General features: G+C 61.7%; 52 protein-coding genes and 3 pseudogenes (1 of these 55 only partly in view). 21 read left to right on the forward strand and 34 right to left on the reverse strand.

Translation table 11 applies throughout. The features are described 5' to 3' along the window. Positions 1-263: 263 nt before the first annotated feature. The 17 genes and pseudogenes from A3M7_RS0132910 to A3M7_RS0132990 all read right to left on the reverse strand — a co-directional run bounded on the left by A3M7_RS0132910 (position 264) and on the right by A3M7_RS0132990 (position 19989). On the reverse strand, positions 264-1298 hold the full coding sequence (locus A3M7_RS0132910; RefSeq protein WP_027543953.1) for an IS110 family transposase: 1035 nt from the start codon (positions 1296-1298) through the stop codon (positions 264-266). A 207-nt stretch (positions 1299-1505) separates the two neighbouring features. Next, positions 1506-2793, reverse strand: a pseudogene (locus tag A3M7_RS51370) (ABC transporter substrate-binding protein). Beyond that, positions 2790-4688, reverse strand: a complete 1899-nt coding sequence (locus A3M7_RS0132920; protein WP_027547738.1) for an adenylate/guanylate cyclase domain-containing protein — start codon at positions 4686-4688, stop codon at positions 2790-2792. The pseudogene A3M7_RS51370 and the gene A3M7_RS0132920 overlap by 4 nt, the downstream one beginning before the upstream one ends. A gap of 299 nt (positions 4689-4987) precedes the next feature. Continuing rightward, positions 4988-6301, reverse strand: a complete 1314-nt coding sequence (locus A3M7_RS0132925) for an alpha-amylase family glycosyl hydrolase (RefSeq protein ID WP_027547739.1) — start codon at positions 6299-6301, stop codon at positions 4988-4990. Positions 6302-6320: 19 nt separating this feature from the next. Beyond that, on the reverse strand, positions 6321-7751 hold the full coding sequence (locus tag A3M7_RS0132930) for an MFS transporter (RefSeq protein WP_049823822.1): 1431 nt from the start codon (positions 7749-7751) through the stop codon (positions 6321-6323). 199 nt (positions 7752-7950) lie between these two features. Then, positions 7951-9234 (reverse strand): 3-hydroxyacyl-CoA dehydrogenase, encoded by a 1284-nt coding sequence (locus A3M7_RS45265; protein WP_063629479.1) that lies wholly within the window; start codon positions 9232-9234, stop codon positions 7951-7953. Next, complete coding sequence (locus A3M7_RS0132940; protein ID WP_027547741.1) at positions 9231-10448, reverse strand: acetyl-CoA C-acyltransferase; 1218 nt, start codon at positions 10446-10448, stop codon at positions 9231-9233. The genes A3M7_RS45265 and A3M7_RS0132940 overlap by 4 nt, the downstream gene beginning before the upstream one ends. A 66-nt stretch (positions 10449-10514) precedes the next feature. Further along, positions 10515-11693 (reverse strand): acyl-CoA dehydrogenase family protein, encoded by a 1179-nt coding sequence (locus tag A3M7_RS0132945; RefSeq protein ID WP_198033850.1) that lies wholly within the window; start codon positions 11691-11693, stop codon positions 10515-10517. A 14-nt stretch (positions 11694-11707) separates the two neighbouring features. Continuing rightward, positions 11708-12817, reverse strand: coding sequence for an acyl-CoA dehydrogenase family protein (locus tag A3M7_RS0132950; protein WP_027547743.1), 1110 nt, complete (start codon positions 12815-12817; stop codon positions 11708-11710). Then, positions 12814-14271 (reverse strand): CoA-binding protein, encoded by a 1458-nt coding sequence (locus tag A3M7_RS45270; protein ID WP_198033851.1) that lies wholly within the window; start codon positions 14269-14271, stop codon positions 12814-12816. Before A3M7_RS45270 ends, A3M7_RS0132950 begins: the two co-directional genes overlap by 4 nt. Positions 14272-14301: 30 nt before the next feature. Then, the gene (locus A3M7_RS0132960; protein WP_049823824.1) at positions 14302-15465 is read right to left on the reverse strand and encodes an acyl-CoA dehydrogenase family protein; all 1164 of its coding nucleotides are present in this window, start codon (positions 15463-15465) and stop codon (positions 14302-14304) included. Further along, positions 15462-16523, reverse strand: coding sequence for an acyl-CoA dehydrogenase family protein (locus tag A3M7_RS45275; protein ID WP_049823825.1), 1062 nt, complete (start codon positions 16521-16523; stop codon positions 15462-15464). The genes A3M7_RS0132960 and A3M7_RS45275 overlap by 4 nt, the downstream gene beginning before the upstream one ends. A 142-nt stretch (positions 16524-16665) precedes the next feature. Next, positions 16666-17565 (reverse strand): IclR family transcriptional regulator, encoded by a 900-nt coding sequence (locus A3M7_RS0132970; protein WP_084302741.1) that lies wholly within the window; start codon positions 17563-17565, stop codon positions 16666-16668. 48 nt (positions 17566-17613) lie between these two features. After that, complete coding sequence (locus A3M7_RS45280; RefSeq protein ID WP_049823832.1) at positions 17614-18036, reverse strand: GFA family protein; 423 nt, start codon at positions 18034-18036, stop codon at positions 17614-17616. A gap of 86 nt (positions 18037-18122) precedes the next feature. Then, the gene (locus A3M7_RS0132980; protein WP_027547746.1) at positions 18123-18671 is read right to left on the reverse strand and encodes a GFA family protein; all 549 of its coding nucleotides are present in this window, start codon (positions 18669-18671) and stop codon (positions 18123-18125) included. Positions 18672-18769: 98 nt separating this feature from the next. After that, a complete protein-coding gene (locus A3M7_RS0132985; protein WP_027547747.1) occupies positions 18770-19660 on the reverse strand; it encodes a sigma-70 family RNA polymerase sigma factor in 891 nt (296 codons plus the stop codon). A gap of 20 nt (positions 19661-19680) precedes the next feature. Continuing rightward, positions 19681-19989, reverse strand: coding sequence for a hypothetical protein (locus A3M7_RS0132990; RefSeq protein ID WP_027547748.1), 309 nt, complete (start codon positions 19987-19989; stop codon positions 19681-19683). A gap of 181 nt (positions 19990-20170) precedes the next feature. On the opposite strand from A3M7_RS0132990, the gene A3M7_RS0132995 reads away from it, so the two are divergent. Next, positions 20171-21577 (forward strand): DHA2 family efflux MFS transporter permease subunit, encoded by a 1407-nt coding sequence (locus A3M7_RS0132995; RefSeq protein ID WP_027547749.1) that lies wholly within the window; start codon positions 20171-20173, stop codon positions 21575-21577. A 63-nt stretch (positions 21578-21640) separates the two neighbouring features. Here the strand turns inward: A3M7_RS0132995 and A3M7_RS0133000 are convergent, their stop codons facing one another. After that, the gene (locus A3M7_RS0133000; RefSeq protein WP_027547750.1) at positions 21641-22543 is read right to left on the reverse strand and encodes a GNAT family N-acetyltransferase; all 903 of its coding nucleotides are present in this window, start codon (positions 22541-22543) and stop codon (positions 21641-21643) included. Between the two features lie 234 nt (positions 22544-22777). On the opposite strand from A3M7_RS0133000, the gene A3M7_RS0133005 reads away from it, so the two are divergent. The 5 genes from A3M7_RS0133005 to A3M7_RS0133025 all read left to right on the forward strand — a co-directional run bounded on the left by A3M7_RS0133005 (position 22778) and on the right by A3M7_RS0133025 (position 28049). Continuing rightward, complete coding sequence (locus tag A3M7_RS0133005; RefSeq protein WP_027547751.1) at positions 22778-23701, forward strand: glyoxylate/hydroxypyruvate reductase A; 924 nt, start codon at positions 22778-22780, stop codon at positions 23699-23701. A gap of 69 nt (positions 23702-23770) precedes the next feature. After that, positions 23771-24064, forward strand: coding sequence for a cupin domain-containing protein (locus A3M7_RS0133010; RefSeq protein WP_049823833.1), 294 nt, complete (start codon positions 23771-23773; stop codon positions 24062-24064). Beyond that, positions 24061-25524, forward strand: coding sequence for an aldehyde dehydrogenase (locus A3M7_RS0133015; RefSeq protein ID WP_027547753.1), 1464 nt, complete (start codon positions 24061-24063; stop codon positions 25522-25524). Before A3M7_RS0133010 ends, A3M7_RS0133015 begins: the two co-directional genes overlap by 4 nt. 7 nt (positions 25525-25531) lie before the next feature. Further along, complete coding sequence (locus A3M7_RS0133020; protein WP_027547754.1) at positions 25532-26578, forward strand: tartrate dehydrogenase; 1047 nt, start codon at positions 25532-25534, stop codon at positions 26576-26578. Positions 26579-26591: 13 nt separating this feature from the next. Further along, positions 26592-28049: an NAD-dependent succinate-semialdehyde dehydrogenase gene (locus tag A3M7_RS0133025; protein WP_027547755.1), complete on the forward strand. Its 1458-nt coding sequence runs from the start codon at positions 26592-26594 to the stop codon at positions 28047-28049. Between the two features lie 119 nt (positions 28050-28168). Here A3M7_RS0133025 and A3M7_RS0133030 read toward each other — a convergent pair whose 3' ends face one another. Together A3M7_RS0133030 and A3M7_RS0133035 are read right to left on the reverse strand one after the other, a co-directional pair. Further along, on the reverse strand, positions 28169-29443 hold the full coding sequence (locus tag A3M7_RS0133030) for an FAD-binding oxidoreductase (protein WP_027547756.1): 1275 nt from the start codon (positions 29441-29443) through the stop codon (positions 28169-28171). A gap of 15 nt (positions 29444-29458) precedes the next feature. Next, a complete protein-coding gene (locus A3M7_RS0133035) occupies positions 29459-30127 on the reverse strand; it encodes a haloacid dehalogenase type II (RefSeq protein WP_027547757.1) in 669 nt (222 codons plus the stop codon). Between the two features lie 176 nt (positions 30128-30303). Here A3M7_RS0133035 and A3M7_RS0133040 point away from each other — a divergent pair, with 176 nt between their 5' ends. The 6 genes from A3M7_RS0133040 to A3M7_RS0133065 all read left to right on the forward strand — a co-directional run bounded on the left by A3M7_RS0133040 (position 30304) and on the right by A3M7_RS0133065 (position 37964). Next, the gene (locus tag A3M7_RS0133040) at positions 30304-31146 is read left to right on the forward strand and encodes a GNAT family N-acetyltransferase (RefSeq protein WP_027547758.1); all 843 of its coding nucleotides are present in this window, start codon (positions 30304-30306) and stop codon (positions 31144-31146) included. Positions 31147-31159: 13 nt separating this feature from the next. After that, positions 31160-32536 (forward strand): aspartate aminotransferase family protein, encoded by a 1377-nt coding sequence (locus tag A3M7_RS0133045; RefSeq protein WP_027547759.1) that lies wholly within the window; start codon positions 31160-31162, stop codon positions 32534-32536. A gap of 277 nt (positions 32537-32813) precedes the next feature. Further along, the gene (locus tag A3M7_RS0133050; protein WP_027547760.1) at positions 32814-34421 is read left to right on the forward strand and encodes an ABC transporter substrate-binding protein; all 1608 of its coding nucleotides are present in this window, start codon (positions 32814-32816) and stop codon (positions 34419-34421) included. Between the two features lie 83 nt (positions 34422-34504). Beyond that, entirely contained in the window at positions 34505-35455 is a 951-nt protein-coding gene (locus A3M7_RS0133055) for an ABC transporter permease (protein WP_027547761.1), read from the forward strand. Continuing rightward, positions 35452-36306 carry an ABC transporter permease gene (locus tag A3M7_RS0133060; RefSeq protein ID WP_027547762.1) on the forward strand — a complete coding sequence of 285 codons (855 nt, stop codon included), beginning with the start codon at positions 35452-35454 and terminating at the stop codon, positions 36304-36306. Before A3M7_RS0133055 ends, A3M7_RS0133060 begins: the two co-directional genes overlap by 4 nt. After that, entirely contained in the window at positions 36303-37964 is a 1662-nt protein-coding gene (locus tag A3M7_RS0133065) for an ABC transporter ATP-binding protein (RefSeq protein ID WP_027547763.1), read from the forward strand. Before A3M7_RS0133060 ends, A3M7_RS0133065 begins: the two co-directional genes overlap by 4 nt. 14 nt (positions 37965-37978) lie before the next feature. On the opposite strand, the gene A3M7_RS0133070 is transcribed toward A3M7_RS0133065, so the two are convergent. Continuing rightward, positions 37979-38455 carry an Lrp/AsnC family transcriptional regulator gene (locus A3M7_RS0133070; RefSeq protein ID WP_027547764.1) on the reverse strand — a complete coding sequence of 159 codons (477 nt, stop codon included), beginning with the start codon at positions 38453-38455 and terminating at the stop codon, positions 37979-37981. A gap of 224 nt (positions 38456-38679) precedes the next feature. Here A3M7_RS0133070 and A3M7_RS0133075 point away from each other — a divergent pair, with 224 nt between their 5' ends. Beyond that, entirely contained in the window at positions 38680-40005 is a 1326-nt protein-coding gene (locus A3M7_RS0133075; RefSeq protein WP_027547765.1) for an FAD-binding oxidoreductase, read from the forward strand. Positions 40006-40142: 137 nt separating this feature from the next. Here A3M7_RS0133075 and A3M7_RS0133080 read toward each other — a convergent pair whose 3' ends face one another. The 3 genes from A3M7_RS0133080 to A3M7_RS45285 are packed head-to-tail and all read right to left on the reverse strand — an operon-like array spanning position 40143 to position 43651. Beyond that, a complete protein-coding gene (locus A3M7_RS0133080) occupies positions 40143-41114 on the reverse strand; it encodes an alpha/beta hydrolase (protein WP_027547766.1) in 972 nt (323 codons plus the stop codon). A gap of 17 nt (positions 41115-41131) precedes the next feature. After that, complete coding sequence (locus A3M7_RS0133085) at positions 41132-42004, reverse strand: MBL fold metallo-hydrolase (protein WP_198033852.1); 873 nt, start codon at positions 42002-42004, stop codon at positions 41132-41134. Between the two features lie 42 nt (positions 42005-42046). Beyond that, a complete protein-coding gene (locus A3M7_RS45285) occupies positions 42047-43651 on the reverse strand; it encodes an MFS transporter (RefSeq protein WP_156937044.1) in 1605 nt (534 codons plus the stop codon). Between A3M7_RS45285 and A3M7_RS0133095 the strand changes: the two genes are divergently transcribed. After that, positions 43602-44738, forward strand: coding sequence for a LysR family transcriptional regulator (locus tag A3M7_RS0133095; protein WP_245284368.1), 1137 nt, complete (start codon positions 43602-43604; stop codon positions 44736-44738). The two genes, A3M7_RS45285 and A3M7_RS0133095, sit on opposite strands and share 50 nt — an antisense overlap. A gap of 177 nt (positions 44739-44915) precedes the next feature. On the opposite strand, the gene A3M7_RS0133105 is transcribed toward A3M7_RS0133095, so the two are convergent. The 4 genes from A3M7_RS0133105 to A3M7_RS47500 all read right to left on the reverse strand — a co-directional run bounded on the left by A3M7_RS0133105 (position 44916) and on the right by A3M7_RS47500 (position 48998). Then, entirely contained in the window at positions 44916-45617 is a 702-nt protein-coding gene (locus A3M7_RS0133105) for a DUF2786 domain-containing protein (protein ID WP_371090228.1), read from the reverse strand. A 694-nt stretch (positions 45618-46311) separates the two neighbouring features. Further along, a complete protein-coding gene (locus A3M7_RS0133110) occupies positions 46312-46875 on the reverse strand; it encodes a hypothetical protein (protein WP_027547770.1) in 564 nt (187 codons plus the stop codon). Between the two features lie 753 nt (positions 46876-47628). Beyond that, entirely contained in the window at positions 47629-48720 is a 1092-nt protein-coding gene (locus A3M7_RS0133115) for a recombinase family protein (RefSeq protein ID WP_156937045.1), read from the reverse strand. Between the two features lie 56 nt (positions 48721-48776). After that, positions 48777-48998, reverse strand: coding sequence for a hypothetical protein (locus tag A3M7_RS47500; protein ID WP_084302743.1), 222 nt, complete (start codon positions 48996-48998; stop codon positions 48777-48779). A gap of 278 nt (positions 48999-49276) precedes the next feature. Between A3M7_RS47500 and A3M7_RS0133120 the strand changes: the two genes are divergently transcribed. Next, positions 49277-49942, forward strand: coding sequence for a hypothetical protein (locus tag A3M7_RS0133120; RefSeq protein ID WP_084302744.1), 666 nt, complete (start codon positions 49277-49279; stop codon positions 49940-49942). A 2-nt stretch (positions 49943-49944) separates the two neighbouring features. Further along, the gene (locus A3M7_RS49085) at positions 49945-50082 is read left to right on the forward strand and encodes a hypothetical protein (RefSeq protein ID WP_156937046.1); all 138 of its coding nucleotides are present in this window, start codon (positions 49945-49947) and stop codon (positions 50080-50082) included. A 39-nt stretch (positions 50083-50121) separates the two neighbouring features. Here the strand turns inward: A3M7_RS49085 and A3M7_RS0133125 are convergent, their stop codons facing one another. The 5 genes from A3M7_RS0133125 to A3M7_RS0133145 all read right to left on the reverse strand — a co-directional run bounded on the left by A3M7_RS0133125 (position 50122) and on the right by A3M7_RS0133145 (position 53493). After that, on the reverse strand, positions 50122-50388 hold the full coding sequence (locus tag A3M7_RS0133125; protein ID WP_027547773.1) for a hypothetical protein: 267 nt from the start codon (positions 50386-50388) through the stop codon (positions 50122-50124). A gap of 125 nt (positions 50389-50513) precedes the next feature. Next, entirely contained in the window at positions 50514-51236 is a 723-nt protein-coding gene (locus A3M7_RS0133130; protein ID WP_027547774.1) for an SOS response-associated peptidase, read from the reverse strand. A 263-nt stretch (positions 51237-51499) separates the two neighbouring features. Then, on the reverse strand, positions 51500-52528 hold the full coding sequence (locus A3M7_RS0133135; RefSeq protein WP_027547775.1) for an IS110 family transposase: 1029 nt from the start codon (positions 52526-52528) through the stop codon (positions 51500-51502). Between the two features lie 80 nt (positions 52529-52608). Continuing rightward, on the reverse strand, positions 52609-53058 hold the full coding sequence (locus A3M7_RS0133140) for a hypothetical protein (protein WP_027547776.1): 450 nt from the start codon (positions 53056-53058) through the stop codon (positions 52609-52611). Positions 53059-53088: 30 nt separating this feature from the next. Then, positions 53089-53493 (reverse strand): hypothetical protein, encoded by a 405-nt coding sequence (locus A3M7_RS0133145; RefSeq protein ID WP_027547777.1) that lies wholly within the window; start codon positions 53491-53493, stop codon positions 53089-53091. 207 nt (positions 53494-53700) lie between these two features. Here A3M7_RS0133145 and A3M7_RS0133150 point away from each other — a divergent pair, with 207 nt between their 5' ends. The 4 genes and pseudogenes from A3M7_RS0133150 to A3M7_RS47505 form a co-directional block, all read left to right on the forward strand. Beyond that, positions 53701-54630 carry a Ku protein gene (locus tag A3M7_RS0133150; RefSeq protein ID WP_027547778.1) on the forward strand — a complete coding sequence of 310 codons (930 nt, stop codon included), beginning with the start codon at positions 53701-53703 and terminating at the stop codon, positions 54628-54630. Then, positions 54627-54948 (forward strand): annotated as a pseudogene (locus A3M7_RS0133155) (MBL fold metallo-hydrolase); the annotation flags it as partial. The gene A3M7_RS0133150 and the pseudogene A3M7_RS0133155, both read left to right, overlap by 4 nt. Then, entirely contained in the window at positions 54933-55550 is a 618-nt protein-coding gene (locus tag A3M7_RS0133160; protein WP_027547780.1) for a hypothetical protein, read from the forward strand. The pseudogene A3M7_RS0133155 and the gene A3M7_RS0133160, both read left to right, overlap by 16 nt. Positions 55551-55863: 313 nt before the next feature. Then, positions 55864-56058 (forward strand): annotated as a pseudogene (locus A3M7_RS47505) (caspase family protein); the annotation flags it as partial. A gap of 179 nt (positions 56059-56237) precedes the next feature. Here the strand turns inward: A3M7_RS47505 and A3M7_RS49090 are convergent. Further along, the gene (locus A3M7_RS49090) at positions 56238-56375 is read right to left on the reverse strand and encodes a hypothetical protein (protein ID WP_156937047.1); all 138 of its coding nucleotides are present in this window, start codon (positions 56373-56375) and stop codon (positions 56238-56240) included. Between A3M7_RS49090 and A3M7_RS0133175 the strand changes: the two genes are divergently transcribed. Continuing rightward, positions 56374-57198 carry the 5' end (the start) of an adenylate/guanylate cyclase domain-containing protein gene (locus A3M7_RS0133175; RefSeq protein WP_027547781.1) on the forward strand. 951 nt of this gene lie beyond the right edge of the window, so only the first 825 of its 1776 coding nucleotides appear in the window; its start codon is at positions 56374-56376; its stop codon lies beyond the right edge, outside the window. The genes A3M7_RS49090 and A3M7_RS0133175 overlap by 2 nt on opposite strands.

Below are 57198 nucleotides of genomic sequence, written 5' to 3' on the forward strand. Positions count from 1 at the left end.
TACTCATCTGTGGACGCCCCGCGAGATGCAAGCGATTTTTGAAGAAGATCGGCACGTAGTCGGATGCTGCCATCTGTCCGGCCTCTGATGGTGCAGCGATGAAGCTGCGGGCCCGTATGGGAGTTCGCAGACCGGAACCAAATCATAAAAGCGTGCTCTGGGCACGATGAGTACGCCTGGTTCTTCCGGCCTCGTCTCGCCGACTGTTGCGCCATACTCTCCTTCGACCGACTACACCTCCGACGACCTCAGGTCCGCCAGGATCACGCCTTGGCTGCGACCGGAGCCCTGTAATTCTCCTGCTTGATAAGTAGCGCCCAGACGATCCGCGCCATCTTGTTGGCGAGGGCGACTGTTACCAGCATGCGTGGTTTGCGAGCCAGCATCTGTTCGAGCCACGAACCCCTTGGCGCACCGCGTTTGCTTGCCTGTTGCACAACCGCGCTGCTGCCGATGATGAGGAGGCGCCTAAGCGTGCGTTCGCCCATCTTGGATGTCGCACCGAGCTTCTGCTTGCCGCCTGTCGATCTTTGAAGAGGCGTGAGACCGAGCCATGCCGCGAAGTCACGGCCTTTGGAAAAGGTCTCGGCCGGCGGTGCTAGAGCGGCGATCGCGGTGGCGGAGATTGGGCCAATGCCAGGAATGGTCATCAGCCTGCGCGATACCTCGTCTTCGCGAGCGCGCCGAGCGATCTCCTGGTCGAGATATGCGATCTTGCCATTCAACTCGGCGAGCAGGTCTAGCATCACTCGTAACATGGGGCGGGCCGCTTCGGGAAGTGAACTGGCCATAGCTTCTTCTTCGATGTGGTCGGTAAGTTTCGCCACATGTGATGGCCCCTTGGGCGCGATCCAACCATACTCCGTGAGGTGTCCTCGGATCGCGTTGATGAGCTGGGTTCGTTGCCGCACTAACAGGTCACGGGTTCGAAATACCAAGCCCGCAGCCTGTTGCTCCTCGCTCTTTACGGCAACGAACCGCATGCTCGGCCGCTGCGCGGCTTCGCAGATCGCCTCAGCATCAATCGCGTCGTTCTTTTGTCGCTTCACAAATGGCTTTACATACGCGGGAGGGATCAGCCGAACGCTATGGCCAAGCTGCGCGAGCTGCCGAGCCCAGTGATGAGCTCCTCCACATGCCTCTAAGGCTACTGTGCAGATCGGCTGAGCCGCGAAGAAATCCAGCAACTTTCCCCGGCTGATCCGTTTGCTGAATAAAGTCCGTCCTTTCCCATCCGCGCCATGAACGTGGAAAACATGCTTGGCGATATCCAGACCGATTATGCTAACCTCTGCCACGGACGCCTCCCTTAAGTGGTGCTAAACACCTCCACTTTGGCACATCGATGCCGTCGGCGGGGCGTCCACCCCATCATAAGTCTTCGTCGATGTCCGGTTCGCCCCGACGCCGACCGCCGTCCACTTCCACGCCGTGGTGGTCCGGACGGTGCGATCGTGGCCGAAGTCGTTTTCGATGGACGGCGTGTTGCTTCGTATATCGACATGCTACCTATCTTTGAAGGTCGGCTCGGTACATCCGCCGCAAACCCAAGGGAAGGTCCAATCAGCGGTGCGCTTTGCGCTCTCGGGAAGGTACCTGCTCCAAACCGAAGCCTTGATCGGGTTGATTGACTGCCAGACCACATCGAAGCTTCCTGAAGCCTGGAGCTTGCCGATCATGACTGGCTTGGAGAGATGATGATTGGTGTTCATCACCACTTCAAAGCCGCTTGGCGCACTGACTCGCTGGCCGTACATGGCTTGCCTGACGGCATTGACATCAGCCGTGCCTGCTTGACTGACAGCCTGAGTCCACATTCTGAAGCCAAGGAAGGTCGCTTCCATCTGATCATTTGTGGTGGTGTCCCGCTGTTCGTTGAAATCCGCCCACATTTTCACGAACACGTCGTTTTCCGGCGACTTGACGGACTGAAAGTAGTTTCGCGCAGCCAGGTGCCCGGCAAGTCCGCCGAGATCCAGGCCACGCAACTCCCGCTCGCTGACGGTGAGAGACATAAATGGCGTTCTGCTCGTATCGATCTGTTGCTTCACCAGCTCGGCGTACAGTTGAACGTTTGATTCACCGATGACGGTTGAGATCACTGCCGTCTCCTCCGGAGGCATAGGCCTTCACGCTCTGAACGATCTCGCGCCAGTCGGATTGGTCCGGCGATGCGTAGATCGCCGTAATGTCCTCTGAAGGCACACCCTCGGTCGCGAGATAGACGCTCATAATCTCGTTGGTCTTGCGCGGATAGAGATAGTCGGTTCCGAGCAAGACCCATCGGCGAACATTGCCACCCTCCTTGCTCATCAGGTAGCGGATCGCCGGTATCGCCTGCTGGCTCGGCGTGGCGCCCAAGTAGAAAACGTTGCGAGAACTTTCTTCGCCTTCGGATTGAACGGGATAGTAGAGCAAGCCGTTCATTTGCTCGAAAATGGGAATTGCCGCTTTTCGGGAAAGAGACGTCCAGCCGCCAAAGACCACCGCGACCTTGTCCTGGGTCAACAACACGCCGGCCTTTTCGGCAAAGGTGTCCCGATCGGACGCGGGGTCGGCAACGACCGGCTCGAGTCGCTTTCCAAGCAGCCCTCCCTTCCTGTTCTGGTCCGCAATCAGCATCAGGACCGTGTCTTTGAGGACGGACTCGCTAATCGCCAAGTTGCCAGACAGTGAGTGCAGGATACCGACCTTGATCGTGTCTTGGGCGGCGTGAACGAATGAACCGGCGAGGCTCAGCCAGAGCGCCAGCAGCGTCGACAGAATGCCGCAAGACAGCGGTGACTTACTCATGTCGATGCCCCGACGAGTTCGAAAATACGAGTTTCGCGTGTCATGCCCTTGGCAACGACGGCATCAAGAGCCCTGAACTTGAAGAGACTTTCGACCCGAGAGTACACATCCTCACTAACCAGGATCGTTGTCCGGGTATCCTTGTTCAGGCCTTCAAGGCGGGCAGCGAGATTGACGGTGTTGCCGAGCGCCGTGTAGTTCATGCGCTCGCTGGATCCGAGGTTACCGACCACCGCTTCGCCGACATGAATGCCGAATCTTGTGATGAAAGGCTTCAGTCCATCGGCCTCGAACTCGACGTTGAGCCGCTCGCCGGCGGCCTTCGCTGCCAGCACCGCCCGGCAAGCACGGGCGACGTGATCCGCCTGCGGGTTCGGCGCGTTCCAGAAAACCATCAACGCGTCGCCGATGAATTTGTCGACCGTGCCCCCTTCAGCGAGGAACGCTGCCGTCATTGCCGAAAAATACCGCGACGTCTGGCGCATCAGCACGTCTGGGTCCGCAGCCTCGGCAATGGTAGTAAAGCCCTGCACGTCGGTGAAAACCAGCGTGACCTCCTGCTTGACCCCGCCGAGCCTGGTCGAGATGGAATTTTCGATCAACCCGCGGACGATCTCCTTGGGAACGAAGTGGGCGAACGACCATATCGCGCGCTGCGCGAGATTCATTGTACTGCCCAGCGCGTGGATTTCCTTGATATAGGACGTTACCGGCACCAGTTCGGGCTCAGATAATGTCTGCAATTGGCGGGCCTGAGCGGTAACGCGCTGGATGGACCGCGACATCTGGCTGCCGAACATCCAGACGATCGGAAGGAAGGCAGCGCCAACCAGCATCGCAAGGACAAGTCCGGTGAACTGAAGCCTGCGGACATTCTGAACGAAGTCGTCCTGGGCAGCCAGTAGCAGAATGCTGCCGTTGTAACGTTCGCCGAGCGCGAACTTCGTCACTCGGAAGAGAAAGCCCTTGCCCGTCCCGTCATCGATGCTTCCTTCATAGCTGTCCCGGTTGTACGAACCGCGGATCACCGAGGCCATCATTCCCGTATTGATCTCATCGATGCTCGGCAACGACGATCGGGCCGGGTGCGTCATTGCATTCGTAACGAGGTCTGAAAATTCGGGGTGGGCGATAATTGATCCTGCCTGGTCGAAAATCATGACCGTACCATGCTCGCCCGGCCGCTGAGCCTGGACAAACTCGCTGAACGTATCGAGCTTGAGGTCGGCGGCAAGAACGCCCGGCACCTTGCCTCGCAGCGGCGCGCTCACGGTGATGACCGGCGCGCCTATGCTGTACGCGAGGTAGGGCTCCGAAATGTAGGGATTATCCGCTTGCATCGTCGCCCAATACCAGGAACGTTTGCGGGGGTCGTAGCCGTATTTCCACAGGTCGAGCTCTGCAATCTCGTTGCCTTGCTTGTCCTGAAAGATGCGCCGTAGCGGCAGATCGCCGTCCATCGTAGGGCGTATGAGACTGATCGCAATCTCGGCGTTCGCCGGCGCGCGCAAGCTCTCGCGCTGCTCCTCGGTAAGGCCTCTGATGCGCCGCACCTGGAGCCAGGCACCATTCTCGAAACCGGCATAGATGCTGTCCATCTGCGGATATTCTTGCAGCGCGGCCTTGAACAACGGAATTGCACGGCCGGTCTCGCTCCTCTCATTGGAGTCTGCGACGCTCGAACTCGTAGCCAGCACATGGACCAGGGACGAAATCGTGGAAAGCTCGCCCTGAAGCCGGCCGAGCACCTTGGTGCTGGTTGCGTCCATGTAGGCCGACGCGGCTTCGCGCGTGGCAAAGCGCAACGAGCGCAGTTGAATGGCGACCAGCAGCAAGGTCAGCGCCACGACAAACGACATGACCGCAAAGGTGATGGAGGTCCGGAAGGTGAACATCCGTGTCTACCCGATCGTCATTCAGGCGCTCTACGGTTCGCTTCGGCGCGATTGCCCGCTCACCGTTTGCTGGCTGTCGTTTATCCGAATATTCCCGCTGTCGCGATAGTACTCCAAAAAGCAGTAATGGCTGCTGTCCAAATGTCACATGGAGGTTGTGTCACCTTCATTTTGACCTTTCCAGGCCAAACCCACCATTTAAGCTACTGTCGGAAAATGGAGTTTCGTCCGCTTCAGCGGTGAGCGGGCTCATCATGAGCTTGTATTGTCCGGAGCCTGCCGCGCCTGACAAGCTGTCGCTAACCTAGGATAGCCCACCCATGTGGCGGCAGCGTAAGCTCGGTCCTGCCGCCCGCCCTGCACACCGCGCCTGATCCTGCGAGCCTGTCGACGCCGGAATCGATGGTGCGTCCGACCGTTGCGTCGGCCAGGTTCAGCGCAACCCATAGCCGATCGCCTTCATCGAATGCTTCGAAGACCAGGTCCGTATTGCGAATCTCGACCATGCGGGTCTTCGCCCGAACGAGCCATGGATGCCTCCGCCGTAGTCCGATCAGCTCCTGATGCAGCCGGTACGTCGGCCAGCCGAATGGCGCCAGCTCGGCCGGCGCCGCCGGAAAGGCCGGACGGATCGCGTCGTCGCCTCCGGCCCGGCGCTCCTTGATTCCACGGAACGCCTGTTCATCCCCCGCATAGATCGAGGGGGTGCCGCCACAGGTCATGAGAATGACCAGCGCGTGCGCGATGTGCCGTTCGTCCAGAAGCTGGCTCGCGATCCGCGTAACGTCGTGATTGCCGATGAACGTCTGCGGCACGAACCGGTCGATCATCGCATTGTGCCGCGCGAGCGCCCATGCGAGCTCATGGAAGTTGCGATCGTTCAGGGCGCTCCAGATCGCCTTCCAAAGCTCGTACTGCGTGACCGCATCGACGCCGGTCGCGTCGACGAAGCTGGCATAGTCACCGTGGATCACCTCGCCGAAGATGTAGGCGTCGGCATGCCGCGCGCGAACCACGGGCAAGACGCGGTTCCAGAATTGCCGCGGGACAGCATAGGCCGCGTCGAGGCGCCAACCATCGGCACCGCGATCAAGCCAGTGGTTCATCACACGTATGACATAGTCGGCGACCGCGGGTTCGTCATGATTGAGCGTCACAAGCTGGTGGTGACCTTCGAAGGTCGCGCAATCAGGCTCCTTTCCGTCCGCCGGCCAGGTCAAGCGAAACCAGGAGGCTTCCGGCGATTGCGGACCGCCAGCGACGGCGCGCTGAAAGCGCGGAGATTGGCGGCCCATATGGTTGAACACGCCGTCCAGGATAATGCGCAGGCCGCGGCGACGAGCCGCTTCGACGAATGCGTCGAAGTCCGCATCGTCCCCAAGCCGCCTGTCAATCAGGAGGTGATCGGTCGTGTCGTAGCCATGGGTCGACGAGGCAAAGATCGGCCCCAGCAGGATACCGGACGCGCCGAGCTCCACGGCGTAATCCAGCCACCGGACAATGTGGTCAAGGCGATGCACGATGCCGGTACACGCGCTGGCCTCCCGTTCGGCGCCGACGAAGCCGAGCGGATACACATGCCACCAGATGGCGTGCTCGATCCAGTTGTTCACGCGCCCCTCCAAGCCACATTCACTCCTCAAGCCGGTCGCCACCCTTGACGAAGATCATGCCGATCGCACCGAGGGTCAACAGCACGGCGATCGGAACGAGACCGACGGCCTGGGACTGAAAGCGCGCCGTCAGGATTCCAACCAGCATCGGAGCGATCCAGACTGTCGTGCTGGCGGTCAGGCCGAACAGCCCGAAATAGGAGCCAACACGCATCGGCGGCACGATCTGAATGATCATGGCGCGCCCCGACGCGATCGAGGCCACCGCGAACGCCGTCATCGATCCCGACAGCAGCATGAAGGCGATCTCGGGCACGGTTCGAAAAACCGGGCCGCTCCAAAGCGGCCGCGCGGCCGGGTCATGGGGCCAGAAGAAGATCATCCGGTCCGGCGTCGTGCCGAGCACCATGACCAGCAGAACGACCGTAACCGATATCTGGACGATGATGGCGCGGCGCGTGCCAAGTCGCGCGTTCAGGCTTGCCGCCAGCAAGCCGCCGAGAGCAGCGAATGCGATCTTGACGACGGCAAAACTCAGCAGCTTGAAGCCGTGCCATCCCATCACGCCCGAAGCATAGATGCCTTCGAAGATGATGAGGGTGTGAAAGCCGTCGGCATAGAAGGTCCGGGCGATCAGGAATTTCAGCAGATTCGGCTGCTTTCGCAGACCGGCGATCAGGTCGAACACGTCCCTTGAACCGAGGCGGATCGCCCTCAGGAAGGTCTCGCCCGATGCCGGCGCGTCGATGGTGAAGCGAAGCAGCATCAACAGGCCGACGCAGCCGAGCGCTGCGATCAGAGGCCCGATCGATCGCTCCATCTCGTGGCTTGCCTGCGAGAAGCCAAACAGCGGCACGTCGGGGATCCCGAACCAATGCAACTGCCCGGGAAGCGCAAATCCCCACAACAGGAACGTCATGATGGCGACGGACACGAGATTTGCGACCCCCAGGCTGACACCCGAGTAGCGGCCAACCCGCGACATCCCGACCGCCGGTCCCAACATCGCGTTATGCAGGATCTCGGAATAGACGAACAACAGATTGAGCGCCATCACGATCACCAGCACGGCATGAACCGACAGTCCGCTGCGGTCCGGCTTCGCCCACCACAGGCTGACCAGCAGCGGCAACGAGATCAGGATGCAGGCCGTGATCCACGGCTTTCGCGGGCCCATCCGGTCGAGCGAGGCGCCGAGAAACGGCACTGTCACGGCTCCGACCAAACCCGCAACAAAGCCGTATCGAGCAAACAACGTCTGCCCAAGCACGGGATCGCCGATCATGATCTTGCTGACATAGGGTGCAAAGATGTAGATCTTGAGCAGCACCAGATACGGGATCCGCGTCGCCTCGTAGCCGACCCAGGACCACGCACTGAGCGTCAGCGTGCGAGAGCCGGAGTTCGCGGTCGTGACAGGTCGCAACGCGGCGATAACATCCTCAGACATCCGGTGCGTTTCCCTGTGGCGCGGCTGCTACGATCACGCGCGATTGTTGCGACGGGCTCTTTTGCGATCAGCCACCACAAACCAGGTGACCAATGCCGGCCATGGCATCGATCCTATCGTCACTGATCGCGATCCGCCTCATCTGCGCGAGACGTCCGCGCACTTCCATGGATATGGAAATATGCGCCGGACGCGCGGATCAGTTCGTATGCCCACCCGGCGCGGCGATGCGTGCGAGCCGCGGCGACAGCGCGCCATCCGGGCCTAGCTTGTCAGCATGGAACTGAAGTCGCGCGGCGATGCGGCCGAGCCCGACGCCCTCCGCCCAGAACATCGGGCCTCCCGTGTGCGCAGGCCAACCGTAGCCATTGAGCCAGACCACATCGATGTCAGACGCGCGCTGCGCGATACCCTCATCGAGGATCTTCATGCCCTCGTCGATCATGGGATAGAGCAGCCGCTCCAGGATCTCATCGTCCGTGACCTGACGCGAACGATAACCCCGGCTCCTCGAAAACTCGGCAATGAGTGCCTCGACTTCCTGCGACGGCGTCGCGACCCGCTCTGCGTCGTAGTCGTAGTAGCCCTTCGACGTCTTCTGGCCGCGGCGGTCACGTTCACACAGCAGATCGCGAATGCTTTCGCCCTTCGAGGTCTCGCGCCGCCAGCCGAGATCGAGGCCCGCCAGATCGCTCATCTGGAACGGCCCCATCGGAAACCCGAATTCGGTCAACACGCGATCGACATCCCAGGGTCTTGCGCCTTCGAGGATCAGCCTCTGCGCCTGCGCCTGTCGCCGGCCCAGCATGCGGTTGCCGATGAACCCCGGGCAGACGCCCGAAACGACGGCGATCTTGCCGATCCGTCCGGCGAGGTCCATGGCGGTCGCAAGCTGCGCCGGCCCGGTCTTCGCCCCACGTACGATCTCCAGCAACCGCATGACGTTCGCCGGCGAGAAGAAGTGCAGGCCGATCACCGCCTCGGGCCGGTGCGTCTCCGCGGCAATCACGTCGATGTCGAGCCGGCTGGTGTTCGACGCCAGAATGGCGTCCGGTTTGGCGATCGCATCGAGCTTGCGAAACACATCCTTCTTGACCGCCATGTTCTCGAACACGGCCTCGATGATGAGATCGCTGTCGGCGAGGTCGTCGATGCCGAGGCTCGGCGTCAGCAATGCCAGCGCACGCTCGGCGTCTTCCGCGGCGAGGCGGCCGCGGCTTACGGCGCGCTCGTAGTTTCGGCGGATCGCGGCGATGCCCCGCTCCAGCGAAACCTGGTCACGCTCGACGATCGTCACGGGAATGCCGATCGACAGGAAGTTCATGGCGATGCCGCCCCCCATCGTACCGGCGCCGAGGATGCCGACGCGTTGGATCGGGATCCGCGGCGTATCGGCACTCACACCATCGATCCTCGCCGCGTCGCGTTCGGCGGCGAGGATGTGCTGCTGTACCTCCGACAGATCGAGCTCGCGCTGGCTCATGCAGTTCCCCCATGAAAAATCTCGAACAGGCCGGCGGCACCGATGCCGCCTGCGCAGCACATCGTCACCACGCCGTAGCGGGCCTTGCGGCGCCTCCCCTCATGCATCAGATGTCCGACGCAGCGCGCGCCCGTCATGCCATAGGGATGACCGATCGCAATCGCCCCGCCCGAGACGTTGAGCCGCTCGTCGGGAATGCCGAGCCGGTCGCGGCAATACAGCAGCTGCGAGGCGAACGCCTCATTCAGTTCCCACAGGTCGATATCGTCGATCCGCAGTCCGTTGCGCTCGAGCAGCTTCGGTACCGCGAAGACCGGGCCGATCCCCATCTCCTCCGGCGCACATCCGGCGACCGCCATGCCGCGATAGGCCCCGAGCGGCTCCAGACCGCGCCGCTCCGCCTCCGCGGCTTCCATCAGGAGCACCGCCGCGGCGCCGTCGGACAGTTGCGAGGCGTTTCCGGCGGTGACAAATCGCCCCTGCTTGACAAAGCGCCCGCCGCCGAACACGGGCCTGAGCTTCGCGAGATCCTCAAGGGTGGTTTGCGGACGATTGCCCTCGTCCCGCGTCAGCGTAACCTCCCTGCTGGCGATTTCGCCGCCGGCGTGATCCATGATCGTCATCTCGGTCGTGAGCGGCGCGATTTCCCGGTCGAAGCGGCCTTCGGCCTGCGCTGTCGCCGTCCGCTGCTGCGATCGCAGGGCATAGTCGTCCTGCGCCTCGCGACTGACGCCGTACCGCTCCGCAACGAGCTCGGCCGTCTCGATCATCGAGCTCGTGAGACCCGTCGCGCGGCGGAGGATCCAATCGTCCCACGCGCGGTAACGATTGACCTTGTCGTTCTGCACCAGGCTGATCGATTCCAGGCCGCCGCCGATCGCGACCGGTGCACCGTCATTGATGATGTATTTCGCGGCAGTCGCGATCGCCATCAGACCGGACGAGCATTTGCGATCGATCGACATCGCGGCGACGCTGTCGGGAAGTCCGGCGCGTAGCGCAGCGTGACGGGCGACGTTGTTGCCGGAGGTCCCCTGCTGCTGGGCGGCGCCCATCACCACATCGTCGACCTCGGCTGGATCGAGCCCGGCGCGCTCGACGACTGCGCGAATGACGTGGCCCCCCAGCGTCGGCGCCGTCGTGTTGTTGAACGCGCCTCGATAGGCCTTGCCGATCGGCGTCCGCGCCGTCGATACGATCACAGCTTCGCGCATCAAAACTCCTCCTGTCCGGAACGTCCCGTCGATCAACCGCGCCGGGTTTTGGCCTGTGCCCTGCGTTCAACTGAGCTCGGCCGACGAATATCCGAGGATGGCACGCGCGATGACGAGCCGCTGGATCTGGCCGGTGCCCTCATAGATGTCGGTGATGCGGCCATCGCGCAGGAATTGCTCGACCGGATGATCGTGGCTGAGGCTCATTGCCCCCAGCAGCTCCATCGCGCGCTGCGGACCGCTGCGACAGAGCTCGCCGCCCTTTGCTTTTGCGACTGATGCCTCGAGATTGTTGGGCTCGCCGCGCGCCGCGAGCCAGGTGGCCCGCAGCACCGTCAGCGTCGCGGCCTCGATGTCGGCCTCGAGCTCCAGCAGCGTCTGCTCCGTGGAGGTCCGATCGTGCGGTCCCTTGTCCCAATCGACCGCGATCCCTTCCTCAGCCAGGCGATCCCGCGCATACCGGAAAGCGCCGAGCGCCTTTCCGATGCCGCCCGCGGCGACGGTCGGACGGGTAACGTTGAACGTCTTGAGCACCCCTTTGTAGGAGGCGGAGCCCTCGTCCGCGCTTTGCGGCACGCGCTCGTCGCCACCGATCAGGTGGTCGCGCGGGATGCGGCAATCACGAAACGCGTAGGCCGCGGTATCGCTGCTGCGAATTCCGAGCTTCTTTTCCTTGCGGACCAGCTCGAACCCGGGCGTGCCCTTCAGCACCAGGAACGATTTGATGCCGCCGCGACCGGCCGCCTTGCTGACGGTCGCCCAGACGATCGTGCCGTGGCACCGCACGCCATTGGTGACGAAGATCTTGTCGCCATTGAGCACCCACTCGTCGCCGTCGAGCACGGCGGTCGTCTGGATCGCCTTGGTATCGGATCCGGCACCCGGCTCGGTGATCGACATCGCCAGCATCAGATGCCCCCACCGCTTCTGCTGCGCGGGCGTGCCGGCCGCGCCCAGCGCCGCATTGCCCAGCGCCGATGGCGCCTGGCGCAACGGCACGCCGTTGTGCGCCTCGCGCTCGATCCTGATCAGCATCTGCAAGACCACGGATGGCGTGTCGTCGCTCGGCCGACGCCGCATCCGTTCGAGCAGCGAGGGGAACGCCGCGGCCTCGGCAAACGCCTTGGGCAGGATTTCGTCCTCGTGCGCGTCGTAGTGGCGCGCGTATTTCTCGCTGGCCTTTGCCTCCTCGGCGACACCAGAAAGAATTTCCAGATCGGTGTCGGAAAGCGTGAAATCCACCATGCTGCTCTGCTCCTTCATGCCGCCGCGAGCGCGCCGTGGATGGTCAGCATCCGCGCGTTGCGCAGCCACATCTCGAGCGGAAGGTCGCGGATGTAGCCGTGGCCTCCGAATATCTGCAGCCCATCATCGGCGATCCTGATCGCGCGGCGGTTGACGTAGTTCTGCGCAAGGACCGCCATTTTCGAAACATCGGCTCCTCGATCGAACGCGGCGGCCGCCTTCCACACCAGCCAGCGCATAGCGTCGCACTCGATATGCATATCGGCCAGCATGAAGGCGATCGACTGCTTCCTTGCGATCGGCTCACCGAATGCGACACGTTCCCTGGCGTACGGAATCGCGAAATCGGTTACCGCGCGCACCAACCCCACGGCGAGCGCCGCACCACCAATGCGCAGGCTGGCCAGCAGCGGGCGGATATCCCCGCCACCGCCCTCGCCGAGGACCGCGTCAGGTGGAAGCGAAACGCCGGCAAGCTCGACCCGGGCAAACCGCATCGGCGTGAGCCCGATGGTGCCGCTCTCGCGGGTGATCGTGACGCCTGGGGCACGCGGAGGGACGATGAAGGCCTTGATCCCGTCAATGCCCGGCGCGTCGGATGCCCGCGCGAGCACGAGCATATCCTCAGCCTCCTCGCCGAGTGGCACCAGCCGCTTGACGCCGGTGATCCGCCAACCGTCCGCCCTCGGTTCGGCGCGGGTGACGATCCGCGACGGATCGAACGCAAACGAGTCCTCGTGCAGCGCAAGCGTTGCCACGCGACGCGCATTCCCGCAGAATTTCGGCAGCTCACGTTTCTTCTGTTCTTCCGACCCGAGGTCGATCAGCGGGTTGACAAACAGCGACGATGCAGCGGCGGTGCCGCCGAGCCCGGCGCATCCGGAGCCCATCGCTTCCAGCATCAACGCGCCGGTCAGGGCCGAGCGCGGCGCGCCGTCGCCACCATAGGCCTCCGGAATCGCAAGCGAAGCCAGCCCCAGGGACCATGCTTCGTAGAGCAATTCGGCCGGCGCAGCGCACGTTTCGTCGGCCTGCCGTGCCCGCGGCGCCAGCTCCTCCTTCGCGAAGGTGAGGAGCATGTCGCGGATCTGGCTCTGTTCGTCAGTGACATCGAAGCTGATCATGATGCCATGGCTCCGCTGTCGAATGCGCTCGCGCGGTCGTCGCGGCCGGCGGTGCTCAGTGCGCGCATGGCGACGACAAGGTCCCGCGCCCGCTCGAACACCGCAAATCCCGCGGTCGAGAGCGCTTCGCGCGCGAAGGGTGACAGCAGGGTGTAACTGTAGATCAGGACGGGCTTTGATCGGCGCGCGCGGAGCGCGCCAAGCGCCGCCACGTCCAGCGAGATGCTGCGTTCGTTCGACAGCGACAGCGCCAACACGACGGAGTCGACGTCCTCGCCGTCAAGCAGCACCTCGAGCGACTGAAGAACGCCGCCCGTGAAAATGCCTTGCGCCGTGACATCGATCGGGTTCGCGGCGGAGCCATAGGAGGGGAACGTCGGTCGAAGCCGCGCCTGCAGCGTCTGATCCAATACGGGAACGCTGAACCCGGCTTCCGTGAGACATTCGCTCAGGACGGTTCCGGCGCCTCCCGCTGTCGTGACGATGCCGACACGACGCCCGGCGGCGACCGGGTTGGTCAGGCGTCCAAGCGCTGCCGCGATCGCATCATCCGGATCAGCGACCGCGATCACGCCGGTAGCCGCGAACATCGCGTCAAAATCCGTAGCCACGCCCGTATCGCTTGCGGTGTGCGCGACAGCCGCGCGGCGGCCGGCTTCGGATCGGCCGATCTTGATCACGATCACCGGCTTGCCCGCCGCTTGCGCCCGGCCCGCCGCAGCCGCGAACCGCTCGAAATCACGTACCTCCTCAAGGTAAGCGATGATGGCCGCACAGCCGGGATCGCCTGCAAAATGCGCGATGAAGTCGACCCCGGTGAGATCGCACTCATTGCCCGTCGTGACGACATGGCCGATCTCGAGGCCGGCGGCGCGCCCGCGACTGAATAGCGAGAAGCCGAGCCCCCCGCTCTGCGCCACGATCGCCACGCGACCGCCAGCCGCGTTTCGCGTCGAGCCCGAAAGCGAAGGCTCCGCTGCCGCGCTGAATGTCGCCGCGACGCATCCGGCGACGTTATAGAACCCCTCGCAATTCGGGCCGCAGATACGGATTCCGGTGCGTCGCGCAATGTCCGACAACCGCAACTGACGTTCGGCCTTCGCAACGCTTTCCTCGGCGAACCCCGAAGAAATGATGATCGCCGCACGAACGCCGGCCGCGACGCATTGTTCGACGATGTCGCAGACCAGCTCCGCTGGGAGGGCGATGATGGCGAGATCGATCGGGAACTTGACCGCGCCAATGGCGGGATAGCAGCGCAGGCCGTTGACCTCGCGGTAGCTCGGATTGACCGGTGCAATCCGTCCGGTGAAGCCGGCGCGGCGCAGCACCCGCAGCAACATGCCGCGGATGGAGCGCTGTTCGGCGGGAGCGGCGCCGATGACGGCAATCGAGCGGGGAGCAAGAAAGGTAGCGATCGACGCCGCGTCCAATGGGCGGAGAATTTTGTTCAAAGGACCATCCATGCAATGTTTCGGGTCTGGTCAGCGCGGCAGTCCGACGAGATGTCTCGCCATGATGATGCGCTGGATCTGCCCGGTGCCCTCGACGATGTTCAGCGCTTTCGCGTCGCGAAACAGCTTCTCGACGAGGTGATGACCGGCACCTGCCTCAAGCCCGACGATCTCCATGCCGGCACTGGCGAGATCCTGGGCGGTCTCGGCGGCAAACACCTTGGCCATCGAAGCGTCCACGATGTTGGGAATCCTGCTGTCAGCCTTCCAGGCCGCGCGAAGCGTCATGAGCCAGGCCGTGCGAAGCTGCCGGTGCATCGCCTCCAGCCGGTCGCGCACCCGTATCGACCTGAACGCGCCTGACTGCTTCGCGAAATTCAACGCCTCGTCATAAGCGGAGCGCGCCAGGCCGACGGCGCTCGCCGCGACGCCAACACGCGTCGTGTTGAGCGTTCCCATCGTGGCGCCGTAGGCGCTTGACCTAGACGTGTGTTCGGACCGCTCGCCGCCCAGGATGTTGTCACGCGGGACCTCGCAGTCCTCGAGGATGAACGACACCGACTCATAGGCGCGGAGCCCCATCTTGTTCTCGACCTTGATCCCGGTCATGCCGCTGTTGCCACGCTCGACGAAAAACGACCGCTGCCCGGAGCGGCCCTTGTCGGGATCGAGATTGGCCTGCACCAGCACCCAGTCGGCGCGAGCTGCATTGCCGATGAAGCATTTGGCGCCGTTGAGCAGAAAGCCGCGATCGGTGCGCGTCGCGCGGGTACGGAACGCCGCCGTGTCCGAGCCTCCGCTTGGTTCCGTCAACGCGAAGCTGCCCCAGCGTGGAATCTCACTGCCGCGGAATGGCCCAAGGAAGTGCTCGCGCTGCTCCGGCGTGCCGGCGGCGGTGACGATCGGCGCCGGCAGTCCCGGCCCTGGCGCAGCGACACCCATGCCGCGATCCCAATAGGCATTCTCCTCATTGATTGCGGCCATTCGGACCGCGGGACCTTCAGGCACCGCGCCGTCGTCGACCGGCCCGGGATGCCTCCTCCGGAAATCGACATACAAGGCGAAATAGGGATGATCGGGCGGCAACGGTGCGCCGTTGCGATCGGCCTCGAGTCCGGCCGGCCGTACCTCGCGCTGCCCCCACTCCCGGATCTGCTCGATATGCACATTGAGTGCGGCGCTGAATTTGTTCACGCGGCGATCCTCTCCGAGATTGTCGCCGCAAGTCCCGCGCCGGCATCCTCGCGCGCGGAATCGGTGCCACCCGCCAGCAGGCCGAGCGCGCGACAGTCCCGCATCGCCTTCTCGACGGGAAAATCACGCATGAAGCCGTGGCCGCCGAGGATCTGAACGCCATTCGGGCCGACGAAGCGGCTCGCCTCGATGGCATCGACGAAAGCTGCCGCCGCCGCACCGACGGCACGGCCTTCGCCGGCATCGATTGCCATAGCCGCATCTTCGATCAGAAGCCCCAACCGCGCGACGGCGACATGCATATCGACGATCAGGAATGCGAGCGCCTGATGATGGGCAATCGGCTTGCCAAATGCGACACGGTCGAGCGCGTAGCTGCGCGAAAACCCGGCCGCATCGGACAGCACACCCCAGATCAGCGACGCGTAATAGATCCTGATCCTGGCGAGCGCCCGCGCCGCACGCATCGGGTCATGCCACGCCAGAATGGGCGTGCCGTCAAACCTGACAGCGCTTGCGCCTGCGGCGTGCAGGGCCGCACCACGGACGGGCTCAAAAGCAAAACCGTCCTTCAACACCCATGCGCCCTGCGGACCAAGGCCGACAAGCACATCCGCCCGGGCGGCGGGTATCCAGGCCACGTGGCCGGCAACGCGCGCACCGGCAGTGTCGCCGGCACTGGGATCCATGACCAGGGCGAAGCGGAGGTCGGACTGCCCGAGGTTCATCCCAAGCGACTTCAGCGGTTCAACCGCGCCGAAAGCCTCGATCACGTAGATCGCCGGCGCGAACCGGTCCAGCGCAAGCGCGGCGCCGGCGTCGGCTTCAGCGAACAGACGATTGGTCCTGACACGAGCGAGCAGACCGAGGCCGGCACCGCCGGCTTCCTCGGCGATATCCAACGCCTCGAAGCCAAGCGCGGCGAAGCGCTCCCGCACGCTTTCGCCGACCGTGCGCGCGGCTTCGAACTCGCGAAGACGGGGACGCAGTTCGTCAGCCGCGAAGCGCCCGATCGTCTCGGCGATGATCTCGTCGCTTTCTCCCCGCGCAAAGTCCACGCCAGTCCTCCCGTGTCGATTGTGCCGGGCGATCTGCAAGCCGGCTCGTTATTCGCCGGCAAACTAGATCGGGGAGGACGGGCGCCGCAATCCGTTGCATGGATATGTCTCTCACTTCCATATCCATGGAAGTGAGAGACAATCAGTTTCCGGCATTTCTCGGCAGGAACCGACGGATCGTCCCGCGCAGCGCCGCGACGTTCTGGTCGAGGTCCCGCTCGAGGCGGTACACCGGCCCACCAAGCGCGATGACGAAGTTGCGGGTGAACGGCGCGCGCGGCAGCGGCATCGCAATCACGCCGATGCCTTCGCTGTAGATACCGCGAGAGAAGAAATAGCCTTGCTTGCGGATGCGCTCGATGTTCGCCATCACGTCTCTCAGCGCCACGCGGTGGCTGCGCACCGGTTCCGCATGATTGCTGCGGTAGACAAGCGTGTCGATTTCCTCATCCGACTTGCTGCTGAGCAACGTCAGGCCGACACCGCAGCGTGCCAGCGGGCGCAGCGATCCCGGCTCGGCCGAATAGGCAAGCGCCTGGTTTGAGCGCAGCACATGCACATATTGGGCGCTGATGTCGCTCTGGGTCCCCACGATCACCGTTTCGCGGGTACGATCGCGCAACTCCTCCATCAGCGGCAGCATCCGGATTTCGCCGAACAGCTGCTCCGACACCCATCGCCCCAATACCGCGATCCGCATGGTCGGCAGATAAGTCTGTGTCTTGCGGTCGTACTCCAGATAGCCCAGCGTCACGAGGCTCTTCAGCATCGCCGCGCCGCTCGAGACGGGGTAGCGGAGTTCGTCGCAGATCGCCTTGAGGCCGAGCGGGCGGCGCGCGCGATCGAAGAATTCCATGATCTCGAACACGCGCCGTGCCGACTTGATCGCGGCATCCGCCATCGGAACCTCCCGGACCTGATCTTCGTACGTGGAGAGACGTTCCATATACGTGTTTGCAGTCCAAGACCACTCCCCTGACGGCAGGAGGCCGACTGGTCGGCAACGGATATTGATCGCCCGTCCAGCGGTGCGGGATATCATCAGAACTAGACGGATAGTGACTTAAGCAGCCATCTCGCTTGGTCACGATCAAAGGAAACGAGTATCGGCCGGCGGTTCGCCAAAATGGTCATGGCGGCCATCGACATATCGGATTGGCGCTGCCGCCAGTTCGTCGGGATCGACGCCGTCGAGCAATGGAATTTGGATTGCGTAGAACGCGCCGCCCATGGCTTCGAGTTCGCCGCGCGCAGGCGTTCGAATGCCACAAATTTTGCAGAAGTGAAATTGAACCGTCGATGCGGCGCGTCCCGGCGGCGTCCACCGATAGTCCGCCTGGGATTCGGCGCCCGCGATGAGACGAAAGCGATCGGACCTCACAGGTACCAGCCAGGAACGAGCCTTGGTACAGCTTGAGCAGTTGCATTTTATCGTTCCCTCGGCGAGGTCGACGTCAGCTTCGAACCGAACCGCACCGCAGTGGCAGCTTCCCGTGTGGACTTTCAACGTCATTGGAACGATCTCCTGTGTCATCTCCGTTCCGCTCCGTCCCGCGGCTCGGTCGCAGAGCGGGTAACCGTTGGGTCATCTCGATCTTGTCATCCTGCTTCGTCATCGATCTTTCCCGTCACGAAGGTAATCTTCGGAACACTGAAGCCCATCGCGAGCCAGGCCGACAGCAGCTTGACGAAGAAAGAGACGGTTTGACGCTTGGGGTTTGGAATATCGTTGGAGAAGCTGGCGCCTGGAAGCGCGTCACTCGTCATTGTTCGCATTTCAATACGGGGGCGCGCTTCCGGAGACCAAAGATATCCATAGAGACTCAGCCAATGCCCTTTCGTGAACTCCAGGAACATTGGTGTATTGCAACAGATGGCGACCACACGGCGGGTCGCAGATTGCGGCGCGAGCCGATGTTCTCTCAGCAGCTCGGTGCCCTTGTCAAAATGGACGCGATCCTTGCGATAGAGAATCAATTGAGTCGCGCCATTTGGCTCCACAATTTTCGGTGCGCCAGGCAAGGCTTCCAGCCTGCCGCCAGCGGTCCGACAGCTTGTGCAACAGCATTCGGTGGCAACGATGGGCGTTCCCTCGACGGCAAGACGGGTTTGTCCGCACGTGCATGAAAGGTGAGTGGTTTGCGTCATGCCGATATACTTTCCGGGATAGGTAGGCCAGAGGGGAGGCGGATGTCGCGGTCGCGGTGATCAGCGCGGCCGATGGGTCGCTACGTCCGCTCATCCACTCACCCTCTATCCACCACCCACTCGGCAGCATCGACAACGTACGCCGCGTGACGAAAATCCCTGATGGTGGCGAGCTTGTCGGCGGACCAGTTCAACAGCATGAAATATTTCGGCCGCCCGCTCGGCTCGTTCGGATCGAACACCAGGATCGCCGGACGTCCGTCGACCTGCCCCGTCACCAGGTGCCAGTCGCTGATCTTCGAATAATTGCCGAAATAGCGCGACACCTCGGCCTTGCCGTTCAGCCTGGTGCGGTTGACGAGCTCGAGCCTGACGTCATCGGCGATCATGGCGCGGATCGCGTCGAAGTCGCGGGCATTGAAATGGCCGACATAGGCGTTGAGCCGCGTGCGGTCGGCTTCCGACAGGCCCGGCTGCGGCGCGTCGTCCGGCTCCTCGGCGAACTCACGCAGCTGCGTGCGCCCACGATGCAGCGCGGCCTTCACCGCCGGCAGGCTGAAATCCATGATGTCGCAGACCTCGGCCAGCGAGCAGCCGAGCACGTCTATCAGGATCACGCTGGACCGCTGCGCCACCGGCAGCCGCATGAAGGTGCGCAGGCTGGTCGCAGCGATCTGGCGGCTTTCCAAATCATCGAGCTGGTCGGCAATCATCTCCACCTCCTCAGCCGAATGCAGCGCCTCCTGCCGGTTGCGGCGGCGCAGGAAATCCAGCGCGGTGTTGTGCGCGATGCGGAACAGCCAGCCCTCTGTATTGACGACGGGCGTGACCGATTGCAGCGCTCCCATCGCCTTGATCAGCGCATCCTGCAGCACGTCCTCACCGTCGATGACCGAGCCGACCATGCGCGCACAGTAGCGGTGCAGCTTCGGCCGCATCCCCGCCAGCAGCGCCTCGATATCGACGGTGGCCAGTGGCTCTGGCGCCATTGTTCCTCCGACTCGCCTGTTCAGGACTCGTCCAGCATACGATAGTTGCCGACGATCCTCACATCACGAACCAGCGGCGGCTCGGCGCAGCGGTCGCGGATGCCGTCCTGGAACGCCTGAAACGCCCTGAGTTTCGGGATCGGGCTCGAGCCGTCCTCGGTCGCGGCCTCGACAAGATGGATGAAGGTGTCGTCCTCCAGCCGCAGCGTCAGATAGCGCACGCCGTCCGGCCCGGCCGCCTTCAATTCCGCAAATACGGCCGAAACCAGCTCGGCATTCCTGTCGGCCAGCTCCGGCTTGGCCTTGTATCTGATCAACGTCCTTCTCATCGCACGCTCCTTGCTCATGTCGCGACCTGGCTCGCGGCCGCCTCACCCCTAGGACGTTTGCCGGCAGCCGAAGGATGCGGCCCGGGAAAAATTATTTTTGGGCGCATCCTTTGCCTCTCCGGCCTCGTCTAGCCCGCAGAACGCGCCGCGACAGGGTGGCGCGACACACGGAGAGAGGGCGATGCAGACCCCGACCAATCGCGCCGAGCAGAACTGGGTGCTTGGCGTCACTGCGCTGGCATCCTTCATGATGGCGCTGGACGCCATGATCATTACGACGGCATTCGCGACCATCCGTGCCGAATTCGGCAGCCCGGTCGAGACGCTGCAATGGACCGTCAACGCCTTCAACCTGACCTTTGCCGTGCTGCTCCTGACCGGCGCCGCGCTCGGCGACCGCTTCGGTCGCCGCCGCATGTTCGCGGCCGGGCTCGCCCTGTTCGTCGTTGCATCGGCGGCCTGTGCGCTCGCAGGCAATGCCACCGCGCTGATCGCCGCCCGCGCGCTGCAGGGTGCCGGCGCCGCGCTGGTGATGCCGCTGGCGATGGCGATCCTGAGCGGCACGTTCGGCCGGGAGGAGCGCGCCCGCGCGCTCGGCATTTTCAGCAGCATCACCGGATGCGCGCTGATCATAGGCCCGGCCATCGGCGGCTTCATCACCGAACATTTCGGCTGGCGCTGGGTCTTCTGGATCAACCTGCCGATCGGCCTGATCGCGATCGCCCTGGTGCTGGCACGGTTGCGCGAAAGCTTTGGACCGGCCGCCGCATTGGACATCGCTGGCCTCGCGCTCGTCGCCCTCGCGGCACTCGCGCTGGTCTGGGGCCTGTTGCGCGGCAACGCCGTGGGGTGGGCGAGCGCCGAGGTCATGGGCGCGCTGATGTCAGGCCTGGTGTTCACCGCCGGCTTCGCGCTCTGGGAATTGCGCGCGGCCGCGCCAATGGTGCCGATGCGGCTGTTTGCATCGCGCGCCCTCGCCTCCGGCATGTCCGCAAGCGTCCTGTTCTACGCCGCGATGTATGGCGTATTGTTCCTGCTGCCGCAGTTCCTGCAGACCACCCTGGGCTTCGATGCCTTCGGCGCCGGACTTCGCCTGCTGCCCTGGACAGCGACGCTGTTCGTCACCGCTCCGATCGCCGGCGCGGTCGTCAACAGATTCGGCGAACGGCCGCTGGTGGTGACGGGATTGCTGATGCAGGCGATCGGCCTTGGCTGGATCGCTGAGATCGTGAGCCCCGCGGTTCCCTACTCCGCTCTGGTCGCGCCGCTGGTGCTGGCCGGCGTCGGGGTCTCGATGGCGATGCCGGCGGCGCAGAACGCCATCCTGAGCTCGGTCGCGGTGGCCGAAATGGGCAAGGCGTCCGGCGTCTTCAATATGGGCCGCTTCCTCGGCGGCATGTTCGGCGTCGCCGCGCTGGTAGCGACCTTCTCGGCCAACGGTGCGGTCGTTTCGCCTGCGCATTTCGCGAGCGGATTTGCCGCGGCGATGAGCCTCGCCGCAACGCTGTCATTGGCCGGCGCGATCGCCGGATTTTTCCTGCCGGCACGGCGACGGACCGCCAGCGCGGCCGCGCCGCAAGATGCTTGACGCTCACAGCGATAGAATTGTCTTCGCACCGCTCGACCTGATCACCGATAGGGATGATGGGTCTCAACCAAGCGCTTGGCTCGCAAGCGCATAGGTTACGGGCATGTTTCCCGAGCGTACGTTGGGATCACGGAAGTCTCCTCCCAGCGACATCGTCGTAACGGTGTCAAAAACAGCAAGGCCTGACCGAGCCACGAAGGAGGAGAACTCGCCGTCGGCGAGGTGCGTATCGAGCCTCAGAAACTCTCCCTCATGGGCAGTCATGTGCGGCGCAATGACGACAATCGCGTCCTTGTCATTTGACGCCACCACGGGCCCGATGACATGGCCGCGCCCAAACGGGCGGCACAGCGCATAGGCCTCCATACGGCCATGCCGGTAGAGGCCGAACCCCACCGATTGCTGCAAGAGAGCGTTGAGCAGCTCCACGCGGGATGCGCCGTACCCCTGCGCATCGAGTTCAGCGACGGCCGCAAGGTCCCCCTGGTCGAGACGGCGCAGCTCGGCTCCTTCCGGAGGACGCGGCATCTCGTCGGATCGCTGCGCCTCCGCTTGACATTGGAACACCGTCTTCTCGGGGCGGAAGCCGAGCGACAGATAGAGTTTGCGCGCTGCGCGCGTGGAATTGAGGCGGAGATTGCGTCCCTTGCACTCCGAAAAAACGCGCTTCATGAGCCACTGTGCCGTGCCAAGCGCCTGAAGGCGCGGAGACGTGATGACCATGCCGACGGTGGCAAAATCCGAGCCATAGGGAAACCACATGGCTGATCCCAGCACCCGTCCGATTTCATCGTGAGCCACGATGCCGTGACCGACGTCACGGAGGAACTGCCAGTCCTCAGCCCGGTGCGGCCAAGCGACGCCGATCGAGAGCGCATGAAGCTGTTCCAGCTCGACGGTATCGATCTCGACAGCACGCGCCTCGAAAGCATCGATCGTAATCGAATTGGAAATGCGGCGTTTCATATCTCTCTCTGCAATCAGCCCGACGTCGCTCGAATGGCGCCACTCCGGGTGCGCTGCAGGCTCCCGGCAAAACCACCATAAACCATCAATCGCGGCAGAATGCGTTTCAGAACAGGCGTCGCACCGAACAATCCGCTAAATCACGATCGCATTCGGCATGGAAACGGCCCCCAGTCCATTAGGTTGGTTCCGTTCCGGCGTACTCGCCATTCCCTATGCTTTGAAAATCGACCAATGACCTTTCTCTTCAATTCCGACGCCGAGCGCGGGACCGTTTTTCGCGACGCCTTCGCTCGCGAGCTCCCTCGCCTCCCGTTCGCGATCGATCCGGCATCGGTCGATACTGATTTGGTGCGCTACATCATCAGCTGGACGGTACCCGACGGGCTCGAACGTTATCGCAATCTTGAAATCCTGTTCTCCGTTGGCGCCGGGGTCGATCAATTTCCGCTATTGGCGATTCCGCCCGAGGTGAAGGTGGTGCGGATGGTGGAAGACGGCATCATCCGGATGATGCAGGAGTATGTCACGCTCGCGGTGCTGGCGCTCCACCGCAACCTTCCCGCCTATCTTGACCTGCAGCGGCGGCACCAATGGCAGGCTCAGCCGCAGAAGCAAGCGGCCGACCGGCGAGTCGGGCTGCTCGGGCTTGGCGTGCTCGGCCGCGCCGTGCTGGAAAGCCTGAAGCCTTTCGGCTTTCCCTTGAGTGGCTGGAGCCGATCGGGCATGACGATCGAAGGAGTTACGACATATTGCGGCCAAGCCGGTCTCAGCCAAATGCTCGGCGAGACCGACATTCTGGTCTGCCTGCTGCCTCTCACCGAGGACACGCGCGGGATCTTGGACTGCAACCTGTTTGCGCAGCTGCCGAAAGGCGCTGCGCTGGTCCATGCGGGACGCGGTGCGCAGCTCGATCACTTCACACTTCTGGCCGCTCTGGACGCTGGCAAGCTCGCCGGCGCCGTCATCGATGTAACCGAACCCGAGCCACTGCCTTCGGATCATGCCTTGTGGGCTCACCCGAAGGTGCTGCTCACCCCGCATGTGGCGAGCGCAACTCAGGCGGAAACCGCCGCGCGGTCGGTCATCGACAACATCAAACGATACGAGGCGGGCCTTGATCCCATCGGGCTCGTGGATCGGACTCGTGGTTACTGAGAGGAGCCCAACTTGCTGCTGAAATCGATCGATCCCAATCCGAGCTTCGCCCCCAAGGAGTCCGCCCCGATGCCCGAGCGGCTCATTGCCGGCGCCCCCCACTTCAAGACCTGGGCGCAAGACGTGGCTAAGGGCGAACTCGTGCATACCGGCATATGGGAGGCGACCCCGGGCGAGACACGCTCCATCAAGGGAGAGACCTTCGAGTTCTGCCACATCATCTCCGGTATCGTGGAGATTACGCCCGACCACGGCGATCCCATGACCTTCAGAGCCGGCGACAGCTTCGTCATGAAGCCCGGATTTACGGGTGTATGGAAGACCGTCGAGACGGTCCGCAAGATCTACGTCACGGTGTCATGAGCCTAAGCTTCGATCCCGATCGGATTTCGCTGCCCATCGGCCACTTCATCGGCGATCGGTTGCTGGAATCTCCTGGCCTGCTGCCGATGCGCCGCCCCTCGGATGGTGCGTTCTACGCCGAGTGTCCCATCGCCTCGGAAGAGGTCGTGGACGAGGCGGTCCAGATCGCCAGGAAGGCGTTGAAGACGAGCAACTGGGGTGGCGTGCGGCCCCGAGAGCGAGCCAACGTGCTCCGGCGATGGGCCGATCTCATCGAGAGCGAGGCCAAGACGCTCGCCAAACTCGAGGCGGTTTCATCCACCCGCCCGGTCGGTCAACTTGTTGCGGGAGACATCGCGGTCACCGCAGAGCAAATCCGTTTCTTCGCTGAATTCGCGGACAAGGAAGGCAGCGATCTGGTGCCCACCGACGACAAGCACCTCGGCATGATCATGACTGAGCCCTTCGGGGTCGTCGGCGCCATTACGCCCTGGAATTTTCCCGTGTCCATGGCAGGCTGGAAGCTCGGACCGGCTCTTGCTGCGGGCAACGCGGTCGTGCTCAAGCCATCCGAAATGACGCCGTTCTCGGCCGTCTTCCTCGCCCAATTGGCGGTACAAGCGGGCCTGCCCGCGGGGCTGGTCAACGTCGTGCTCGGCGACGGGCAGACAACCGGCACCGCCATGACGGGACATCCCGACGTCGCCAAAGTGAGCTTCACCGGATCGACTGGCGCTGGCGCGGCCATCATGGCCAATGTCGCGCACACGGGCATCAAGCCAATGACGCTCGAGCTCGGCGGCAAGAGCCCACAAATCGTCTTCGCCGATGCCGATCTCGATCAGGCCGCTTCTGCGATTGCCGGCAGCATCATCGCAAATGCCGGGCAAGCCTGTGTCGCCGGATCGCGGCTCATAGCCCACGCCTTTGTGGCCGAGCCGCTCGTTGAGGCCATCCTCGCTCGTATGAAAGCCGTTCAAGCAGGCCCCACCTGGGACGTCGCAACGACCTATTCCCCGATCATATCCGAGGGGCAGCGCACGAGGATTCACTCGCTCGTGCAAGCAGCCTGCGCCGAGGGCGCAGAATGCCTTACCGGTGGCGAACCGATGGAGGGCAAGGGCTATTTCTATGCGCCGACGCTTCTTGCGAAGGTCGATCAGTCTTCTCCCGCCGTCACCGAAGAGATCTTCGGACCGGTACTGACCTTGCAAACGTTCACGACCGAGGAGGAAGCCTTGGCGCTCGCCGACCACCCGACTTACGGTCTCGCTGCCGGGCTCTTTACCCGCGATGTTTCACGGGTCATGCGGATCACACGCGCAATTTCCGCTGGCACGGTGTGGGTCAACCGCTACGGCCGATCGCGTGACCACATCCTGCCGACCGGGGGCTACAAGCGCTCCGGCATCGGCAAGGACCTCGGCCGCGAGGCCTATCACGCCAACCGCCGCTCCAAGAGCGTGCTCATTCAGGTTTAGAGCCTCCATGAAGAACTATACGATCGCACTGATTCCGGGCGATGGCATTGGCCACGACGTGACGGAGGCCGCCTGGGCGGTCCTTGAGGTTGCCGCCAAGCATTCGGGCTTTGCGCTCAATGGCGCCAGATTCCCGTGGTCCTGCGCGTTCTACAGGGAAACGGGCTCGATGATGCCTGCTGACGGCATCAAGACGCTGCGGAAGTTCGACGCCATTCTGCTTGGCGCCGTCGGCTGGCCCGCGGTCGTACCCGATGCCGTTTCGCTGCACGGGCTCCTGCTGCCGATCCGCAAGGAGTTTACCCAGTATGCCAACATTCGGCCGCACCGCCTGCTCGCGGGTGTCAACGGCCCGTTGAAGGCGACCGAGTTTGACATCCTCTGCATCCGCGAGAACACCGAAGGCGAATATTCGGGGGCTGGCGGACGGGTGCATCGGGGCACCGGCGACGAGGTCGCGGTCGAGACCTCCGTGTTTACGCGCGCCGGGGTGGAACGGATTTTGCGATTCGGATTCGCCCAGGCGCGCAAGAGGCGTGGGAAGCTCGCCTCGGTCACCAAGTCGAATGCCCAAAGATACTCGATGGTCTTCTGGGACGAGATGACCCAACGAGTTGCTGCCGAGTATCCTGACGTGGAAGTCACGAGCTACCACGTGGATGCACTCGCCGCGCGCATGATCCTGGCGCCGGAGAGTCTCGACGTCGTCGTCGCCTCCAACCTGTTCGGCGACATTCTGACCGATCTCGGCGCGGCTATTCAGGGTGGACTTGGCTTTGCCGCCTCCGCCAACATCAACCCGGACCGCAACGCTCCTTCGATGTTCGAGCCCGTTCACGGCTCAGCGCCCGACATCGCCCATCTCGGCACTGCCAATCCAATCGCAGCCATCTGGTCCGGGGCGATGATGCTCGATCACCTTGGCGAGCGCGATGCCGCGGCACGCGTCATCGCGGCGCTGGAGACGACCACTTCCCATGGCATCGGTACGGTTCAAGGCAAAGAGCGGACCGAAGCGATCACCACAGCCGTTCTTTCCAGACTCTCCCAATAGACAAGGATCCGACATGCAGAATCTGAGCGACAAAGGGCTGTTCCGCCAGCAGGGCTTGATCGGCGGCCAATGGCAGGCGGCTCTCTCGGGCAAGATGGTCGACGTGATCGAGCCGGCGACGCAGGCTGTTCTTGGTACCGTACCGGACATGGGACGGGATCAGACCCGCGCCGCCATTACCGCTGCCGCCGAGGCATCCCCCGCCTGGCGCGCAAAGACGAGCGCCGAGCGCGCCGCGCTTCTGGAAGCCTGGCATGGGCTCATCATCGCGCATCTGGATGACCTGGCGCGAATTCTGACGCTCGAACAGGGCAAACCATTGGACGAGGCCAGGAGCGAGATCCGGTACGGCGCTTCCTTCGTCAAGTGGTTTGCGGAGGAAGCCCGGCGCATCGGCGGCACGACGATCCCGTCACCAACGGCCGATCGGCGCATCGTGGTTCTCAAGGAGCCGGTGGGCGTGTGCGGTATCATCACGCCGTGGAATTTCCCGAACGCCATGATCACGCGCAAAGTGGGTCCCGCACTTGCGGCGGGGTGCACCGTCGTGATCAAGCCCTCCGAATTCACGCCCTATTCGGCGCTGGCTCTCGCGGTTCTGGCCGAGCGCGCCGGAATTCCCGCCGGCGTGATCAACGTCGTCACGGGCTTGCCGACCGAGATCGGCGCCGAGATCATGGCCAACGAAATGGTGCGCAAGATCTCCTTCACAGGGTCGACCCGCATCGGCTCGCTGCTGATGCGCGGTGCCGCGGACAGCGTTAAACGGGTGAGTCTCGAACTCGGCGGGAACGCCCCCTTCATCGTCTTTGACGACGCCGATCTTGATCTCGCGGTCGAAGGCGCGCTCGTGTCAAAATTCCGCAACGGTGGCCAGACCTGCGTTTGCGCCAATCGGATCCTCGTGCAGGCCGGCATTTATGATGCCTTCGCAGACAGGCTTGTCGCTCGTGTCAATGAAATGACGGTGGGACCAGGCCTCAAGCTCGGTGTGGCGATTGGACCGATGATCAACGAGGCGTCGATCAGCAAAATCAACCGCCATGTCGCCGACGCGCTGTCCAAAGGCGCCCGCATCGCCACCCAACCGGCTACGCTGCCGAAGGGGCCGCAATTTACGGCGCCGATCGTGCTGACCAACGCAACCACCGATATGGTGCTGGCGCACGAAGAAACATTTGGTCCGGTCGCGCCGCTCTTCCGCTTCGAGACAGACGACGAGGCGATTGCCATCGCGAATGCGACGCCGTTTGGACTTGCCGCATATTTTTACACATCGAACCTCAAGCGGTCCTGGCGCGTTGCAGAGGCGCTTGAGGTCGGCATGGTCGGCCTCAACACTGGTATGGTGTCAACGGAGGTCGCCCCATTCGGCGGAGTGAAGCAGTCTGGATTGGGGCGTGAAGGAGCGCAAATCGGGATCGAAGAATATCTCGAGGTGAAAACCTTCCACATCGGCGGGCTGGCTTAGCCAGCGACGGAACGGAGAAGGCGCCGCTCGCGCCCCTCTTTCCGGACAGGCAGCCACCGAGACGGACAAATCGCAGTCTGTGATTTGTTCGGCCCGCGCGGTGGCCTGGAGTGTCCGAGCTACTGAATTCGATCGAGCATCTTGTAGTACATTCCCACCAACGGCAGAAACCATGGTTTGCCAAAGTGGCCGGGCACCGCAGGCCAGCGGAGGCCTTTCATCGGGTTTCTATCCTCTCGTCCCAGCATGGCGTCGGCGATGATCATGCCAAGATGGGTCGACAGCTGTGCGCCATGTCCTGAATAGCCCATCGCGTACCATAGCCCATCTTGGTAGCCGGCTCGTGGATAGCGGTCGCTGGTCATGTCGACGAGCCCGCCCCAGCAGTAGTCGATTGGTATGCCGGCGAGTTGCGGAAAAATTCGCGTGAGACTGTCGGCGAGAACGGCGCCGCTCTTGGCGTCGGACCGCTGATCTGAGGTCGCCGAGAACCGCGCGCGTCCGCCGAAAATCAAGCGATTGTCGGGTGCAAGCCGAAAATAATTGCCGACGTTCATCGAATTGACGCAAGTACGGTTGCCGGGCATCGTGGCTGCGACTTCAGCCGCGTCCAGCGGCTTGGTCGCTATGATGAAGCTGCCGACCGTGACGATGCGCCGTCGGAAGTAGCCGAAATTCGGCGTGGTGTAGGCGCCCGTGGCCAGCAGCACCTGATCGGCGGTGACGCTGCCACGCGACGTCGTCAGGCGGTGGCGCGACCCTTCCCGCGCCTGGGCGGTGACCGCCGCCTTCTCGAAGATGATGGCACCGCGGCGTTTGGCTGCCTCGGCCAGTCCGATGCCATAGCGTCCCATATGCATCATGGCGCTCTTCTTCGAGAGCATCGCGCCGAAGAAGGGCGAACCCACCTCAGAGCTTAGGTCCTGGGCGGAGAGCAACGCGGTCTCCGGATCCACCTCGCGATGGACCGCCTCGAAATTCCGCGCGATTGCATCGAAGTGCTTCGGCTTGGAAGCGAGCTTCAGCTTGCCGGCGCGGCGGAAACTGCATTCAATCCCCTCCTCCGCGATCAGCGCCTCGAGAGTGTCGATCGAAGCATCGAGCGCGCGATAAAGCGCGATAGCTCGCTCCTGGCCCAACTCCGCCTTGGCGGCAAGATAGCTATGAGCCAGGCCGTTATTGAGGTGTCCGCCGTTCCGGCCTGATGCTCCGCAGCTCACCTTGTCGGCCTCGAGCACAACAACCCTGGTGCCCGCTTTCGCGAGCTGGCGCGCGGCTCCCAGGCCTGTGAAGCCAGCGCCGATCACCGCAACATCGTAATGTCCCTCGACCGCCCCTTCAGCGCCACCGCTGAAGGCCGGTGCGGTGTCATGCCAATAAGAGACGTATTTCACCGCAGATCCGTGGGCTTAGAGGCCGAACACATCCGGCAGGCCGGCAATGTCCCTGATTTCAACATAGCCGTAATATGGGTTGGCCGGCTCGTGCCCGCGATTAACCCACACCTTGTTCTTGATGCCGAGATCATGGGCCGTCATCAAGTCGTAACGGAACGAGGAAGAGCAGTGTGCTACGTCCTCGGGCCCGCAGCCTAGCGCATCAAACATGTATTCAAAGCCCTTCATGCGCGGCTTGTAGGATCTAGCCTGTTCGGCCGTGAACACCGCGTGGAAGGGCGCGCCAAGCTTCGCCACGTTGGAAGGGAGCTGCACATTCATGGCGTTCGAGAGGATGACCAGCGGTATTTTATTGGCAATCCTGGACAGACCAGCAGGAACGTCGGGATGCGGCCCCCAGGTCGGTACGCGGTCGTAGACCATCTGCGCATGCTCGACCTTGAAGGCGACACCATTGCGCTTGCAGGCGCGCTCGAGCGCGTTGTGAATAACCTCGGCATAAGGCTTCCAGTCGCCGAGGACCTCGTCGAGCCGATACGCCGCGAAGTCTCTGACGAATTCAGTCATCCGCGGTTGGGGTAGCAGAGCGCCATAGAGATCCTGCGCCGCGTCTGCCATCTGGAAGTTCGTCAGCGTCCCGTAGCAGTCGAAAGTTATGTATTTCGGGCGAAAATGGCTCATCATCCTCATCCTGGCGCGCTTGCGCGATTTCACAGCTGCAAGCATAGAGCGCCTGTGCGGCATAAGATGCGGCTTTTCCGCCGGCTGCAGTCGAAGATATCGTTCACGCGGTGACCTTCAGACGATGTGCCCGTCCCTTACACAGGAGACTGTAGCCGGACAATGGAAACGAGCTAATGACGCAGAGCTCCATCTCGCTCATCGCCTTCGGGCCAGAACATCTCGCAGGCGCCACACGCCTTTCACGTCAAGCCAATTGGCCGCACCGCTTCGAGGACTGGCAATTGGCACTCGCTCTGAGCACGGGAATCGTCGCGGTGGATGCGAATGCCACAACCGTGCTCGGGACGGTTCTGATGACGCCGTACAAGCGCGATGTCGCAACCATCAGCATGGTCCTGGTCGATGAAGCCGCACGCGGGCGTGGATTGGGCCGCAAGCTCATGGAGGCAGTGATCGCTCTGGCGGGATCGCGCGCGCTAAGGCTCGTTGCAACGCGCGAGGGTCTGGCGCTCTATCGCAAGCTCGGCTTTCGCGAAACCGGCACCATCGTCCAGCATCAGGGACAGGTTCGGCGCGTCGCGCCTCCCACGCATGTCCTGCCGCCAGAGGCGCGCGAAATATCCGAGATCATCGAACTCGACAGAAGCGCCTGCGGTGCAGACCGCGAGGATCTGCTTCGTGTTCTCGCGAAGGTCGGTCGCCTCGCGGTACTCGTTGATGGCTTCCGGATTGCCGGATTTGCCGCGGTACGTGCCTTCGGCAGGGGTGAGGTGATCGGCCCCGTCGTGGCCGCAAACGCCGACGACGCGACGGCTCTGCTCGCCTATTTCATGGCCGAGCGGGAAGGACAGTTCGTTCGCGTGGATACCGCCGAGACACCCCGACTAGGGTCCTGGCTCACCGATAAGGGCCTCGTCCGCGTGGACGAGGGCGTTGCCATGCAGCGCCCCGTCATTCCGCGATCCAGCGACGCGCCGCTCACCACATTCGCCCTTGCCAGCCAGGCTTTCGGATAAGCGGAGATCTTTAATGCTCAGCAATTCTCTCATCGAGCTCGATCGGGCCCATCTTATCCACCCGGTCGCCTCCTACCGGGGTCACGAGGCCGCCGGGGTCAGGGTGCTGAGATCGGCCAAGGGAGCAACGGTGACCGACGCCTCCGGACACCAACTCGTTGACGGCTTCGCCGGGCTCTGGTGCGTCAATGCCGGCTATGGGCACGAGAGCATCGTTGCGGCCGCTTCCAGGCAGATGCGTGAGCTTCCCTACGCAACGGGCTATTTCAGCCTTGGCTCGGAGCCGGCGATCCGGCTCGCGGCGGAATTGGCACAGCGGACTCCCGGTGACCTGAACCACGTCTACTTCACGCTGGGCGGTTCGGATGCCGTCGACAGCTCGGTACGTTTCATCCGCTACTACTGGCACGCCCGACGCGAACCGCAACGCGACCAATTCATCTCCGTAGAGCAGGGATATCATGGGTCCTCAACGGTCGGCGCCGGGTTGACAGCCCTGCCCGCCTTCCATGCCGGTTTTGCCCTGCCGCTCAGCTGGCAGCACACGATCCCCTCGCACTATGTCTATCGGAATCCTGCCGGGCAGGATGAAGATGCCATCATCGCGGCCTCGCTGGCAGCGCTCGAGGCGAAGATCGCGGAGATCGGCGGTCCACATCGCGTCGCCGCATTCTATGCCGAGCCGATCCAAGGATCGGGTGGCGTGCTCGTGCCGCCCAAGGGCTGGATGAAAGCGATGCGCGCACGGTGCCGGGATTATGGCATTCTCTTCGTGGCGGACGAGGTCATTACCGGGTTCGGCAGGACGGGTCCACTTTTCGCCTGCAGCGAGGACGACGTCGTCCCGGACCTCATGACCGTCGCCAAGGGACTGACCTCCGGGTATGTGCCAATGGGTGCAGTCTTCCTGTCGGATCATGTCTACGACACGATCGCCGATGGGGCGGGCGCAAGCGCGGTTGGACACGGATATACCTACTCCGCCCATCCCGTCAGTGCCGCGGTGGCCCTGGAGGTGCTGCATCTCTATGAGAGCGGCTTGCTTGCGAATGGCGCGAAAGCCGGTGCACGTCTGATGGCCGGCCTTCGATCGTTAAAGGATCATCCCCTGGTGGGCGACGTGCGCGGCCGCGGCATGCTGGCCGCCATCGAACTCGTCACCGACAAACAACGCAAGACGCCGCTCCCCGCCGCGGCCGAACCGGCGCGGCGCATCTTCGACCGCGCCTGGAACAACGGCCTCATCATCCGGGCCTTCCCGACAGGCGTGCTCGGCTATGCGCCGCCGCTCTGCTGCTCCGAGTCCGACATCGAAGCCATCGTCGAGCGCACGGCCATGATTCTTGACGAGACTCTGGCCGATGCGGATGTGCGCGCCGCACTGCAATAAAAATAGGCATGCGTAAGGGGCCGGCAGATGGCAGGTCCGAAACACTACAAATGGGCGCATCTTCGCAATTTTGTGCCGTTGCCTCGGTTTTTTCGGCCACCGCCGCGGGTCCAACCTGCGAGACTTCGAGCGCGGGAAAAGAATGAAAGCCTGGAGGACGCGGCAACTTGGTCGCCATGACGGGACCAGGCCGGCATCCACCACAACGGCCCGGCAGAACAATCTGCCGCTTACCGCAACCTGAGCCATAGCCGTATCCAATAGCGAGGGGATTGAGATGAGCGACACGACGACGAACTGGTCTCATTCAGACGACGCGATGATCGAGCGCGCCATTCGCGGCGGTGCTTCGCGCCGCGATCTTCTGAAGCTGATGCTTGTCAACGGCATGGCAATGGCAGCCGCCGGCACGGTCCTCGGCCGCGCATCGCAGGCGGTAGCGGCGACGCCTGTCAAGGGGGGCGCTCTGAAAGCAGCAGGCTGGTCCTCTTCGACCGCCGACACGCTTGACCCGGCCAAAGCCTCACTATCGACCGACTATGTGCGCTGTTGCTCGTTCTACAACCGCCTGACCTTTCTCGACAGAGCGGGCGTGCCGCAGATGGAGCTTGCCGAATCGATCGACAGCAGCGATGCCCAGACCTGGACGATCAAGCTGAAGAAAGGCGTTACCTTCCACAACGGCAAGGACTTGACCTCCGATGACGTCATCTACTCGCTGAAGCGTCATCTGGACAAAGCAACGGGATCCAAAGTCGCGGCGATCGCCATCCAGATGACCGGCTTCAAGGCCGTCGACAAGAATACGGTCGAGATCACGCTGGCGGGCCCCAACGCGGATCTGCCGACGATCCTGTCCATGCATCACTTTATGATCGTGGCCGACGGCACCACCGATTTCTCCTCAGGCAACGGCACCGGCGCTTTCAAGTGCAAGCAATTCGAACCCGGCGTGCGCTCGATCGGCGTTCGAAATCCCAACTATTTCAAGGGAGGTCCGAATGTCGATTCATTCGAATTTTTCGCCATTCAGGATGAAAACGCCCGCATCAATGCTCTTCTCTCCGGCGACATTCATCTCGCTGCGGCGATCAACCCGCGATCCGTGCGCCTGTTCGATGGCGTGAATGGCTTCGCGCTGTCCAAGACGACTTCGGGTAACTACACAGACCTGAACATTCGCATGGACATGGCGCCCGGCAACAACAGGGATTTCGTGGAGGGCATGAAATACCTGGTCAACCGCGAGCAGATCGTCAAGTCAGCACTGCGCGGGTTCGGCGTAGTCGGCAACGATCAACCGGTATCCCCGGCCAATTTCTACCACAACGCGGCCCTCAAGCCCAAAGCGTTCGATCCGGAAAAGGCCAAATTCCATTTCCAGAAAGCGGGCGTTCTCGGTCAACCAATCGAGGTCATCACGTCCGACGCAGCCAATTCGGCGATAGACATGGCCGTGATCGTCCAGGCCACAGCCGCTGGGATCGGCATGAAGCTCGATGTGAAGCGCGTGCCTTCCGACGGTTACTGGAGCAATTACTGGCTGAAGGCGCCGATTCACTTCGGCAACGTCAACCCGCGCCCGACGCCTGACATCCTGTTCTCCCTGCTCTACAAGTCGGATGCTCCATGGAATGAGAGCCGATTCACCTCGGAGAAGTTCGACAAGATGCTGGCCGAGGCCCGTGCCTCGCTCGATCAGGCAAAGCGCCGCGAAATCTACAACGAGATGCAGATCATGGTGTCGGAAGAAGCTGGCACCATTATTCCGGCCTACATCTCCAATGTGGACGCCGTCACCGAAAAGCTGAAGGGACTGGAGCCCAACCCGCTCGGCGGCATGATGGGCTATGCGTTCGCCGAGTACGTCTGGCTTGCCACCTGATTGGGCTCCAGCGAGGTCCCTGCCCTGGTCCTGAAATCGGAACCGTGGGCGACGAAATCGCCGGGTGATGTGGGAGTGCGAACGTGAGAAGACAGATTTCGTCGCTCGTGATGAGACGGCTACTGATCGCCTTGATCACGCTCTTGATCGTTTCCATTGCCGTATTCTCTGCCACCGCGCTGTTGCCCGGCGACACAGCCACCATCCTGCTTGGACAGTCCGCGACGCCAGAAGCCGTCGAGGGTCTGCGCAAGGCGATGCACCTCAACGATCCCGCGATCATCCGATTCCTGAAATGGATCGCCGGCATCTTCCAGGGCGATTTCGGCACGTCCTACGCCAACAACGTGCCGATCGCCAATCTGATACATGGACGCCTTGCCAACACGATGAAGCTTGCAGGATTGACTGCCGCGATCGCCGTGCCATTCGCCCTGACGCTTGGCATCACTGCCGCGATGTGGCGAGGCACGCTTTACGACCGCATCGTTACCGTCGCCACGATCGGTATCATCTCGGTACCGGAGTTCATGATCGCAACCCTGGCCGTCCTGCTCTTCGCCGTGTATCTCAAATGGCTGCCGGCGCTGTCCTTCACCAACGAGACCAAGTCGTTCTATGACCTGATGCGGACCTACGCGATGCCGGTCATGACGCTCACATTCGGCGTGTCCGCGCAGATGATCCGCATGACGCGCGCTGCCGTGGTCGAGACATTGAACACACCATATGTGGAGATGGCGCTTCTCAAGGGGGCATCGCGTCCCCGGATGGTGCTGAGACATGCACTTCCGAATGCGCTTGGTCCCATCGTGAATGCGGTCGCACTCTCGCTATCGTACTTGCTCGGCGGCGTGATCATCGTGGAGACCATCTTCAACTATCCCGGGATCGCAAAGCTGATGGTCGATGCCGTTTCCACCCGCGATCTCCCGCTGATCCAGACCTGCGCGATGATCTTCTGCCTTGGTTACCTGGCATTGATCACGGCTGCGGACATCATTGCCGTCCTTTCCAATCCGAGGCTCCGATGACGACATCGACTTCGTCCGACCGGCGCGGCATTCGATTGGGCTATCGCGCCAATCCTGTCGGCATCTCGGCTCTGGGCGTGATCCTTCTCTGGGTCGTCGTCGCCCTTTTCGCCCCGCACATGGTCCCCCATTCCGTCGGCGAGATCGTCGATACGGATTATTTCGGGCCTGTGAGCCGAGACCTGTGGCTCGGGTCCGACTATCTCGGTCGGGATATCTTCTCGCGCATCCTGATGGGAGCGCGCTATACGCTCGGCATTTCGCTTGCCGCCGTCTCGATCGCCTGTTTCAGCGGCGTCGCGCTCGGCATGACGGCAGCCGTTGCCGGAGGCTGGCTCGACACCATGCTGAGCCGGTTTCTCGATGCGCTGAACTCGATTCCAAGCAAGCTGTTCGGCCTCGTCGTGGTCGCCGCGGTCGGCTCGTCGATCCCGGCGCTGATTGCGACGCTGTCGGTGATCTACACCCCGGGAGCCTATCGGTTCGCCCGGGCTCTCGCTGTCAATGTCAACACGATGGACTTCATGGTGGTGGCCCGGATTCGAGGCGAAAAGCTCCCCTATCTCATCGCCTCGGAAATCCTGCCCAATATTCTGGGTCCAGTGTTGGCCGACCTCGGCCTCCGCTTCGTCTTCGTTGTGCTACTGCTCTCCGGTCTGTCCTTTCTGGGACTCGGCGTGCAACCACCTTACGCCGACTGGGGCGCGCTCGTACGCGAGAATATCGGTGGCCTGCCCTTTGCTGCGCCGGCGGTGCTCTTCCCCTCGCTCGCCATCGCAAGTCTCACCATCAGCGTCAACCTTCTGATCGACAATCTGCCGCGCAGAATCCGCGACCGGAGCCCCGAATGACGGGAAACCTCGTTGAGATCCGCAACCTCAGGGTTGAGGCGACAACCGACTCCGGCAGGCGGCTGGAGATCATCAAGGGCGTCAGCCTCGATATCGCCGAGGGCGAGATCGTCGCCCTGATCGGCGAGAGCGGCTCGGGCAAGACGACCATCGCCCTGACGCTGATGGGCTACACCCGGCAAGGCTGCAAAATAACAGGCGGTGAAGTCCGTGTGGGCGGCGTTGACATGGTCGGTCTTTCGGAAACGGAACGCGCCGGCATTCGTGGCACGACCGTGGCCTACGTGCCGCAGAGTGCTGCTGCCGCCTTCAACCCGGCGATCACCATCATGGATCAGGTCGTCGAGGTGGCGCAAATTCACAAGCTCATGCCGGCCGCTCAGGCGCGAGCGAAGGCCATTTCGCTGTTCAGGGCCTTGTCGTTGCCGGAGCCGGAAGCCATCGGCGACCGTTATCCTCACCAGGTCTCGGGCGGGCAACTTCAGCGCCTCGCCGCAGCCATGGCCCTGATCGGCCAACCGAAGATTGTGATCTTCGACGAGCCCACGACAGCGCTCGATGTCACCACGCAAGTGGAGGTGCTGCGCGCGTTCAAGACCGTGACGAGACAGCACAATATCGCCGGTATTTATGTCTCCCACGATCTGGCCGTCGTCGCCCAGATCGCGGATCGGATAGTCGTGCTGAAGGATGGTGAAATCCGGGAGACCGGCACCACCAGCGAGATCCTCGAACATGCTCGCCATCCCTATACTCAGGAACTGCTGGCCGCTTTCAGGCCGAAGGCGCAAGAGCGCGTCCCGGAAATCGAAACGACAACGAACCTGCCTTTGCTGATGGTGGACCAGCTGACCGTCGGCTACGGCTCTCGCCTGCGCAATGGAGAACCGTTGGTCAGCGCTGTCCAGTCGATCAGCCTCAGGCTGGACCGGGGCCGAAATCTAGGCGTCATCGGCGAATCTGGCTGCGGGAAGTCGACCCTTGCCCGGGCAATTGCCGGCATCCTGCCGGCCCACGCGGGAGGCATCACCTTCAATGGCCGGGAATTGGGGAAAGCCGGCCGCAGCCGCACCCGCAACGAACTCCGCCAGATTCAGATCGTATTCCAGCATGCCGACACCGCGCTCAATCCAGCGAAGTCCGTGGAAGACATACTGGGACGCCCCCTCACCTTTTATCATGGGACGAGGGGTAAGGCGCGCGATGCGCGCATCAGCGAGCTTCTCGATCTGGTCCGTCTTCCCAAATCCGTGCGCCAACGACGGCCAGGAGAACTTTCAGGCGGTCAGAAGCAGCGCGTCAATTTCGCTCGGGCGCTTGCTGCCGAACCGACGCTTATCCTGTGCGACGAGATCACCTCGGCTCTCGATACGGTTGTTGCGGCCGCGGTGATCGAGCTGCTGAAGGAGTTGCAGCGGGAGCTCGGTCTTTCCTACATCTTCATCAGCCATGATCTGTCAGTCGTCGAGGCGATCTGCGACGAGATCATCGTCATGTATCGCGGTCAGAAGGTCGAGGAGATCACGCCGGTCCGGTCAAAGGTGCCGGAGCATCCCTATACCCGACTTTTGTTCTCTTCAGTGCCGAAACTCGACCCGACCTGGCTAGATGGATTGCAGCAGGATCCAGAGCAGGTGCGGACCTATTGCCATCACTAGCTGGCGCGGTGGCATCAAGCCGGGAAGAGGCTGGTCAGTGGCATGTGGGAGCGCACGATGGGCGACTTGAGGACAACGAAGCTGAAATACTTATCGATGCCGATATCCATATCGGTCAGACGCTCCATGATCGTCTGGTACTCGCCGATGCTGGCGGCGACGAATTTCAGCATGTAGTCGTAACCTCCCGAGACCAGATGGCATTCAATCAGCTGGTCGACTTTCTCAACCGCGCTCAGGAAGCGGGCAAAGTCGATCTGTCGATGGTTCTTCAGCGTCACTTCCGTGAACACGGTCAGCGTCTGTCCCAGCTTGCGCATGTTGATCTGGGCCGAGTAACCCTCAATGTAGCCCTCGGTCTGCAGTCTCTTCACGCGCATGAGGCATGGGCTGGGCGACAGATTGACCAGTTCGGCAAGCTCGACATTGGTGACGCGGCCGTTCTTCTGGAGCTCGTGAAGAATCTTGATGTCAATCCGATCGAGTTTCATTGACCGCCCTCCACTCCTCAACGGCAGCAGAAAATTCTGCACAGCGAGCAAAAAGCTTACCTCTCTCGCGGCCGACGTCCGCCACCGACTTATATCGTTCGGGCAGAACGCCGTTTTGCAGTACACGGAGGATACAGCATAAAATGCTGGACCACCATCGAATCCGGTGCCGTCGACGCGAATGCGCGATCTAAGATGCAGCCATCGAAATCCAGGAACGCAGGATGCCCGCGCCCCTCTGTCAGATTGAGACCTCGCCTGATCTTCCCAACCGCGCCGACGTGGTGGTCATCGGAGGCGGCATTATCGGAGTGTTCGCGGCCTATTATCTCACCTTGCGAGGCCTCAGCGTCGTCCTCGTGGAGAAGGGGCGGATTGGCGCCGAGCAATCCAGCCGAAACTGGGGTTGGTGCCGCCAGCAAAACCGCGATGCTCGCGAGCTGCCGATGGCAACCAAGAGCCTGGACCTGTGGGAGAGATTTGGCGCTGAAAGCGGAGAGAACACCGGTTTCTCGCGCTGCGGCCTCCTGTACCTGAGCAACGATGAGGCCGAGCTGGCGGGCTGGGCGCGCTGGTGCGACTTTGCCCGCGGCGTGAACGTCAGCACTCGCATGCTCGGTGCGAGCGAAGCTACTTCCCATGGCGTAGCCACCGGGCGCGCCTGGAAGGGCGGCGTCTTCTCGGCGAGCGACGGCATCGCCGATCCCGCCAATGCGGCCCCTGCGGCAGCGCGGGCCATTCTCAAGGGTGGAGGCACCGTGCACCAGATGTGCGCGGCACGTGGATTGGAGACTGAGGGCGGCCGGGTGAGCGCGGTCGTGACCGAGCGCGGTACGATCCGCACCAAGGTCGCCATATTGGCAGGAGGCGCGTGGTCCTCCTCCTTCTGCCACCAGTCCGGCATCCGCCTTCCGCTTGCCTCGATCCGCTCGTCCATCCTTTCGGTCTCGACGGCCGTGAAGGGCTTACCCGATGCATTGCATACCTCCAGCGTTTCGGTCACGAAACGCGGCGATGGCGGATATACACTCGCCATCAGCGGTCGAGGGCGCGTCGATCCGACAGCCCAGCAGCTCCGCTTCGCCCCGCAATTCCTCCCGATGTTCCTGCGGCGCTGGCGCAGTCTGCTCCCCGGCGGCCTCGAAGGTGTATGGTCGGGACATGAAACACTCCGCCGTTGGCGGCTCGACAGCCCTACGCCAATGGAGCGGGTTCGCATTCTGGATCCGGCGCCCGATCGAAGCACAATTGAACTCACGCATCGGCGCGCCCTCGACCTCTTGCCGGCCCTGAGGGACACGAAGATCACCGCTGCATGGGCGGGCTACATCGACTCGACGCCCGATGGCGTGCCAGCCATCGGAGAGGTTTCATCCCTACCCGGCTTGATATTGGCCGCGGGCTTCAGCGGACACGGCTTTGGTATCGGCCCGGGCTCCGGCCACCTGGTCGCGGATATCGTGACGGGGGCGGCGCCAATCGTTGATCCGAAGCCCTACCGACCAGATCGCTTCGCCGGCTTTGCGGTCGGAAAAGTTTCGGATTTCTGAGTGGTGGAGGGACAGCCGATGTCCGAGTGGCATCGGCTGAGGCGATAGCGCCTGCAAAGCCTGAACACTGACCTCACCGGGTTGCCGCAAGGCGAGTAAGAGGATTCACGAAAGTCACGCATATCGGCGTGCCCTCTTTAGGCTGCAGGCCGTTCCCCAAGGAAACCGTCGACGGCAGCGAAGACCTGCCAGCGATTTTTCTCCATGAATACCGAGTGCGTGCCCTCGCCGATCTCGATCCAGCGGCGATATGGCGCCGCCGAGAGCTTGCTGAACACCGTTTGCGCCATGTCCATTGGGCAGTCGCGATCCAGGTCGGCATGGACGATCAGGACCGGCACCGTGAGCGAGGAAGGATCATAAAGCGGCTTGCCAGATGCCCAATATTCTCGGCTGTCCTGAACCGTTCCGTTCGGCGCCCGCAGCTTGTCCGGCCCGAGTCCTGTTTTAGCAAAAGTTGCCTCCGCCCACGCATCGAACCAGGCCGGCGGCAATATCGCGTCCTTCTTGTCATCGGGAACGCCGTTGAGCCAACGGCTCTTGGCCGCGGTGCGCTCGACGATGCGATAGGCGCCGAGGGGGCCGCCGGAATCAGCCGCGCTCGGGGTCGTCCGGAGCCACTGCGGCGCGATCAGAACAAGCTTGTTGACGTGCGCCAGGTTCTCCGAGGCGTAGCGTGACATCAGCGTCGTCCCCCACGACCACCCGATCAGGTTGATCTTGTCGACCCCTCGCCGCGACCGGATAAACGTGGCAGCGCTGCCGACGTCACTCACAGCGACGGGTGTGCGCACGATTGGCTGATTGTTGGACGCCGGTTCTTCCATTTCAGGCGGACGGGTCGACCCACCATAGCCGCGGACATCGACGAGATAGACGTCATAGCCCTCCTGGGCCAGATGATCCATCCAAGACAAGCCGTCCAGGCGAAGGTCGAACGAAGTCGACGCCGGATAGGTCGATCCCGCCACGAACAAGACCGTCTTGTCGGCAGAGAACCGGACCAAGTCGGACCGTCGCTTGTTGCGAACGAAGAGTTCGATCCCTGCGGTGTCGCTCGGGATCATCATCTCTTCGCTGATGATGGCGTCGGTAATCGATTTATGCATCTCGGTGTCCCCTCAGGTTACACGAACCGCCAGTCGAACCTGTCGCCGCTACGTGTGACGTGTCCGGCTGACGTGTTGGCGAAATGAGCCGTGAAAACGGTCGAGCGATCTTCCGCAGCCCGTTCGAGAAGCCAGCGGCGCGATGCGCGGGCGCGCTCCGCGTCCTCACAAAACGCGCTGTTCCAGTCCGGACGATAGATCTGAAGCGGCTGATGCATGATGTCGCCGCTGAAGAGCGCCTTCTGTCCCTGGTCAGAAAGCTGGATAGCGACGTGACCAGGGCTGTGCCCCGGGGTCGGATGGAACGTAAGACCGTCCCCGATCGCAGCCTCGCCATCGACGATCTCGGCCTGTCCGCTCTGGATAACAGGAAGAACGCTGTCCTCGAATACGCCGGCGCTGAAGCCTTCCTTGCCAGCCGGGCCGGACCAATGATCGTACTCGGCCTTGGAGAAGACGTACTTGGCATTCGGGAATGTCGGCACCCAGCGGCCGTTGAGGAGTCGCGTGTTCCAGCCGCAATGATCCGCGTGCAGGTGGGTACAGCAGACATAGTCGACCTGTTCAGGTGAGACGCCGGCTTCCGCCAGCCGGTCGAGGAAAGGCAGATTCAACTGATGAAAGCGCGGCAGCATCGGACGGTTCTTGTCGTTGCCTGCGCAGCTGTCGATCAGGATCGTATCGTGCTGCGTCTTCAGAATCCAGGTGTGGATGCTCGCGATGAAGCGCCCCTCCGCCTCGTCGAAGCAATCCGGGATCATCAGCGCTCGGTGCTTCGCCAGAACCGACTGATCCCAATCCGGGAAGAGGAAGTCCGGGGTGAAACCCGGACCTCGGATCTCGACAACCTGACGAATGGCAACGTTGCCGATCGCGTGCATTGCGGTCATTTGAACCAGACTTTCTTGCTTGTGCAGATTGAAGCGTGACCGCTAGGCCGTGGCAGTCGCGACTGACTCGACCTTGGCCGCTGCCGGCGCCGATTGCAGCCAGAACAAGCCGAGGAAGAACGAGATCGCCGAAATGACCATCACGTAGTACAGACCGGCGTATATATCGCCGCTGGAGATCTGGAGTGCCGCGGCGATCGCCGGCAAGAGGCCGCCGAAATAGCCGTTGCCCACGTGATAGCTGAACGAGACCGACGTGTAACGCACCTGGGGCGGAAACAGATCGGTCATCGCCGATGCCAGCGGACCGAAGATCATGCCGGCAACCGTGCTCAGCGCCGCCAACACGAGTATGATCATTCCGAAATTCATCGCACTTGGATCGGCACGGCTCGGATATCCGGCCTCCTCAAGCGCATGCTTCAACTTGGCGGTGAACGCCGCAACATCCGGAGCCTGCCCTGCGGCGCCAACCGGGATTGGCTTGCTGCCAACGAAAACCGTCGCGACCGCCCCTTTTGCTTCGGACCTGGTCAAATAGGGAGCGCCGAACCGGATCAAGGCGTTCTTGGCCATATCGCACCCTGTGGTGAACTTCGCCGTTCCAATCGGGTTGAATTGGAAGGAGCACTCCGATGAATCCACCGCGACGGTTACGGGTACGGCGGCCTGCGCGGCATGGAGCGCTGGGTTGGCATAGAAGATGAGTGCCTTGTAGAGCGGGAGGTAGGTGAACGTGCCAATGACGCAGGCAGCCAGGATGAATATCTTGGTGCCGTAGCGGTCGCTCAGCCAGCCGAAGAAGATCATCACCGGCAGCGTCAGCATCAGTGCCGCACCGACCAAGAGACTCGCGATCTGCGGATCGACCTTGGCCGTGCCGGTGAGAAACACCAGAGAATAGATCTGAGCACCGACCAGCAGCACGCTCTGGGGGACGACCATCGCAAACATCGCGATCAGCACGCGTTTCAGGTTCGGCAACGCCCGGAGCGTGTCGTAGATCGGAGACTTCGAGAGCGTCCCCTCATTCTTCATTTTGAGGAAGAGCGGCGATTCCTGCAGCTTCAACCGAATCCAGACCGAGATCGCGAGCGGCAACACCGAACTGATGAACAAGATGCGCCAGCCCCAGTCATTGAATGCCTCGGGCGTCATGCTGGAGCGCATGAGATACACGGATAGCATCGAGAGAGCGAAGCCGATCGGTGCAGAGGTTTGCAGCCAGGACGTTAACCAGCCGCGGCGGCCTTGCGGTGCATGCTCTGCGATGTAGGTCGCAGCACCGCCATACTCACCGCCAAGAGCCAATCCCTGGATCATTCGCAGCAAGATCAAAATCGAAGGCGCCCACAGGCCGATCGACGCATAGCTCGGCACCAGACCGACGGCAACCGTTGAAAATCCCATCATCAGGATCGTGGTGAGAAAGGTTTGCTTGCGTCCGATCATGTCGCCGATGCGACCGAACACCAGCGCTCCAAACGGCCGAACGAGATAGCCCGTGCCGAAAGTGAGAAGCGCGAAGACGTTGGCCCAAACTGGATTGTCGGCCGAGAAAAAATTAACCGAGATGGCCGAAGCCACCGAGATATACATGAAGAAATCGTACCACTCGATGACCGTACCGACGGTCGCTGCGATCATGACCCTTCGCTGCAGCTCGATGGTGGGCTCCGCCGCAGCAGGACCGGCGTTTGGCAGCTTCCTCATCTGTCCCCCAACTATCTTGTCCGCTTTCGCGGCCCATGTGATCCGGCTTGCGTTGATGTCCTCCGTCATGGGATATTTGAAATCGATAGATAAGATATGTGGTATAATCCGGATGAATATCAGGGCTCATGACATGCCTCTGCTCGTATCGCTCGAGGCGATGCTCGATGAGAGGAACATCACCCGTGCGGCAGCGCGGCTTGGCATTAGCCAACCGGCACTTTCCGCCCAACTGGCCAGGCTTCGCGATATCTTCAAGGATCAGTTGCTGACACCTGCCGCCTCGGGAAAAGGCATGGTCCTCACCCCACGGGGAAACGAGCTCAAGGAACCTCTGCGACTGGCACTGCAGAATCTGCAAGATGTTATCGGTGCACCAGCTGGCTTCGACCCGAAGAAATCGGATCGAACTTTCACAATCGGCGCGAACGACAACGCGACCGCTATTGTTGGATCGCGGCTGGTCGCGTTCTCGCGACGGGATGGCTTATCGGGAATCCGGTTCGCCTTCCGCTCGATCGATTTGATGAAATTGGCTGGCCAGCTCGAGGCGGGAGATCTCGACGTTGCGCTGGTTTCGAAAGATGCGGTCCCAAGCGGAATGCCGTCCCAGCCGCTGCTCGATGAACGGTTCATGATGGCCCAGCGTAAGGATCATCCGCGCGGATTGCGGCGGCCCACGATGAGAGAGTATTCGCGCCTGGAGCACATTATCGTTTCGGGAGAAGGCGGCGGCTTTCGCGGCTTCATCGACGATGTCCTGGCGAAGGACGGGCTGACGCGTTGCGTCGCCGTGTCAGTTCAGCACTACAGCGTCGTGCCGCTCTTGCTACAGTCGACCGACCTCGTTTGCACTCTTCCGGAGCGTTTCCTCAACCGCTACCGTGATGTCCTGCAATCCCTGCCGCTGCCGTTCGATACGAGGCCCTTTACGCTGCACGCCACTTGGCACGCCCGATTCGATAACGATCGCGGTCATCAATGGCTTCGGCAGCAACTCAAGGACTGCGCCACCGGCTAGCAACGCGAGCTGAAGTGAAACCACTTGCTCATCATTTCATCGACATCTCAGCCAACTCCGGGCCGCCTGTGTGTCGCGGTCTGGCCGTAACCGACGCGTTGGAAGAGAGGCCCTCATCCTTGTCGATGGCGACGATGATATTGGACTCCGTCAGGCCAGCCATTTCGTACATTCGGCCTAGGTCGTCGGCTTTCCCACCGCGGGATTGATGGCCAACGAGGATCCGGCAGCGCCTCCGGCTTCATAGGCCGTCATCGACACCGTGCGGCTGGTGCTGCGCGCCGCCCGTAAATTCAGGCCGAGCTTGCCGAACTCGTCATCGACGATCGAAGCCTTCAGCACAACGAGACCGCGCCCGGTGCTTTGATTTACCTGATCGCGGCTGGCCTTCATCGCCGTCAACTTCTCCGCGATGGATGCGACCATGCCCAGCGCAAACGAGGCATTGGCCAAATGCCGCTCATTGTGCCGAAACCGGCCATAGCCCGACGTGGTCTTGTAGCGGCCGAGTTCGGAGCGGACGGCGGCGTCGATCAGTTCGGCCAGATAATGCGCGACTTCGATATCGGCGCGAAGGCCGAAGAACACATAGCGGCTCTCGCCTGCCTGGTTCTTCTCGCGCCAGACCCGGCAGCTGCAGAAATTGGCGATTGCGCCGATACAGTCGTCGAGCGGGATTCGCTTCTTGCGGTAAGTCTCATACGACCGCCGTTCGCAAGGCGCCTTGCGAATCTCGATGTCGGTCAGCGACAGGTCGTAGCGATCGAGCAGCTCAGCGACTTTGGCAGCGGCCGACAGCGCCTCGTCTTCGGTGCAGCCGTTGTCGATGGTCTTTGCGCGCAACGCCTGGATGCGCAGTTTGAGCTTGTCCAGCGCCACGAGATTGGGGGATTGGTCCACTTTTACGTTGCCCCCGGGAAGCTCCGACCGAACTGACGCCCGGGCGAACTAGACTGGCGGAGGGAGAGAATCTAGAAAGAAAGTTGCTCTTCCGCTGCATCTCAGGTGCTCTCGGCAAGCGAGAGGGATGGGATTTTCCGGCCTCTCCGCGTACCGCGGCGGGTCTACCCTGCCGTTGGACGCGGCATCATTGTACCTGAACAGGCTACTCCAGATGCGCGCAACCCTGCCCGGCTAGCCATTGGATGGCAAAGCCAAACAACAACCTGGGCAGGCGGTACAAGCCCGCCTAGCGTTTCCCCAGCGGCTTCCTACAACCAGCCAAGACTTGATACCAGGGGCTCCTTTAGGTGGCTTGAATGGGCCTCCGCGGACCGGTGAGGACGACGGATTTTCGAAATCCTTCGCGGCGTCTGCGGACTTGGAGGCGACTTCGCGCGCATCGACGCAGAAGAGAAGAGCGCCGGCGGTCGCGCGCTGGCCGAGCCGCTTCAGGTCCACCCCTACAACCAGACCATCTGTGAGCCGGTCTGGACTTCGCATGCAGCCCACAAGCGGCCCATCTGACCTAAATTATGAACAGAAGAAGAGCCCAGCTGTGGTGGGCTAGGCTCTCGTTCAGCGATTGATGGCTGCCTCAACAACCATCTTTACGCCGACATCGGGTTCAGGATCATTTGATTTCCCAGGACGTGTTGTGCGGGATGTCCATCGCAAAATAATCGCCAGAGCCAGCCAGCGCAGGCATAGCTATGCACGCAAATGGTTCGCTTCCGGTGATGCCCTTATACTTACCGGTGCCGCCGGTGATGATATGCGTTCCACAATCCATCTTCGGCTGGGCCTTGTCGAGGTCCCGAGTATCGAAGGTCGAGAAAATCTTGTCGCCGTCGCTGTCGGCGAGCACGCAAGCTCCGTCAATATATTTCTTGTCTCCGGACGCGACGTTCAGCGCCACGCAGCGTGCCGACATCTTGTCCAGCATCTTCTCTCCCTTCATGTTTTGAGTGGTCCCGACCGCCTCCAGCGTGGTGGCCTTGCCGAGTTCGGCGGTGTCAATACTCATCAAGGGCCGAAAAATGAAGTGAGTCACATAAGGAGTTGTCCCCTTCTTTTCAATCGGCTCTCCCGCGACAGCCGCGGGGGCAAAAGACACGAGCGCTGCAGCAAAAGCCGTTGCTTTGGTGAGTCTCATCGCTGCGGTAAATGGGAGGACTATGCGCACGTTGAAGTTCATGAGTGCCTCCTTAGATCAAGCGGCGATTCAGGTCTCCGCCGTGAACTGCCGCGAGTTGAAATCCACCTGCGTATGCTTTCTCCTGTCGAATCGAGTTGCACGCCGGCGCCGAGCGTCAACGTGAACATGCTTTCTTGATGCTTCGCCTTAGACTGACGAAGTATGTGGGGATGATGGCTCCAATCATCGGTTTTGACCTCAATACAAGGCTCGACCGAACGACCTGGAATATTAACATAATAGCATGGAATGCGGCGGTCGTCAGCGTTATGCGCAGAAAACGCAGCGCGCACCGTCAGCTGTCCTGACCGAATGCACTATGAAGGGCAGCGAGGCACATCCACCAAACGCCAAGGATACTGGATTCGATCCTGCCTCTATAAACACTGTGTTGCCAATCGGCTTGCGTTCGGCGGGTTTCACGATCCACCACGAGGCAGCCGGGGCGAGCGAAGAACCGCGTGGCCCTAACGCAAAACGCGGGACAGAAACCCCGCGCCAAAGTTTCGGTCGGGTCACAATACGAAAAACTCAACCTGAGCGAATTCAGTCCGCTATGCCCTATTGAACGGACCTCAACGTGACGTGCCGTCGCCTCGCTGATGGGCCATCAGCGAGCATTGCAGGTTAGCTGCAAATGCAGCGTCGCCGGCGCATAGAGTTTACACGTTGGGGTCCACGTCCCGGGACCCACTCTTGGCATAGCGTACCGGCCGTGCCACTTCGCCAAGGTCGCGGGGCGATGGCCGCCGATCAGATTCCTCCGGCCGAGACCGTAACCCGCGAGGTCTTGATTTGAGTCCGCCCAAGGCGTCGCTTGATCGCCCGTATCACGTCGTCGACTGAACCAAACCCGCGCAGACCGTAGCGCTTGGTGCTACTTTCGGTGAACCTTAGGCGCTCGACAAGTTTCGATGCCGGCATCAAGAAGTAATCGCGCACCACTCGGTTGCCCGCGTCGAGTCTGATGCCGAAGATCAAGCCAGGAGGCGGATGCTGGCCATGCTCAACCGTCCAGGTGGGCGAATGCTTTTCGTTTCCATCATGACTACTTCGAGCAATGCGCAACGAGACGATGAGGCCCCGTACCTCTACGGTTCGGTGAACTTGATCGAACTTGACGTCTCCAGCGAAGGCTGCGAGAGCCGTTCCCAGTTTCAAGGCGTGCTCTTCGATGATGGCATGGCGGTCATCGCGCGAGTCGATATACTCGCAATCCCGCGTCAAGGCATAGCCGATCAGCCGATAGGCACTCCTCAAGGATCCGAAGCGGAACTGGTAAAGGCCGGGACTCGGCACGCCTGGCGCATCGCTAATAATATCGCGGCTCAGCCGCCCCTTCTTTTTCAAGAGGATCCGAAGTCGCTTTAGCATCTCCTCGTTGGACAGGCCTTTAGTACTCTTGCGAGCAGCGATGATCGCCCGCGCTTTCGCGAACAGCTCAGGGCTGATGACCGGCTCGAACACGCCGACTTTGCGAATCCATTGTTCCGGTGGATTCCGCTTATTGTACTCGCGCAGACGACACGAATGCCGATCGTAGAGCAAATTACCGATAACGTCGTAGACGAGGATACAAGCAAATCCGGCGCGACCGCACTGAACGTCATCGATCAGATCTAGCAGGCCCGTCCTGTTCTTGATGTGAAGCCCACTTTTGCCATCATCGCGATAGGTTCGAACGATTTCCAACTCGAACTTCTGCGCATACGCGGCGATTGCTGCCATTTGGTTGGCGATTGAATACTGCTGATAGTCCGTCGACATTCTGACGTATTGCGCGGCACGGCGCGCCCGCTCCGCTTTCGGCAGCCAGATCTTGTGCGGTACGAGCGCATTGACCATCGGATAGAGCCTCCAACGCATCGCGCTTTAGAACTCTAGGACGGCCAGTCACATCTTCACGATGGGCCATCCCACGACCATCCGTGCTTCGCCACCCTGGTCAGAATGGCTGCCGCAAAAGCCACGATCAGTCCGCCCCAAGGAGACGATCGGCGCGCCGCGCTGATCGAGCGCAAATATAAGAGCGCGCCGAGCAGTGTTCCGTAGTTCCTTCGGAAGTCTCCATTGAGCTTTGCGATCTTCGAGAGCTCTGAAGACAATTCGGTTCCGTCGACCATTGTGCTGGCCTCCTTCGCGGCGTGACCAGCACCCCATAAACCACTGTTTTGCCCGACGGAGCAACGTATATTTCGTGTAATACGAATTTTCCCTACGTCGAGATGAGAGAGTTGCAACCAGTCGTTGACAGCACGCTCGCGTTCGCCTAGCCAAATAGAGACATATAGAAATACTTCGTAACGATCAGCAATGTTACGGGCAGTATCGCTAGGCGTGCACCATGCGAAGGTTGATTCAGAAGATTTCGCCCGTTCGGCGTCTGTATTACCGAGCCCGAATGCACAGCGCCGAGGGGCAATCGGACGAGGCCGTGATCCTCGACCAGCTTGCCATCGATGCTCCGAAGACGTTCGTCGAGTTTGGTTTTCATCCGATCGAGTTCAATTGTCTAAGATTGGCACGAAATCCCGAATGGCGTGGGCTGTTGGTTGATGGCAGCGCGCGCCAGGTAGGCGATGCACGAGCGCTTCTGCCCAAGCGCATCGAGGTGATCGAGCGGTTCTTGAACCTCAACAACCTCGACTTTATCAAGAGGGCATTTTCTCGAGTCGGCATCCTCTCAATCGACGTTGATGGCAACGACTATTGGTTCTTGAAGGAGCTGATCGAGGTTAAGCCAGCGGTGATCTGCGTGGAATACAACTCCAGTTTCGGCCTCGATCCGATCACTGTTCCCTATGATCCGACCTTCGATCGCCACGAGAAGCATCCCCGTGGTTGGTATCACGGCGCATCGCTAACGGCCTTTGCCAAACTCTGCTCTGCCCACGGTTATGGTCTTGCCGCTGTTTCGGAGGGTGGCGGAAATGCATTCTTTACGCGAGACGGGAGTCTCGATCCCTGCAGTGCGTGGAAGCCAAATGCATTTCGCGAGAGCTACTCAGGGGTGGCTCACGAGCAGCAATGGAAGGCCATCGGGCACTTGCCCTTCGAAAGCGTCTAATCTTGGCGAATTTCGACAGCGACAAGCCGACCGTGGCTGCGACAGGCGCGGCAGCTGTGAACCCATTTTGCAGCGTGATCGAGAAGCTCCACGGAGCGTCGCTGCGCGTATTGAAAGTTATGGCATATGTCGGCCAGTGAGCGAGCTGGCTCGAATGCCGATTGGCGGTGTTGTCGCGTTTAATCGCGCGAGGTGCACTCCGGGCAGGTGTCGGCAATACCCTCGAGCACCTCGATGATGGCCAAGGCTGCAGCCTCGGACGAGATGCCATGCGGCGGATTGCGGCCGGCGATCTCGAAGGCGCGCTCGCGGGCATGCGGATCAGCGCGATCCTGCATCCAGCCGTGCTCCTCACACTCGCGGATGGCGCCGGCGTCGTTCAAGACGGCGATCGCCCAGCCCCGCAATGTCCGGAATCCTGGCCGTCTTTCCCTCGTCATCAGCATCAAGATGGCTCCGCCCGGAAGGAATCCTTAGCACCCCTCCTCGTTCCCGGCGGTTAGCACAGACCAGGGATTCGAAATGACGAGAGCTCGCTCTTGTCCACCTGTTCCAGCCCTCTGTGCAAAAGTCAGGCAGCGGGATCTTCCTTTTCTCCGCTCGCGACGATCTTGAGTGCCCCGTCTGGGAGCTGCCGCTGCAACGCCTTGGCCTCGTCCCAGGAGGCGCGCATCCAAACATCGTACTCTTCGCTCGTCGTGAGGATGACAGGCATCGCCGTCGGATGAACGCGCTTCACCTCGGCATTCGGTCCACAGGTCAGAAAACCGAAGACGTCGATGGTGACTTCGCCTTCCTTTGCCTTGCGGACGCTGGTCCAGTTGGTCCAAAGGCCCGCAAAAGCGATCAGGGGGCGGCTTTCGTCGGCCGCAAACCACACCGGCACCTTCTTACCATCGATGGTGTCGTACTCACTGAATGAGGTGAACGGCACCAGGCAGCGATGCTCCGGATCAAGCCATCGTTTCCAGTGAGCGCTGCCGACGTTGCGGATGTTGGTCGTTCCCGAATCGGGTTCCATTCGCAGCAATTCCTTGAAGTCGACTGACGTGCCCTTGGCTTCGAGTTTTTGCGCCCGCTTCTTGGTGGCGTTCAATAACGCCTGCCGAGAGGAGGGCATGCCCCAGCGGGCGATGGTGATCTCACGGCCGTCGGCTGCGTTGCGAACGATCGGAGCCGGGTAGTCCGGAAAGATGCCGGGCATCGAAGGCAGGTTGCCGACGCGGTTGTTGAGAGCATCGAACAGTCGGCGAATGGCGTCGACGTTCTTGGTCATGGAGTAGAGATTACAGATGTGGACGGCCCCCCACTTGTCAGGATTGTAGCAGACTTCTGACCAGATCGCTTGCTATCAGATGTCCGGCCTGTTTGCGCGGACAAAGTCCGCTGGCCGAGATGGTGTTCGCTACGCACGCTCCAAGCACATGGGCGACACTCGTGGTGCCAGTGTAATCTTCGGAAGCTCGCGCGTATCGACCGATCGGTCCTTCCATCTACTGCGTCCTGCAAGTTCGTGGGCAATCCGCCGAGCAATCTCGCTCGCGGTCCGATTTCAGATCAAGTCGGCGTGGCTGCTACCGGCTGGTTGTACACGCCGCCCGATATCATCAAGCGCCAAGCGATGCGGGCAAACTTGTTGGCCAATGCCACCGCAACCAACTTCGGCGGCTTTCGCTCCAGCAGTGAGGCGAGCCATGGTGTGGGCTTATGACGACCCTTGCGGATATGCCTCAGCAGCGCGGTGGCACCGACAATCAACGTCGATCGCAGTACAGAATCTCCAGCCTTTGTGATGCCGCCGAGTCTTTGTCGGCCGCCAGTTGAATGATCCTTGGGTGTCAGTCCGAGCCATGCCGCAAAGTCGCGACCCGATCTGAACGTCTCGGGCGGCGGTGCCTTCATGCTGAGCATCGACGACCCAATCGGACCGATGCCGGGAATTGTCGCAATACGCCTGCTGATGTCATCCTCGCGATGCCACTTCATCAGCTTGGCCTCGATCTTCACCAGGCGGGCTTCAACCGCGGCATACTCGTCCGCCTGCAAGCGGAAGAGATCCCGCGCCATTTCCGGCAGGCTATCGTCTTCCAGCACACGTTTGATGAGTGCGGCCACGTTCTGCCGGCCGGCGGGGCCGACGATACCAAACTCAGCGGCATAGCTTCTGAAAGCATTGGAGAGCTGAGACTTCACGCTGACCAGGCGTTCTCGCACGGTCATCAACATGCAAGCCGCTTGCCGTTCCTTCGATTTCACCGGTACGAACCGCATGCTGGGCCGGGTGACCGCTTCGCACAACGCCTCGGCGTCGGCCGCGTCATTCTTGCCGCGCTTCACGTAGGCCTTCACATACTGAGGTGGGATTAGCTTTACCTCGTGTCCAAATGATTGCAGCAACCGCCCCCAATGGTGCGAGCTGCCGCAGGACTCTATGGCGACGAGAACTGGCGGAAGCCGCTCGAAGTAGCGGATCATCTCGGCTCGCCGAAACTGGCGCCGAACGACCACTACCTCATTCTCATCAACACCGTGCAGTTGGAACACCGACTTCGAAGTATCCATGCCGATACGAACGGGAATATTCATTAGACTTTCCTCTCATCTTCCGTGACGCTGAGAGCGCCATCAAACAGTGGGGATGAGAGGCCGTCCACACCAGCACATGATCACCTCTCCGGAGCGGCGTGGCGTGGCCGCTGCGTGAGCTGGAGCAAGGTGGCGGCGGGACGACGACCGGCCTTAGCACATTTGCTGCATCGGAGCCTGCCGGCTAGGTCGTGGACGAAGGTCGTGGAGACATGCGGCAGCGTCGCCAGGTCGAAGTCCCGCGCCGTTTTGCAACGCGAGCATCGAATCTCGAGCCAGGGATAGCCGCCGTTGATTGCCTGATCGACTGCTGGTGACGGATCGATCGGCTCGCCATCCACCCACATCGGCTCGTTCCAGCTTTCGCACGGCAGCCTGTCCGCCTGCCTTATCAGTGCATCGCCCTTCGCGCGGGCCTCAGCAGATTGCGCGGCGAGAATGGTCGTTATCGCGCTCGCCTTGCCCAGCTCCTCCTTCAGAGCCTTCCGATCGCCTCCGGAAAGCGGCGTTGGATGATGCTTCGGCGCCATCCCGTGCGGTCCTTCGGCAGCGCAAAATGATTAAGAGCGGTCGAAAGCAGGCCAGCAGCCGTCCTCCTCATGACGCCCGGTTCGCTGCTGGCACGTGTTGTCGAGGAGCCGCCGCCCGACGTCCTTCCAGAGCGCTTGGGGGCCATACATGCGGACCGCATCGGCCTTTTGCATTTCGACGATACGGTCACATCGACGACAAGTGACCCGCAGCATGTGTTGTTGGATTTCGGATAGCCGCCGCGTCTGGATCGCCGGTCCGGGTGCCTCTGCGCCCAGGCGCGGATCGCTCAGGACGGCCTCCCAATATTCCGGCGTCAACTCCTCGATCGATTCTGAAGAACTTGCCGGCCGAGCCTGCCCGTCGGCCGAAAAGGCAAGCTTTTCCATTTTCTTAGGGGATGGCATGCGCCAACTCGCGGGTCGATCGCTCATGGCCCAATCTAGAACATAAGAAGAACAATTGTCGAGACCGGGGTAATGCGGCCGGAACAAGTTTCTTCTCCCGCTCAGGCGCGGAGCCTGCTTCCCAGAGATCTTGTGGACGGCGTCAGGAAGGGCAGAATTCGGGGGCCGACCTTGTCGGAACCAGCCTCCCCTGTTCGTCTTGAGTACTAGCAGTCCTATTGGAGTATCGCGTTCATGGCTCCTCGAGCAAATTGGAAAGGCTTTTTGCGTCTGTCTCTCGTTACGTGCCCCGTGGCGTTGTTTCCGGCCACTTCGGAGAGCGAGAAGATTTCGTTCAACCAGCTCAATCGGCAGACGGGTCACCGCATCAAATACCTCAAGGTCGACGCGGAGACTGGCGACGAGGTGGCCAACGAGGACATCGTAAAGGGCTATGAACTCGAAAAGGGCCAGTTCATCGAGGTGACGAAGGAAGAGCTTGATGAACTCGCGCTGGAATCCACCCGAACGATCGACATCGACGAGTTCGTCGAAAAGGCGGATATCGATCCACGCTATCTGATCCGCCCCTATTATCTGCGCCCAGACGGCAAGGTCGGACACGACGCTTTCGCGGTCATTCGGGAGACCCTCAAGGAGATGAATAAGGTCGCGATTGGTCGCGTGGTCCTGGCCAACCGCGAGCACATCATCGCGCTCGAGCCTTTGGAGAAAGGCCTCGTTGGCACGCTACTGCGTTATCCCTACGAGGTCCGCAACGAAGATGAATATTTTGACGAGATCCGGGACGTCAAAGTCACCAAGGATATGCTCGATCTCGCCAGGCATATCGTGAACCAGAAGGCTGGCCGCTTCGAGCCCGGGAAATTCGAGGACCAGTACGAAACCGCCTTGATCGACCTCATCAACCAGAAGCGCGCGGGCAAGCCAATTACGCCGAAGGAGCGACCGCGCGGTGAGAACGTTGTCGACCTAATGGAGGCTCTGCGCCGAAGCGTAGGTAAGGATGCGGCAGAGACTAAGGCTCCGAAGAAGCCCGGCAAGAAGCCACGCAAAGCGGCGGCCGGACAGAAGGAAATGTTGATGCCGATCGCTGGCAAGAAGCAGTCGAAGGAGGCGGCGACCAAGAAGCCGGCCGCCAGGCCGCAGCGCAAATCCGCCTGATGGGCGATACTGAAACTACCCAGGAGCTGACCGAGCAAGTTGAAGGTGCCGATCCTGCTGGTGATCGAAGCCACATTTCTCGATCGGGATTCCGACATCGCACGCGACTACGGACATCTCGCCGCCGCTGAAGCGGCCGCCCTGGCGGCAACAAGCGACGTGGGGCAACTCGTCCTAACTCACATTTCCGGCCGCTATGCCGACGAGGAAATCTTGGCCGAGGCGGCGAAGACATTCCGGAATAGCCGGGTTACTCGGGATTTCGATCAAATCTCGATCTGGGCGCGCAGGAGACAACTCCGATGGCGAGGAAACTAAAGACCTACCAAACCTCGCTAGGCTTCTTCGACTTGGCGATAGCGGCGCCTTCAATGAAGGCGGCCCTAGAAGCCTGGGGCGCCGACAGCAATCTCTTTCACCAAGGCTTTGCGAAAGAAAGTAAGGATCCCGAGATTATAGAGGCGACAATGGCTGCCCCAGGCGTCGTGCTAAAGCGTCCCGTTGGGTCAAGCGATCCCTACAAAGAGCAAGCCGAGCTGCGCACACATCTTGTCAACGAGGGCCGAGCGACAAAGGCCAAGCACAAGTCGAAAGATCACAAACCACAAGAACATTCAAAGCGACCGAGCGACCCGAAACTCGAACGAAAGGCTGCGCTCGCTTTCAAGAAGGAGGAGCAGCGCCGCGAACGGGAAAGAGCGAGAGATGATGCTGCACGACAGAAGAAGCGAGAGCATCGGCAGCATGCTGTCGCTAAGGCCCAGAAAGCGTTGGATGCAGCCCGTCGGAAGTACGAAAGGAACGCTACTGATTTGAAAGCCCAGATTGAGTTTCTCGAAAGGAAGTCGCAAATCGAAGAAGATCGCTGGGAAAAAGAAAAGGCTCGGCTGGAGGCGACGTTACAAAAGGCGCGAGAGTGACTCGGCGAGCATGTGCCGTCCTGGAATGATTAGGATGATGCCGGCCGTGCTTTGGGCCAATCGGGCGTGAAGGCGCCGTTAGGAAGTGTGCTCCATTCGGATATGCGTTGTTATGGAAACACTCAGCCAACGACCGAAACCCAAAGCTCGACACCGCGTCACTGCGTGCATTGCGAACAACAACATGCCATGACTAGTATCGGCGTGAACAACTCGCGCACAGCGAGCCGATTGCAAAGCATCGGCTTACCGCCATCGACATCGGTGTCGTCGGCCATCAGGTGGAAACATCTCAAAATACCCGCCGGCCTATATTATTCTCGATGCCTGCCGCGACAATCCATTTGCAAAGACAATGAAGCGGACGATCGCCTCGCGCGCGATCGGTCGGGGCCTCGCCAAGGTCGAGCCGACCAGCCCGAACACCATGATTGCCTTCGCCGCCTTGGCGGGCTCGACCGCGTCAGATGGCGACGCCAGGAACAGCCCGTTCGCGGCGGCTCGAGTGGTAGAGGTCTGCAACTAGTCGCGAGTCGAGGTCTGAAGCGCCCCGGCGGAGCGTCCACTCCGCCGCTTCGTTGATGGCGACTTCGGGTCAAAGGCTGCCCTCGGTAGCCAGAATGACCTTGGTCGGGTCGCCTCTATGAAGCGGACATCCCCGCGCTCTGGGCTGGGGTCAGCCACGGGCTAAGTGCCGACCTCCATGACCCGGTTGTGAGCCCAGGACACCTCTGTCAGGCTCGGCCCCAGAACAGGCTCGAGCCTGGCGAGCCATACACCGCCGCTGCGGTTGGTGTAGAATACCCGCACAAAGGGCACCGCCATGGTCACTCCTCAGCAGGATCGCATCAATCGCCGACTAGCCGCCATCCTGGCCGCCGATATCGCCGGTTATAGCCGGCTCATGGGTGCCGACGAACTCGGCACAGCGATGGCACTCCGCGAACATCGCGAGGCAATCGATCCAATCATGGCGAGCCATGGCGGTCGCATCTTCAAGACAATGGGCGACGGCCTCCTCGTGGAGTTTCCTTCCATTGTGGCCGCAGTCGAGTGCGCCTTGGCGGTCCAGAACCTCATGGCGGGACGGAACGTCGATGTTCCGGAGGATCGGCGAATGTTGTTCCGGATCGGTATCAATCTTGGCGACGTGCTAATTGAGGGCGACGATATCCTTGGGGATGGCGTCAATATCGCCGCCCGCCTCGAAGGCATTGCCGAGCCGGGCAGCATCTACATCTCCGACGCCGCGCATCAGCAGGTGCGCGACAAGCTTGATGTGATTTTCGAGGATAGAGGCGAGCACCAGCTCAAGAATATAGCGCGTCCGGCGAAAGTGTACCGAGTGCAGGGCGCAGGTGCGGCAGCGAGCCCGCTGCCGACATTATCGCTTCCGCAGAACCCGTCCATTGCTGTGCTTCCATTCCAGAATATGAGTGGCGATCCGGCCCAGGACTATTTTTCCGATGGGATTGCAGAGGACATCATCACCGAGCTTTCGCGGTTCCGATCGTTGTTCGTGGTCGCGCGCAATTCGTCGTTCTCGCTGCGTGGCAAGACAGATGTTAATGAAGTTGGCCGCCGGCTTGGTGTCCGATACTTGGTTGAAGGCAGCGTTCGCAAGGCCGATAAACGGGTGCGGGTCACA

It is taken from the genome of Bradyrhizobium sp. WSM2254 (assembly GCF_000472645.1).
GTDB classification, from domain to species: Bacteria; Pseudomonadota; Alphaproteobacteria; order Rhizobiales; family Xanthobacteraceae; genus Bradyrhizobium; species Bradyrhizobium niftali.

Bases quoted from the DNA above. Each gene is read 5' to 3' on its own strand.
- A3M7_RS0133085 (WP_198033852.1), bottom strand. From the start codon at position 42,004: ATGACCGCAATGCACGCGATCGGCAACGTTGCCATTCGTCAGGTTGTC.
- A3M7_RS0132985 (WP_027547747.1), bottom strand. From the start codon at position 19,660: ATGGCGCCAGAGCCACTGGCCACCGTCGATATCGAGGCGCTGCTGGCG.
- A3M7_RS0133135 (WP_027547775.1), bottom strand. From the start codon at position 52,528: ATGAATATTCCCGTTCGTATCGGCATGGATACTTCGAAGTCGGTGTTC.
- A3M7_RS45265 (WP_063629479.1), bottom strand. From the start codon at position 9,234: ATGAGCCAGCGCGAGCTCGATCTGTCGGAGGTACAGCAGCACATCCTC.
- A3M7_RS0132940 (WP_027547741.1), bottom strand. From the start codon at position 10,448: ATGCGCGAAGCTGTGATCGTATCGACGGCGCGGACGCCGATCGGCAAG.
- A3M7_RS0132970 (WP_084302741.1), bottom strand. From the start codon at position 17,565: ATGATATCCCGCACCGCTGGACGGGCGATCAATATCCGTTGCCGACCA.
- A3M7_RS0133045 (WP_027547759.1), top strand. From the start codon at position 31,160: ATGCTCAGCAATTCTCTCATCGAGCTCGATCGGGCCCATCTTATCCAC.
- A3M7_RS0133005 (WP_027547751.1), top strand. From the start codon at position 22,778: ATGACCTTTCTCTTCAATTCCGACGCCGAGCGCGGGACCGTTTTTCGC.
- A3M7_RS0133110 (WP_027547770.1), bottom strand. From the start codon at position 46,875: ATGAACTTCAACGTGCGCATAGTCCTCCCATTTACCGCAGCGATGAGA.
- A3M7_RS0133120 (WP_084302744.1), top strand. From the start codon at position 49,277: ATGCACAGCGCCGAGGGGCAATCGGACGAGGCCGTGATCCTCGACCAG.
- A3M7_RS0133025 (WP_027547755.1), top strand. From the start codon at position 26,592: ATGCAGAATCTGAGCGACAAAGGGCTGTTCCGCCAGCAGGGCTTGATC.
- A3M7_RS0132930 (WP_049823822.1), bottom strand. From the start codon at position 7,751: ATGTCTGAGGATGTTATCGCCGCGTTGCGACCTGTCACGACCGCGAAC.
- A3M7_RS0133080 (WP_027547766.1), bottom strand. From the start codon at position 41,114: ATGCATAAATCGATTACCGACGCCATCATCAGCGAAGAGATGATGATC.
- A3M7_RS0132980 (WP_027547746.1), bottom strand. From the start codon at position 18,671: ATGACGCAAACCACTCACCTTTCATGCACGTGCGGACAAACCCGTCTT.
- A3M7_RS0133115 (WP_156937045.1), bottom strand. From the start codon at position 48,720: ATGGTCAATGCGCTCGTACCGCACAAGATCTGGCTGCCGAAAGCGGAG.
- A3M7_RS0133070 (WP_027547764.1), bottom strand. From the start codon at position 38,455: ATGAAACTCGATCGGATTGACATCAAGATTCTTCACGAGCTCCAGAAG.
- A3M7_RS0133010 (WP_049823833.1), top strand. From the start codon at position 23,771: ATGCCCGAGCGGCTCATTGCCGGCGCCCCCCACTTCAAGACCTGGGCG.
- A3M7_RS0133150 (WP_027547778.1), top strand. From the start codon at position 53,701: ATGGCTCCTCGAGCAAATTGGAAAGGCTTTTTGCGTCTGTCTCTCGTT.
- A3M7_RS0133020 (WP_027547754.1), top strand. From the start codon at position 25,532: ATGAAGAACTATACGATCGCACTGATTCCGGGCGATGGCATTGGCCAC.
- A3M7_RS47500 (WP_084302743.1), bottom strand. From the start codon at position 48,998: ATGGTCGACGGAACCGAATTGTCTTCAGAGCTCTCGAAGATCGCAAAG.
- A3M7_RS0132920 (WP_027547738.1), bottom strand. From the start codon at position 4,688: ATGTTCACCTTCCGGACCTCCATCACCTTTGCGGTCATGTCGTTTGTC.
- A3M7_RS0133040 (WP_027547758.1), top strand. From the start codon at position 30,304: ATGACGCAGAGCTCCATCTCGCTCATCGCCTTCGGGCCAGAACATCTC.
- A3M7_RS0133140 (WP_027547776.1), bottom strand. From the start codon at position 53,058: ATGGCGCCGAAGCATCATCCAACGCCGCTTTCCGGAGGCGATCGGAAG.
- A3M7_RS0133000 (WP_027547750.1), bottom strand. From the start codon at position 22,543: ATGAAACGCCGCATTTCCAATTCGATTACGATCGATGCTTTCGAGGCG.
- A3M7_RS0132945 (WP_198033850.1), bottom strand. From the start codon at position 11,693: ATGGTGGATTTCACGCTTTCCGACACCGATCTGGAAATTCTTTCTGGT.
- A3M7_RS49090 (WP_156937047.1), bottom strand. From the start codon at position 56,375: ATGGCGGTGCCCTTTGTGCGGGTATTCTACACCAACCGCAGCGGCGGT.
- A3M7_RS0132990 (WP_027547748.1), bottom strand. From the start codon at position 19,989: ATGAGAAGGACGTTGATCAGATACAAGGCCAAGCCGGAGCTGGCCGAC.
- A3M7_RS0132950 (WP_027547743.1), bottom strand. From the start codon at position 12,817: ATGATCAGCTTCGATGTCACTGACGAACAGAGCCAGATCCGCGACATG.
- A3M7_RS0133065 (WP_027547763.1), top strand. From the start codon at position 36,303: ATGACGGGAAACCTCGTTGAGATCCGCAACCTCAGGGTTGAGGCGACA.
- A3M7_RS0133160 (WP_027547780.1), top strand. From the start codon at position 54,933: ATGGCGAGGAAACTAAAGACCTACCAAACCTCGCTAGGCTTCTTCGAC.
- A3M7_RS0132995 (WP_027547749.1), top strand. From the start codon at position 20,171: ATGCAGACCCCGACCAATCGCGCCGAGCAGAACTGGGTGCTTGGCGTC.
- A3M7_RS0133050 (WP_027547760.1), top strand. From the start codon at position 32,814: ATGAGCGACACGACGACGAACTGGTCTCATTCAGACGACGCGATGATC.
- A3M7_RS45285 (WP_156937044.1), bottom strand. From the start codon at position 43,651: ATGATCGCAGCGACCGTCGGTACGGTCATCGAGTGGTACGATTTCTTC.
- A3M7_RS45280 (WP_049823832.1), bottom strand. From the start codon at position 18,036: ATGACGTTGAAAGTCCACACGGGAAGCTGCCACTGCGGTGCGGTTCGG.
- A3M7_RS0133060 (WP_027547762.1), top strand. From the start codon at position 35,452: ATGACGACATCGACTTCGTCCGACCGGCGCGGCATTCGATTGGGCTAT.
- A3M7_RS0133015 (WP_027547753.1), top strand. From the start codon at position 24,061: ATGAGCCTAAGCTTCGATCCCGATCGGATTTCGCTGCCCATCGGCCAC.
- A3M7_RS0133035 (WP_027547757.1), bottom strand. From the start codon at position 30,127: ATGAGCCATTTTCGCCCGAAATACATAACTTTCGACTGCTACGGGACG.
- A3M7_RS0133145 (WP_027547777.1), bottom strand. From the start codon at position 53,493: ATGAGCGATCGACCCGCGAGTTGGCGCATGCCATCCCCTAAGAAAATG.
- A3M7_RS0133075 (WP_027547765.1), top strand. From the start codon at position 38,680: ATGCCCGCGCCCCTCTGTCAGATTGAGACCTCGCCTGATCTTCCCAAC.
- A3M7_RS0133095 (WP_245284368.1), top strand. From the start codon at position 43,602: ATGAAGAAATCGTACCACTCGATGACCGTACCGACGGTCGCTGCGATC.
- A3M7_RS0133125 (WP_027547773.1), bottom strand. From the start codon at position 50,388: ATGCTGATGACGAGGGAAAGACGGCCAGGATTCCGGACATTGCGGGGC.